This window comes from Allosphingosinicella sp., from assembly GCF_036402135.1.
Taxonomy (GTDB): Bacteria; Pseudomonadota; Alphaproteobacteria; order Sphingomonadales; family Sphingomonadaceae; genus Allosphingosinicella.
The window spans coordinates 1-40736 of sequence record NZ_DASWTN010000006.1; the positions used below are offsets into that span (position 1 = coordinate 1).

Below are 40736 nucleotides of genomic sequence, written 5' to 3' on the forward strand. Positions count from 1 at the left end.
CCACGCGTCCATCTATGACGGCTGCGCGCTCGGCAACGCCCAGATCGTCCGCTTTCGCCACAACAGTGTCGAAGACCTCGACAAGCGCCTAGGCCGCCTGCCGGCAGAAGGCGGCCGGCTCGTCGTGCTCGAAGGCGTCTATTCGATGCTCGGCGACATCGCGCCGCTGAAGGAAATGGTTCAGGTCGCGAAGAAGCACGGCGCGATGGTCGTGGTCGACGAGGCGCATGGCATGGGCTTCTTCGGGCAGAACGGCCGCGGCGTGTTCGAGGAAGCCGGCGTCGAAGCCGACGTGGATTTCGTCGTCGGCACCTTTTCGAAATCGGTCGGCACGGTTGGCGGCTTCGTCGTCTCCAACCATCCGAAGTTCGAAGTGCTGCGCCTCGTCTGCCGCCCCTATGTCTTTACCGCTTCCTTGCCACCCTCGGTGGTCGCGACCGCCGCGACCTCGATCCGGAAGCTGATGCATGCGGGCGAGAAGCGAGCCCACCTCTGGAAGAATTCACGCCGCCTCCATCAGGGGCTTCGCGACCTCGGCTTCAACATCGCCACCAAGGAAGCCGAGAGCGCGATCATAGCCGTGCTCCTGCCAGACCAGGAAACGACGGTCATGATGTGGCAGGCGCTGCTGGAACAGGGCGTCTATGTGAACATGGCCCGGCCGCCAGCCACGCCGGCCGGCATGTACCTCCTCCGCTGCTCGCTTTGCGCGGAGCATTCGGACGAGCAGGTGGATCAGATACTCGGCATGTTTGCAGCGGCGGGCCGCGCCGTTGGCTGCATAGCCTGAGGTAAAGCGCCTTTTAACCGTCACCCCATTGATCTAGGGTAAGCGCCTTATGGCGTATGAGGACATGGACGCCGCGCCCGAGGAAGGTTCGGGTGGCTGGCGGCGGGGATGGGCAAGCGCGGGCGCACTGATCGCCACCGTGCTGCTCGTCGCGCTGGTCGTCATGGTCACTCTGTCCAACCGGGCCCGGGATGATGCGGTCGCATGGGAGCGCCACACTTACGAAGTACTCTGGCTTACCCGCAATGTCGACGCGGCCATCTCCCGCTCGGAAGCCACTTTGGCCCGCTTCGTTCTCGACGAGAACGACCGCACCGGCATGGCCTATTACGACGAATGGCGGCGGGCGGGACGGCAAATCTCGCAGCTCTCCCGGATGGTCCGGCAGAATCCGGAGCAGCGCCGCCGGGTTGATGAGCTGCAGCAGCTTTATAATGCACGCGGGCAGGAATTCGCCGCCGCCGCCGCTGCGGCCGTGTCGCGTCAGCAAAGCGGCGGCGTTCCCTTCTTCTATCAGGCGGGACTTTCGGAGACCGGGCCGAAGCTTCGCGAGACGCTGGGTGCCATTGCCGACAGCGAACGGCAGCTCCTGCAGCGCCGCCGCGCCGAAACCCGCCTGTTCGACGAGCAGTCGGAGAAGCTGACCGAATATCTCGGCTGGGCAGCCGTGCTGATGGGTCTCGGTGCGATCCTGTTGGGACTGATGGCCTATAGTGCTCTCACCGATCGGCTGGTCGCCCGCCGAGAGGCCGATACCGAAGCTAACCGGGCCATGGCGCTCGAATATGCCGTACAGGAACGCACGCGCGAACTCCGCGAAGCGAACGAACGCCTTCGCGCCGAGGCGGCGGAGCGCGAGGCGGCCGAAGAAAGGCTCCGCCAGGTCCAGAAGATGGAAGCCGTCGGGCAACTTACCGGCGGTATCGCGCACGATTTCAACAATATGCTGGCCGTGGTCGTCGGCGGACTCGACCTTGCCAAGCGCAAGCTTCTCGGCGGCAGCAAGCAGGATGTGGAGACCCATCTCGAAAGCGCGATGGAAGGCGCATCCCGCGCCGCTGCGCTCACCCGCCGCCTGCTTGCTTTCTCCCGCTCCGATCCGCTCTCGCCTGAGGGTGTGGCACCGAGCGATCTCGTTCGCGGTATGCTGGACCTCGTCGACCGCACGATCGGCGAGCGGATCATCGTCCACACCCGCTTCCCCGGCGAGCCGTGGCACGTCTGGGCGGATCCGAACCAGCTTGAAAATGCGGTGCTGAACCTCGCCGTCAACGCACGCGACGCGATGGAGGGGCGTGGCGAACTCACCCTCGCCATCGACAATGTTTCCGTTGGTGAGAATGAGGTAGGGACGCTGCAGCCGGGCGAATATGTGCGCATCGGCGTCACCGACACCGGCTCCGGCATCGCGCCAGAGCATCTGGAGAAGGTGTTCGAGCCCTTCTTCACGACCAAGCCCGTGGGCAAGGGAACGGGTCTCGGCCTCAGCCAGATTTTCGGCTTCGCGCGCCAGTCGGGCGGCGACGTCACCATCGATTCCACCGTCGGCATCGGAACCACTGTGTCCATCTACCTGCCGCGCTCTATCCAGGCGGCGGAGCAGGCGGCCGAGCGGCAGGGCCGGCCGGCCGAGACGCAGCAGGTGGAAATGGCGCCTCCCGGGATGCACATCCTCCTCGTCGAGGACGACCCGCGCGTGTCGCGGTCGACGCAAAGCTCGCTCGAGGAGCTGGGTTACCGCGTCACCGCCTGTGAAGGCGGCCGCGAGGCGCTCGAACTGATGGAAGCGAGCCCGAACATCGAACTCGTCATCACCGACGTGATGATGCCGGAGATGACCGGGCCCGAGCTTGTCCGCGTCCTCGCCGAGCGTTACCCCCATGTCGGCGTGCTCTTCGTCACCGGCTATGCAGGCGAAGGCGAGGCCGCCGACCTCAGCGGCTACGACATGCTGAGAAAGCCCTTCACCGTGTCCGCCCTTGCCGAGGCGGTGTCGGCGGCAAGCGCGCGGCGCGCTAGCGTATCGCCCCACGCTTCAGCAAGCGCGGCAGCAGAGTGACCGCGCCGAGCAGCGGCCAGCGCCGCTGCCAAGGCGCAATCTTGATGTCTGTTCCCGCATGGCGATTTATCTTCCAGGCGAGGTAGTCGATTCCGCCCGCAAAGGTCGCGCTCGCCTTGGCGAGCCGCAGCACGCTCGCCCGCTTCCCGCGTTTGCGGAAACTTTCCCAGATCTGCCGCGCCGCAGTTGAGGAGAATGGTCGGATGCCCGGCAGGGCAGCTTCGGCAAATGCTTGGTAGCGCTGCGGATCGGCGTCCACGATGGACCCGGGCCGCTCCTTCCGCTCGGCGCGGAGTTCGCAATCGTAGGTGAGGGCAAAGCCCCTTCGCCAGATGGCGAGCGCGTCCGCTTCTTCGCCCTCGCGGAGCATCGGCAGCGTGAAAGCAAGCAGGGTCGGCGCTGCTAGCGCAATGCTTTCCACCGCTTGGCTCTTCGCTTCTTCGTCGGCCGACCATACCAATCTCGACGGCTGCGCGAAGCGAGCCCAGACCGACACGGTTTTCGCCCGCGCACTGCATTCGCGGCGAAAGTCGTCCTCGCTCAGCACCGCATATTTGCCGGCGAGCCCCTGATACTGGAGCGGGAAGACATTGGGCGGGATGAGCCGGTTTGCCGCCGCGAGCCACCTCTTGCCGTAAGCCGCGCGATAGTCGGAGACGATCAGGTAGAAATCAAGCATCTGCCCGTCGAGGTCGGAGGTGCGGAGGCAGGAGCCATAGAAGAGCACCGCGCGGGCGGCGGAGCCATATTGGGCAGCGATCGCAGCCGCCATCGCGCTCACGCGCAGATCGACCCGTAGCGACAGTTCCGCTTCGACGAGTGACTTAAGGTCGCTCACGCCGCCAGACGAAGGAAGGGGACGGGCGGCGTGGGTTTGAGCACGATCGGATGGCCGCGGCTCGCCTCGAACAACTCACCATCGAGGATGACATTGGAATGATCGCCCTCGATCCGGATCTCGTCGCCCCGCTCCAGATGCACGCCTTCAAGCCGGTGCCGCCCTAAACGGCCGCGAATGGCTTCGATGAGCGCGCGGACAAGCGTCAGCGTCTTCCGCTCTATGATCATCAGCTGAAGCGCGCCCTTGCTTGCGTCAGCTTTAGGGGAATGGCCGCCGAGCAGAAGCCGCTCGAGCGTCGTGACCATCAGCAGCGCGAACTGGCCCTGAAGCTGGCCGTGCTTTAGAACCGACACTTTGACGGGCGTCGGCTTGGGGGGAAACAGCCGGCCCTTCATGCCGAACATGATCGACAGCAGCGCCGCGATTACTGTCAACACATGGCTGAGACCGTTGGGAAGGCCCAGCGGATAAATTTTGTGGCGGCAGTAGAGCATCGTGTCGGCCAGCCCGGCGCCGCCCAGGAACATGCCCAGCACCTGCTTGCCCCCCGCGCTGCCGTCGCTGAGGGCGATCAACTCCCGCTGCACGATATGCGGGTGCATGTCGGACTTGGCGATCTCCAGCACGCGCTGCAGCGCTTCCATCGGATCGCCCTCTGCGCCCAGATCGAGCGCGATGAGGTTGGTCTTGCCGTTGGGGAGCACCGCGACCGGCGGCGGCTCCTTACCGAAATGGCCGCCGTGATAAAGCTCGGTGAGCGCCGCTTGGACGGTGCCGTCGCCGCCGTTGATGACCAGCACCTTCGGCTTCACCTTGGCGATAGTGGCTAGGGCGGTGCCGATCTGGTCGACATGCTCCACCTCATAGTGGAAAATATCTTTATGCGCGGCGCAAAAGCTCCTCACGCGCGGAAGCAGCGATCTGTTTCCGGTCGAACGCGGGTTGGAGAGGAGCGCGACGCGGGCCATTTATACAATCGGATCGATTGAAAGACCGCGCCGGTAGTTCAGCACGACGTCAATATTTTTGACGCCGTTGCCGACGGCGATCACCACCTGGCTGTGCTTCGGACGGAGCTTAGTGAGCGAAATGTCCGGATTGCGCGAAAATCCGCCTCCGTCATTCCACCCGGACTTTCCGTTCGCGTCAGCGTCATGCCGCACCGCGACAGCATAGTTACCGGGACGGGGCACGGCGATGCAGACCTGCATCGGGCCGGAACTGTCCACCGGAATATCGATGCGCCGAAGCTTCTTGCCCTTGGCAAGGAAATCGGCCGGATTGCTGCCGTAAAGCTGCACGCGAACCTTGCCCGCACGGTTCTTGAAACCCTTAACGTTGACGAGGATCGAGGGGCGGCCGGAGCGGCAGGCCGCCGCGTCTGGGCCAACTGCTTGCGCCGGAGCGGGCGCCGCCGTTATCGCGAGTGCGGCCACCGCGATGGAAGACAATAATTTGAACATGACCAGCCAGCTCCTGGGAACTATAGCCACGCCGGCACAAGGCATGGCCCGGTTGTAACAGCCCCCATGAAGTGCAAGATCGTGCACGGTTGCGGCCAAAATATGTTCAAGGGGCGTCGAAAGTTGAGCATCGCCACTCGTATCGACCGCTATTTGGCGAAGTTGATCTTCGTGCCGCTGATGACGACGTTGACGCTCGCGGCGATGCTGCTGCTGCTCGACAAGATGCTGCGCCTGTTCGACTTCGTGGTGACGGAGGGCGGACCCATCGGCGTGGTCTGGCAGATGCTGGCGAACCTCATTCCGGAATATCTGTCGCTCGGCATTCCAATCGGGCTTCTGCTCGGCATCCTACTTGCCTTCCGAAGGATTGCTTTGTCGTCGGAGCTGGACAGCCTCCGCGCCGTCGGCCTCAGCTACGGCCGACTGCTCCGCGTGCCTTACATGTACGCAATCGGGTTGGCGCTGGTGAACCTCGCCATCGTCGGCTTCGTTCAGCCTTACGCCCGTTACGCTTACGAGGGGCTTCGTTTCGAGCTTCGTTCAGGCGCCCTCGGCGCCTCCATCAAAGTCGGCGAGTTCAACAATCTGGGCAAAAGGATGACACTCCGTGTCGACCGCAGCGACGATGAGGGTCGGCACCTCCACGGCGTCTTCATTCGCGCCGAGAGCCGCGACGGCCGCACACTCGCCGCTACCGCCGATCTCGGCACCTTCCTCGCGACCGATGATCCGGACACCATCATCCTACGCCTCTCGAACGGCAGGCTGGTGCACACCGCGCCCAGCTACCGCGCCCCGCGAGTGCTTAGCTTTCAGAGCCACGACATTCCGATTGACCTTCCTACGATTGAAACCTTCCGCGGCCGCGGCGACGGCAATCAGGAGCTTACTATCCCGGAGCTGGTGCGGATCGGCAAATCGGACAATGCACCCGAGCGCCTCCGCGACGAGATCCGGAGCAACTTTCACTTCCGCATGGTGGAGGTGGTGATGATGCTGCTTTTGCCGCTACTGGCAGTCGCATTGGCGGTACCGCCGAAGCGCAGCACCTCCGGCCTCGGTATCTTCGTCGGCATCGTGATGATTGTCACCTATCACAAAATCAATCAATATGCCGAGCAGATGGGGGCGCAGGACCGCTTCGATCCGGTACTGGCGCTGTGGGTGCCCTTCGCCATCTTTGCCGCGATCATCCTTCGCATGTATTGGACGCTGGCGCACAAGCCGGGGGGGCAGCCGATCGGCGCGCTTGAGAGGGCGTTCGCCAAGGCGGGTAGCGCAGTCGGGCGTATCTTCCGCTTCGGGGGCAAGCGGCGCGCGGTGGCGGCCGAGTAATGAACCTGCACTTCTTCCCATCGAAGCGCATCGCCTTCTACATGGCGAAGACCTTCCTGCTGCGAAGCCTTGCCGTGCTCGCCGCGCTCGTCCTCATCCTGATGACGCTCGACCTGCTCGGAGAGAGCGGCAAGATACTTCGCCAGCCGGGGAATGGCGACGCGCAGCTCTGGCAATATGTGTCGCTCCGCATCCCGATGCTCATCGCCCGGTTTCTGCCCTTTTCGGTGCTGCTGGGCACGCTCATCACCTTGGCGACCCTCAACCAGAATAGTGAAATCGTCAGCATGAAGGCCGCGGGCATTTCCGCGCACCAGATCATCGCGCCTTTGATGCTGGCGAGCCTGTTCGTGGCGGCGGTCTCTTTCGCTTTCAACGAGCGGATCGTCACCCGCGCCGCAGCGACGCTCGCCGCCTGGGAGGCTGTCGAATATGGCCCGGTGCCGCCGAGCACCGGCGTCTCCTCGAATGTATGGGTGCGAACCGGCGACGATCTGATCCTTGCGCGGCAGGTCAGCGGCAAGCGCGAACAGACCTTGCTCCGCGGCCTCACCATCTATCATCGCGACGGTGGCATCCTCCATTCCGTCATTCGCGCCGAAAGCGCCAGACCGGACAATGGCGGCTGGCTGCTCCAGAATGCCGAACTATTCGACATCAATGGAACCGCCGTTCGCCGGTCTCAAACGATGCGCGTCCTGGAGGGCGTGCAGACCGATCAATTCACGCTGGCCCGGGTAGAGCCTGACGAGCAGGATTTCTGGACGCTCCGCGACTCCATTCGCGAGCTTAAGACCGCCGGCCGCCCTACCGGCGCCCTGGAAGCCGGATTGTGGCACAAGATTTCCGGACCACTGTCGGCGGTGCTGATGCCGCTTCTCGCCGCGGTCGCCGCGTTCGGCCTGGCCCGCTCCGGTCAACTCTTCGTCCGCGCGGTGATCGGCATGGGCCTCGGCTTCGCTTATTTTGTCGCTGACAATTTCGCGCTCGCAATGGGCAACTTCGGCGCCTATCCGCCGCTCCTTGCCGCTTGGGGCCCGTTCGCGCTCTTCCTCCTGATCGGCGAGACCGTCCTTATCCGGACCGAAGAGTAAATGGCCTCAGGGGGCGATGTCACCCGAAGCGAGGTCGCGAAAGGCGCCGGCCTCGCCGGGCTGGCCCGCCTCGGTGCCGTCATCGAAGCGCTGGCCCAGCCTCTCTTCACCTGGCTTTTCGGCCTCGCGACCTATGGCCTCTACGTCGTGCTTTGGGGGGTAGTAAGCTTCGTTTCCAATCTCTCGGACCTTGCCATGACGAGCGCGCTGCAGCGCGTCGTTCCGGCCGCCGAGCGGGAGGAACAGGCTCACGCGGCCGTGAAGCTTGCCTTGCTGGTCGCCGTGCTGCCGACCCTCCTCATTGCGGCCGCCGTAACTTGGCAGGCCGAAGCCATCGCAGGTCTTTTTTCTGCCGCGCCCGAGGACCGGCAAAGCCTGCCGCAGGCGATCCGCATCTTCATTTGGGCGCTGCCCCTTTGGACGTTCGTGGAAGTCGCCACGTCTGCCGCTCGCGCTCGCCGCGCGTTCGGGCCAGAAATCCGCCTCCGCATCTTCTGGGAGCAGATCGCGCGCATTCTCTTCTCGCTCCTCTTCTTCGCTTTCGGTGCCCGCACCCTCGGCCTGATGCTTGCTCATCTCTGCTCGCTCGGGCTTACAGCGTCGCTCTGCGTGCCGCTCCTCGCCCGCTATTTCGACCTGAAGCTGCTTCTCCGCGCGCCGATCTCGCGCGCGCTCGCCGCCAACCTGTTCCTCTCCGGTCTCGCCCTTTACCCCGCTTCGCTGGCACGCCGGCTCCTGATCGATGCGCCTCCGGTCGTGCTCAATCTCTTGCTGCCGGGCACGCGAGGCGCGGTCGCCGCCGGCCTGTTCGAGATCGCCCGCAAGATTTCGACGATACCGCTCATCGTCCGTCAGGCCTTTCAATATGTGATGGCCCCGCTCTCATCAGCCCAAGCGCGCAGCGACCGAGCGGCAATCGCGCCGCTCTACCGCTTCGCAAGCCGCGTCTCGACCGCGCTCGTTATTCCGCTGGCGGGCCTGCTGATCTTTGCCGGTGCGGACATATTGAGCGTCTACCGCCCCGAAGCCGCGGCGGCGCTGCCGCTGCTCGTCATCCTCGCCGCCGCCCGTGCCGGCGAAGCGGTGGTTGGCCCAGCCACGTCTATTGTCGAGATGACGGGGCACAGGGGCCTGCCACTCCTCAACAGCCTACTCGGCATTCTCCTCTGGGCGGCGCTCACCGCCTTGCTTGTTCCGAGCCTCGGCCCGCTCGGAATGGCGATATCGGTTGCCGCGGGCACCCTGCTCATCGCCGTTGCAGCGACGGTTGAGCTCGGGTTTTCCGACGGGCTCCTGCCCTTCGATCGCAAGCTCTTTGCCGCGCTGGGCATCGCCCTCGCCGGCGTAGCCATGATGTGGACGGCTCAGATCCTGATCGGCGGCCCGCCAAGGTTCATCGCCGTGCTCCTGCTCTGGGCGCTGACCAGTTGGGTGGCACTCCGCTTCGGCCTCACCCGAACCGACCGCGAAGCGCTTGGTGGCTTCGCGCGTAGCGTGCGACTGGTGCCGAAAAGTCACAGCCGATAAGCGCCCCGCCCGAAATCCGCCTTATTGCAAGTTCATGACGCGGACACATATTGGCGTCTAATGCGGGGGCATAAGCGTCGGCACGCAAGAATATCGAGGAAATTCAAGGTGAAGCTCGCACAATCGATGCGTCCGGGGTTCTGGAACCGTTCGCACCATCTAGACAAGATGACGCTGCGCGAACTGGTCGTGGCTTACTTCCAGTATCCGGCGATCATCGCCTATATCGCGCTTGCGCTCGCCGCGATCGCCGCTTTCGCCTGGCGTCCAGCGCCGCTCGCGCCGACCCTTGCCGCAGTCGTCGTCTCGGCGCTCGTTTATCCGCTCGTTTGGTATGTGCTTCACCGCTGGGTGCTGCACAGCCGCTGGATGTTCAAGATTGCGCCGCTCGCCTCCACCTGGAAGCGCATCCATTACGACCACCACCAGGATCCCAACCATCTCGAGGTGCTGTTCGGCGCTCTGCACACTACGCTGCCGACAATCGCGCTCGCGACGGCTCCGCTCGGCTATGCGATCGGCAGCTTCTGGGGCGCGGACGCCGCGTTCGGCGCCGCCTGCGTCGCCTTTGCGACGGGGCTCCTCACCACCTGCTTCTACGAATTCTGTCACTGCATCCAGCATCTCGCCTACAAGCCCAAGTCGAAGTGGCTGGCGGAAATGAAGAAGCGCCACATGGCCCATCATTTCCATGACGAGAACGGCAATTACGGAATCACGACCTTCCTCTGGGACAAGCTGTTCGGCACCTATTACGACCGCGCCGAACGCCCGGAAAAGAGCCCGACCGTCTTCAACCTCGGCTATACGCCGGAGGTGGCGAAGCGCTGGCCGAAGGTTGCCGAGCTCAGCGGCGGCGTCGCCACCGGCCATCCACGCAAGCGTGGCGAATAGGGCTTAGCCGCTGTAGAGTCGGACGAGCCGCCCCGGCGGCGCGCCCGCATAATAAGCGGCAAGGCAGGCGAGGTTGCGTGCGGAGCGCCGGAACCAGCCGTCTTTTTCCCATCGCTCGGCTGAAGTGACGGCGTCCGCCGCCAACAGACGCAGCCGCGCCTTGCCGATGCGGCGGACAAAGTCGACATCCTCCATCAGCTGCAAGGATGAATAGCCGTTAAGCGCATCGTACAGGCGGCGCGGGACCAGCAGTCCCTGGTCACCGTAGGGCAGGCCCAACAATCGCGTCCTAAGCGCCACGCCTCGCTCGATGAGCCGCGCCTGCCAGGCTGCGGAGGCAAGGTGGAAGCGGAAGCAGGCGGCCCTCTCAGGCTCCGCCTTCATATGCTGCTCCGCAGCCTTGCGCCAGCCGGGCGACAGACGCGTGTCAGCATGGAGGAAGAGCAGCCAGTCGCCCCCTGCCGCTTCGGCTCCGGCGATCAACTGGTGCCCGCGCCCGGTGGCGGCGCAGAGCAGTACTACCTCGCGGCGCGCGGCGACTTCGATCGTATAGTCGCTTGAGCCGCCGTCCACGACGACGATCTCGTCCGCCTCCCGCACCGCATCAAGGGTCGCGCCCAGATGGGCTTCGGCATTCAGCGTTGGGATGACGACCGAAAGCAATCAGCCGGAACAGCTTGCGCCGCCGAGCACGCAGAAGCGCGCGCAATGCGGGTGGTTGAGCATCACCTTGCCGCTGGCATCGCTGAGGCTTTGGCCAAGCGCGAATTGCGCATCGTAGGGGAGCAAAGTGCAGGCGACGACATGCGGCCGCTCCGCCCCCTTCGCCTTCACCACCATGCGGCTCGACGCGCACATCATGGCCGAGGGCGGCACGTCCAATATGCCCCAGCAGGCTTCGGTGATTTCCGGGACATCGGCTGCCGCGTCCATCTCAGGGAACAGTACCAGTCCGCCGTCGACGCTGACGCCAAGCTCGGCGAACAGGCGGTCATACCCGGCGCGTGCCTCGGCCGCGTCCTCACCGGCGAGGCTTCGCCCGGCAACGGCAAGGCGGAAGCCCTGCTCCGAGAGCCAGCGGAGGCCGTCGAGCGCCTTCTCCCACGTACCGGCGCCCCGCTCCGCCTCATGCACAGCCCTGGTGTGATGGTCGAGGCTGACGCGGAAGGTGATCCGCTCGCGCGGCAGCGCCTTCAACTGCGCCTCGAACCGGCGCATCGGCCGCATCGCATTGGTGAGCACCAGCACTTCAAAGCCGCGCCGCTGGGCTGACGCCAGCATCGGGATGATGTCCCGATTCATGAAAGGCTCACCGCCGGTGAAGCCGATCTCGCGCGTGCCAACCGCCTGGGCCTCATCGAGATAAGCCTCGACTTCCGCGAGCGTCAGATAGACGAGGGCGTCGTTGGTGGGGGAGCTTTCGATATAGCAGCTCTTGCAGGCGAGATTGCAGAGCGTGCCGGTGTTGATCCAGAGCGTTTCCAACCACTCAAGCGCGACATAGGCCCGCCGTTCGCCCTTCGCCGTCACCGCCGGATCGCGAAACTTGGCCGGATCGAGTGGGCGCGCCGCCGGGTCGAGGAAGGGCGACAGGTCGGTCTCGGGAGCGGTAGCTATCTCGTCTCTCCTCTCCTAAGCAGTAGATGGTAATCGGGCGGCGCAAAAGGGGCGGCAGGCATGAAGGGCGGACGGGCGGCACTCCTGATCCTGGTCCTTGCAGCGATCACCGCTTTCTTCCTCTTCGGTCTTGGGGACTACCTGACGCTCGAGGCGCTGAAGGCGCGGCAGGCCGATCTGGCGCGGCTGCTCGAAGAACGGCCGCTGCTGCTGATCGGCGGCTTCTTCCTCTTCTACGTCGCTGTGACAGCGCTCTCGCTGCCCGGCGCTGCGATCATGACCCTCGCGGCGGGTGCGATTTTCGGGCTGTTGCTCGGCACGATCATCGTCTCCTTCGCCTCCACCATCGGCGCGAGCCTTGCCTTTCTCACCTCCCGCTATCTGCTCCGCGATTGGGTGAAGGCCAAGTTCGGCCGGCGCGTGGAAGCGATCGATCGCGGCATCGCCAAGGATGGCGCCTTTTACCTCCTGACCCTGCGGCTGATCCCGGCCTTTCCCTTCTTCCTCATCAATTTGGCGATGGGGCTGACAGCGATGCGGCTGCTTACTTTCGCTCTCGTCAGCCAGATCGGAATGCTGCTGGGCACCATCGTCTTCGTGAATGCGGGGACGCAACTGGCGCGGATCGAGAGCACAGGTGACATCCTATCACCCGCTCTGATCGGTTCGTTCGTGCTGCTCGGCCTGTTCCCTCTGCTTGCCAAGTGGGTCATGAGTGGCGTGAGACGGCGACGGATCTACAAAGGCTTCAAACGGCCGAAGAAGTTTGACCGCAACCTGATCGTGATCGGCGCGGGCGCCGGAGGGCTAGTCACTGCGTACATCGCCGCGACGGTGCGGGCGAAGGTGACGCTCATCGAAGCCGGCAAGATGGGTGGCGACTGCCTCAACACGGGCTGCGTCCCGTCTAAGGCGCTGATCCGGAGCGCCCGCGCGGCGCATGACGTGAGGAAGGCTGCGGACTTCGGCATTCGAGCTGATCCACCTGTTGTGGATTTCCCGGCGATGATGGCCCGCATCCGTGAGGTGATCAGCACCATCGAGCCTGCCGATAGCGTAGAGCGCTATACCGGCCTCGGCGTCGACGTGCGGCTGGGTCACGCGAAGATCGTCGATCCTTGGACTGTGGAGACAGACGGGCGCGAGCGGCTGACCACCCGCTCGATCGTCATTGCCGCGGGTGCGGAGCCGTTCGTGCCCGTGATCCCGGGTCTGCGTGAGGCGGGCTATCTCACCAGCGACACGATGTGGGACGCGCTTTCCGGCCGCGATGCCTTGCCCCAGCGCGTCGTCATCATCGGCGGAGGCCCCATCGGCACGGAGATGGCGCAGGCCTTTGCGCGGCTCGGCAGCAAGGTCGTGCTGGTCGAGCAAGGCGCACGCATCCTGCCGCGAGAGGATGGCGAGGTTTCCGCCTTCGTCGCCGACACCCTGCGCGGCGAAGGCGTCGATATCCGCACGGGGCACGAGGCGCTTGGCTGCGAAGCAAAGGCGCTAATCGCACGCGGGCCGGAGGGCGAAGTAACGCTTCCCTTCGACGAGATCATCGTCGCCGTCGGCCGCAAGGCGCGGCTCACGGGCTATGGGCTGGAGGAGCTTGGCATCGAAACGGACAGTAACATCGTCACCAATGCCTATCTAGAAACCGTCTATCCCAACATCTTCGCCGCGGGCGACGTCACTGGCCCTTATCAATTCACCCACGCTGCCGCGCACCAGGCGTGGTTCGCAGCAGTGAACGCCCTGTTTGGCCAGTTCCGGAAGTTCCGTGCTGATTACTCAGTGCTGCCTTGGGTGACCTATACGGACCCGGAGGTGGCGCATGTCGGCCATAATGAATTGAGCGCCCGAGGAGCGGGCATCGCCTATGAGATCGTCCGCTATGAATTGGACCATCTCGATCGGGCCGTGACGGAAGGCGCGAACAGAGGCTTCGTAAAGCTGCTGGTGAAGCCGGGTTCGGACAAGATCCTCGGCGCGACCATCGTTGCCGCCAATGCGGGCGAGCTGATCGCCGAATATGTGCTGGCAATGAAGCACAATATCGGCCTCAACAAAGTGCTCGGCACCATCCACGCCTATCCGACCATGGCCGAAGCGAACAAATATGCGGCCGGCGAATGGAAGAAGGCGCACAAGCCGGAGCGGCTGCTCGCCTGGGTCGAACAATATCATCGCTGGCAGCGCGGCTGATGCAGACGCGGATCGTCATCTTCGCCAAAGCGCCGGTGCCGGGGCAGGTGAAGACACGGCTCATCCCCGCATTGGGAGAGGAAGGTGCGGCGAACCTGGCGCAGCGCATGTTGACGGACACCTATCGTGCGGCATCCTCGGTGCTGATCGCCGAGACAGAGATCTGCGCAACGCCCTCACCGGCCGCGCCTGAATGGAAAGGCAAGCTGCCGCCGCAGGCGAAGCGGCTCAGCGAGCAGGGCGACGGCGACCTCGGCGAAAGACTCGCCCGCGCGGCGGAGCGGGTGGTTTCGGACGACGAGCGCGTCGTTTTCATCGGCACCGACTGCCCTCAACTGGACGAGCGGCGCCTGAAGCAGGCCTGCTGGGAGCTGGAGACGCACGATGCGGTCATCCATCCGACCTTCGACGGCGGCTATGCTTTGCTCGGCCTCAACCGCTTCGATCCTTCGCTATTCAGCGGGATCGGCTGGAGCGGGCCGGACGTGGCGCGGGAGACGATCGGGCGCGTCCGGGCGCTCGGCTGGTCGCTGCATCTCGGCGCCACGCTCCGTGACATAGACGAGCCGGAGGACCTCGCCTTTTATGAGGCGCGGGGATAGGAGCGGCCGCGATGGACAGGCTCCCTCCCTATGGCGAACTGCTAGGGCTCAGCACCCGCCGCGGGGAGGATGGCGAGCTCCTCTGGGTGATGCCGTTCCGCGAGGAAGTGGTGGGGCGGCCCGGCTATCTGCACGGCGGCGCTATCGCCGGCCTGCTCGAATTCGCCGCGCTCGGTACGCTTTACGACGCGCTGGGGGACGAGGATGTGACGGTGAAGCCGATCAACGTCACCGTCGATTTCATGCGCGGCGGCGGCAAACATGAAACCTATGCCGCGGCGACCATCACCCGCCTCGGCAACCGCGTTGCGAACGTCGAGTCCCTCGCCTGGCAGCAGGACCGGGCAAAGCCGATCGCCACCGCCCACATGAACCTGATGCTGCGGCGGGAAAAAGCTGGCGAAGATTAGGTGTTAGCCGCCCGGCGGACGGGCGTTGCTGTCCCGCGCGCTGCCGCCGTGGCCGCCGCCCGCTTTCTTGTTGTCATCAGTGGATTTCGACCCGCGTCCGGTAAGGTTGTTGCCGCGCGTATCGTTGCCGCTGTCCCTGCGTGGACCGCTCATATCCGTCTCCTTTGCTGCGCCGCCAACGGCCCCGGCCGCCTCTCGTTTCAGCCGGCGCGGCTGGAACCGACGGACAGTGTCGGGCGTCGGCTTGGCGGAAGGAAATCAGCATGGACGACAAGAAGCCGATGCCGGGGCCGCATGCCGGCACCCACAGCGCCGATCAGGCCGGGTCACAGGGACAGGCGGGCGATCTGGCGCGCGACGATCCAGACGCGCGGGAGAAGTATAACGGCCGGGAGGGCGGCGGCGATTCTGCTGGCGGCGCCTATCCCAATCCACATACGGGCAAAAAGCCCGAAAAGGACGGCTTCATGGGCCACGGCGGCCAGACCGAAATGCCCTATCACGGCAAGGGTCAGCTCGGCGAAGACGTAATCGAGGGCAACGAGAATTCGCCTGCGACGAAGGACTAGTAGCCAAGCAGCCGCGCCAGCCGGTCGGCGTGGTAATTGGCGTCGCCGAACAGCTCGTTGAGCACGCGGTCGCGCTTCATGTAGAGACCGATATCGTACTCGTCGGTCATGCCGATGCCTCCATGCATCTGCACCCCTTCCTGCACCGCTAGCGTCGAGACGCGGCCCGCCTTCGCCTTCGCGACGGATACCATTGCCTCGGCCTCAGCACTGCCTTCGTCGAGCAATTGCTGCGCCTTCAAGGTCGCGGCGCGGGCAATCTCCAGCTCCGAATAAAGATGCGCGGCGCGGTGCTGCAGCACCTGGAATTCGCCGATCAGGCGGCCGAACTGCTTCCGCTGCTTGAGATAGTCGACCGTCATTCCCATCGCGCCCGATGCAACGCCGACCATTTCGGACGCTGCGCCTGCCCTACCCGCGCGTAGCACGCGGGAGAGCGCCTCCTCGCCTCCGATCAGCGCATCGGCATCGACCTCGACGCCGTTGAAGTCGAGCCGCGCACCAATGCTGCTGTCGGCGAGCCGCACACCCTCGACATCGAGACCCTGCGCCTCCTTCTCGACCAGGAATAGGCCGATCCCCTCGTCCGTCCGTGCGGCAACGACAAAAAAGTCAGCCGAGGCGCCCTGCACCACGAACTGCTTGCGGCCGGACAGGCGGAAGCCGTTGCCGGATCGCTCCGCCGTCATGGCAATGGCGTCCGGTCTGTGCTTCGGACCTTCGTCCACGGCGAGTGCCGCGACGGTGTCGCCGCTGAGGATGCCGGGGAGCCAGTGCTCACGCGCCGCAGTGCCTTGCAGCGCCTCAACCACGGCGACCGCAGTGACGAGGAAGGGCGACGGGGTAAGGTTGCGGCCGATCTCCTCCAGCACGATACCGGCCTCGACATGACCGAGGCCGAGGCCGCCATCCGCCTCGTCGATCAAGATGCCGGTAAAGCCCATCTCGCCAAACTGCTTCCACAAGGCGTGGCCGAACCCGTCCTTGCAGTTGCGGTCACGCCAGTGGCGGAGCTGTTTTGCGATCGCGCCTTCGCTCGCCATGAAATCGCGTGCAGTGTCCCGCAGCATCGCCTGATCTTCATTGAGGTAGAGCGGCATCAGGCCCCCGGAAGCTGAAGGATATGTTTGGCGACGATGCCGAGCTGGATTTCGGACGTGCCGCCCTCGATACTGTTCGCCTTGGTGCGGAGCCACTCGCGCGCAGCCTTGCCGCCTTTCGAGCGGTCACTTTCCCATTCGACCGCGTTGGAGCCGCCGGCGGCCATCACCAACTCGTGCCGGGCCTTGTTGAGCTCCGTGCCAGCATATTTCATCATCGACGGCTGCGCGGGATGTGCGTGCCCGGCTTTGAGCTCGTCCATGAAGCGCTCGCTCATCGCGCGGAACGCCATGGCATCGACATCGAAACGCGCCACGTCGGCGCGGAGGATTGGGTTCTCCGCCAGCCGCTCCCTCAGCGCCACGCCGAGGCTCTCGCCATTGCCGCCGAGGCCCATGCCGCTGATCATCTCGCGCTCGTGGCCGAGCAGATACTTTGCGACGTCCCAGCCCTTATTCACCTCGCCGACCACCTGGTCCTTCGGGACCTCCACGTCGTCGAAGAACGTCTCGCAGAAGGGCGAATAGCCGGAGATGAGCAGGATCGGCTTGGTCGACACGCCGGGGCTCGCCATGTCGAATAGCAAGAAGCTGATGCCCTTATGCTTGGGCGCTGAGAAATCAGTGCGGACGAGGCAGAAGATCCAGTCCGCCTTGTCGGCGTAAGAGGTCCACACCTTCTGCCCATTCACCAGCCAGTGATCGCCCTTATCCTCGCACTTGGTCTGGAGTGAGGCCAGATCCGAGCCGGCATTGGGTTCCGAATAACCCTGACACCAGCGAATCTCGCCGCGGGCAATCTCCGGCAGGAAGCGCTTCTTCTGCTCCTCTGTACCGTATTTGAGCAGCGCCGGCCCGAGCATTGAGATGCCAAAGCTCATCAGCGGATTGCGCGCCCCGATCGCCGCCATCTCCTGCTTCAAGACTTTCGTCTCGGGGGGCGACAGACCGCCGCCGCCATAATCCTTCGGCCAGTCGGGTACGGTCCAGCCGCGCTCCGCCATCACCTGCATCCAGCGTCTCTGCGCGTCGTTCTTGAAGACCGGATTGCGACCGCCCCAGCAGGCATCCTCCTCGCCCCGCATCGGCTCACGCATTTCCGGCGGGCAATTCGCCTCCAGCCAGGCGCGTGTCTCCTTCCGGAAGACGTCCAAATCGGTCATGCTCTTGTCTCCGAAGCGTCTGCGCTTTAGCGCGATGATAGGTTGACGGAAACGTAAAGCAAGCGAAGGGGCGGCGATGGATTTTACCCTTACGGAACGCGAGGCTTTCTACCGCGACCGCGTGTGCGCCTTTATAGAGACTCACGTCCGGCCGCGCAGACAGGATTATTACACACAGATCGCAGCGGGCGACCGCTGGCAGCCGATCGAGCTTATTGAGGAGCTGAAGCCAAAGGCGAAGGCGGCCGGGCTCTGGAACCTGTTCATGCCGCCCGCGCCCGCGCTGCCCCATGTCGACGACAGCTTCGAGTTCGAAGGGACGCAGCTCACCAATCTCGAATATGCGCTTTGTGCCGAGGAGATGGGGCGCATCCTCTGGTCGGCGGAAGTGTTCAACTGCTCCGCGCCCGACACCGGCAATATGGAAGTGCTGCAGCGCTACGGCACGCGCGAGCAGAAGGACGAATGGCTTCGGCCGCTGATGAACGGCGAGATACGCTCCGCCTTCTTGATGACGGAGCCGCAGGTCGCCTCCTCCGACGCTACCAATATCGAGACGGAGATCCGGCGCGAGGGCGACGAGTACGTCATTAACGGCCGCAAATGGTGGTCGTCGGGCGCAGGCGATCCGCGCTGCAAGGTCGCCATCGTTATGGGGAAGACCGACACCGGCGCCCAGAAGCACCGGCAGCAGTCGATGGTGCTGGTGCCGCTCGATGCGCCTGGCATCACCATCGAGCGCGCGCTGACCGTCTACGGCTATGACGATGCGCCGCATGGTCATATGGAAATCGAGCTGAAGGACGTGCGCCTCCCGGCCTCCAATATGCTGCTCGGCGAAGGGCGCGGGTTCGAGATTGCTCAAGGAAGGCTCGGGCCGGGGCGCATCCATCACTGCATGCGCACGATCGGCGCAGCGGAAGAGGCGCTGGCGGCGATGGTGAAGCGGCTTCAAACCCGCGTCGCCTTCGGCAAGAAGTTGATGGAGCATAGCATCTGGGAGCAGCGCGTGGCGAGGGCGCGGATCGACATCGAAATGTCGCGACTCCTCTGCCTGAAGGCCGCCGACATGATGGACAAGGCCGGCAACAAGGCCGCGCAGGCCGAGATCGCGATGATCAAGGTGGAGGCGCCGCGAATGGCGCTGCAGATCATCGACGATGCGGTACAGGCGCATGGCGGAGCGGGCGTCAGCCAGGATTTCGGCCTCGCCGCAAGCTGGGCTGGCATCCGCACGCTCCGCCTCGCCGATGGGCCGGACGAGGTGCACAACCGCGCCATTGCACGGCTGGAGTTCGCCAAGCATGCGCCGGCCATGGAGGGGAAATGAGCCTGTTCGATCTCAGCGGAAAAGTCGCGATCATTACCGGATCTTCTCGGGGCATCGGCCGCGCCGTTGCCGAAGCCATGGCCGACCAAGGCGCGAAGGTGGTGATCTCCAGCCGCAAGGCGGACGCCTGCGCGGAAGCGGCCGAGGGGATCAACGCGAAGCATGGCGCGGGCACCGCGATCGTCATTCCCGCAAACATCTCTTCCAAGGAGGCGCTGCAGAACCTCGTAGACGAGACGCGGGCGCAGCTTGGGAAGATCGACGTCCTCGTCTGCAACGCAGCGTCCAATCCTTATTATGGGCCGATGGCGGGGATCGCCGACGAGCAGTTCCGCAAGATCCTCGAAAACAACGTCATCGCCAATCACTGGCTGATCTCAATGGTCGCGCCGGAGATGGTGAAGCGGAAGGAAGGGTCGATCATCATCGTGAGCTCCATTGGCGGGCTCACCAGCTCGACGATGATCGGCGCCTACAACATCTCGAAGGCCGCCGACTTCCAGCTCGCCCGCAACCTCGCGGCCGAGTTCGGCCCCTCCGGCGTGCGCGTGAACTGCATCGCGCCCGGCCTCATTCGAACCGATTTCGCCCGCGCGCTCTGGGAAAACCCCGACACGCTGAAGGCGGTGACGCGCACCACGCCGATGCGCCGGATCGGCGAGCCGCATGAGATTGCCGGCGCCGCCGTCTATCTCGCCTCGCCCGCCTCCACCTTCATGACCGGCCAGGCGATGATCGTCGACGGCGGCTCGACCATCGGGGTCGGCCTGTGAGGCTGAAGGACAAGGTCGCCATCGTCACCGGCGCCGGCTCCGGCATCGGCCGCGCCACGGCCGAACTGTTCGCTGCGCACGGCGCAAAGGTGGTGGTCGCTGACCTCAAGGGTACGGAAGACACGACGGGTCTCCTGGGAGACAATGGCCTTGCGGTGACCGCCGACGCCGGCAGCGAAGAGGATGTGCGCAGGCTCGTGCAGACTGCGCAGGAGCAGTTCGGCGGTCTCGACATCGTCTTCGCCAATGCCGGCATCTCCGGCGGCCTTGCCTCCATCTTCGAGCAGAGCGCCGACGACTGGGCCGAGATATTGCGCGTGAACTTGATCGGGCCTGCGCTCGCCATCCAGCATGCCGCGCCGGTCCTCCGCGAGCGCGGCGGCGGATCGATCATTTGCACCGCGAGCGTTGCTGGGCTGCGGTCGGGTGCCGGAAGCGCAGCCTATTCCGCGTCGAAGGCGGGCGTCATCAGCCTCGTTAAGACGGCGGCGCAGCAGCTTTCCGGCTCCAACATTCGCGTCAACGCCATCTGCCCTGGCCTCATCGAAACCGGCATGACCGAATTCGTCTACGAACGCGCCCGCGCGAAGGGGCAGGAGGATCGGCTCGGCCACCTCAACCCCCTGAAGCGCGGCGGCGAGCCAATCGAGATCGCCAACGCTGCCTTGTTTCTCGCGTCCGAGGAATCCTCGTACGTTAACGGCCATGCCCTGGTCGTGGACGGCGGCCTTTCCTCCTCGCACCCCTTCAACCGCCAGGATTACGGCCGTACGGCCATTTGAACCGGAGACCAGAATGACCAGCCCGATTACCACCACCCGCCACGGCGACGTGCTGATCGTCACGTCCAACAATCCTCCCGTGAACGCGCTCGGTCATGCAGTGCGCGAAGGGCTGGTGAAAGCGATCGAGGAAGCGGACTCCGACGAGGCCGTGAAGGCGGTGGTGATACGCTGTGAAGGCCAGACATTCTTTGCCGGCGCGGACGTTTCCGAGTTCGGCACGCCCAAGGCGTTCGAGCCCCCAATGCTGCCGCAGGTGGTCGACCGGATCGAAGGCTGCACCAAGCCGGTGGTGGCGGCGATCCACGGCACGGCGCTCGGCGGCGGCCTTGAGGTCGCGCTTGCCTGCCACTTCCGTGTCGCGGTTCCGGATGCGAAGCTCGGCACGCCGGAAGTGAAGCTCGGCCTGCTCCCCGGCGCCGGCGGCACGCAGCGCCTGCCGCGGGTGGCGGGCGTGACGAAGGCGCTTGAGATGACTGCCGGCGGCAATCCGATCGGCGCGAAGGAGGCTTATGCGATCGGCCTCATCGACAAGCTGATCGAAGGCGACCTCGAGCAGCACGCGGTCGCCTATGCGCATGAAGTGAAGGATGTGCGGCCGATCCCCAAGACGAGCGAGAAGGACGACAAGCTCGCCGAGGCGCGGGCGAACCCCGACATCTTCGACGAATTCCGCAAGGCCAATGCCAGAAAGATGAAGGGCTTCGACGCGCCTGAAGCGAACATCCGGGCGGTGCAGATCGCGGTCGAAAAGCCCTATGCTGAAGGCGTCCAGGAAGAGCGCAGGCTGTTCATGGAGCTGATGAGTGGCACCCAGGCCCGGGCGCAGCAATATTTCTTCTTCGCCGAGCGCAAGGCATCAAAGATCGAGGGGTTGCCGGAAGGAACGCAGCCGCGCGACATCCGCCGCGTCGGCGTGATTGGCGCCGGCACGATGGGCGGCGGCATATCGATGAACTTCCTATCGGCCGGCATCCCCGTGACCATCGTCGAGATGACGCAGGACGCGCTCGACCGCGGCACGGGCATCATGCTCAAGAACTATCAGGCGACTGCCTCCAAGGGGAAGATGACCGCCGATCAGGTGGGCCAGGCCATGAGCCTCCTCAATCCCACGCTGGACTTCGACGCACTCGCCGAATGCGACCTCATCATCGAGGCGGTGTTCGAGAATATGGACGTGAAGAAGGAGGTGTTCGGACGCCTCGACAAGATCGCCAAGCAGGGCGCAATCCTCGCCTCCAACACCTCCTATCTCAACATTGACGAGATCGCCGCCTCGACGTCGCGGCCGCAGGATGTGCTCGGCCTCCATTTCTTCTCGCCGGCCAACATCATGAAGCTGCTCGAAGTCGTGCGCGGCGCGAAGACTGCCCCCGACGTGCTCGTCACCGCCATGCAGCTTGCCAAGAAGATCCGGAAGGTCGCCGTCGTGGCCGGCGTCTGCTACGGCTTCATCGGCAACCGCATGCTGATCCCGCGCCAGACGCAGGCGATGCAGCTGCTGCTGGAAGGCGCGACGCCGGAACAGGTGGACCGCGTCCATGTCGAATTCGGCATGCCCATGGGTCCGTTCCAAATGGCCGATCTCGCCGGTGTCGACATCGGCTGGCACCGCGACTCCAGCCGCATTGAAAATATCCGCGACAAGCTCTGCGCGATGGAGCGCTGGGGACAGAAGAAGGGCGCCGGCTTCTACGACTATGACGAGAAGCGCCGCCCCTCACCTTCGCCAGCCGTTGCCGATGTGATCGAGGAGTTCCGCGCAAAAGCCGACGTTGAGAAGCGCGACATCTCCGATCAGGAGATCATCGAGCGCACGCTCTACACGATGGTGAACGAAGGCGCGAAGATCCTCGAAGAGGGGATGGCGCAGCGCGCATCCGACATCGATGTGGTCTGGGTCTACGGTTATGGCTGGCCCGTTTATCGCGGCGGGCCGATGTTCTGGGCGGACACGGAGGGCCTGCCGAAGATCGTAGAGGGTCTGAAGCGCCAGCAGGAGCGGCTTGGCGCCGAGTTTAGCCTGTCGAATCTATTGGTGAGCAAGGCCGAAGCGGGCGAGAAACTCGCCCGCTAAGCGCCGAGAGTTGATCAGGGGCTAGCCGGCTCGTCGTCGTCGCCGCCCTTGATGACGGAATAAAGCAGGGCACCGACGACCGCGCCGAGTCCAAAGACTATGGCAACGCCCATGAAGCCGGAATCCATGATCTCGGATTCGGCTTCCGTGGAGGCGGAAGCGCGCGCAATCGAAAGGCTGCTTGCTGCGGACATGGCAGGTGCCGGAGCCAGCATCAGCGCGGAAGCGGCCAGAGCGGCAGAAAGGGACTTGATACGCATTGATTTCGACCTCAAACAGTGAGGGCTCCGTCTCTGGCGGGCGCAGTGTTCAAGGTCAAGCCGCGGTCATTGTCGCGGCTGAACTTCCGCGGGCCGCTGTGTGTTTGCAGCATCGGATGAACCAGCAACTTAGCCTCCTCGAAGACGAGCGTGGGCCGGAGGGTCTCGGCTATACGGCGGAATTGATTTCCGTGGAGGAGGAGCGCCAACTCGCGGACCGCTTCGCCTCGCTGCCCTTCAAGGCGTTCGAGTTTCAGAGCTTTACCGGCAACAGGCGCACTGTCTCTTTCGGCTGGCACTATGCGTTCGACGGCAGCGGCCTCCACGAAGCCGAGCCGATCCCCGATTTCCTGCTGGACGTGCGTGCCAAGGCGGCGGCGTTCGCCGGCCTCGATGCCGAGGCGCTCGTCCATGCGCTCCTCATCGAATATGCGCCGGGTGCCGGCATCGGCTGGCACCGCGACCGGCCCGTGTTCGGCGAGGTGGTCGGCATCTCCCTCCTCGCCCCGGCGCGTCTCCGCTTCCGCCGGAAGCAGGGCGACAAATGGGAGAGGCTTGCCGTTATGGCGGAGCCGCGCTCAGCCTACCATCTGACCGGCGCCGCCCGCAGCGAGTGGGAGCATAGCATCGCGCCGATGGAGGCGCTGCGCTATTCCATTACCTTCCGCACCCTCCGCTAGGCCGTTGCGCCCGCTTAACGAATTGGCGATAGTGCGAGGGCATGTAAGGCGGGAGAGGGGGCCGAGTCATGTTCAATAAGCCCAGGAAAGAGGCGCCCGCGGCGCCCGTAAAGGCTGCCAGGCGCGGCGGCAGCTTCTCCGTCATCGGCGCGGATGTTGTCATCAAAGGCGATCTCGTCACCGCCGAAAACCTGCAGGTGAACGGCCGCATCGAAGGCGACATTCAGTGCGGCGTGCTCCACCAGGGCGGCAGCGGCACCATTGTCGGCAATATCGTCGCCGAGGAAGCACGCCTTGCCGGCCTAGTCGACGGCACGGTCAGCGCCGGTCTCCTGATCCTCGAGCCGAGTGCCCGCGTGACCGGCGACGTCTCCTACGAGACGCTCAGTATAGAAAGCGGCGCCCGCGTGGAGGGCCGCTTCGCCCATCGCGATGCAGTCATGTCCGCAACCAGGGCAGGTCCCCGCGCCCAGGCATCGCACCTGGCAGAACTCTTCCCACCTGAAGAAACCGCCGAAGCGGCGGAATAGGCTTAGAAGCCAATCTCCCGGCGTAGAGGGTATAAAGCGGGCCGATAGCCGCGGCCTACTTTCACATACTCGCCCCCACGCAACCGAACCGCCACAAGGCCGCTTCGGGCATGTTCAAAGCCGGCGATCGCGCAGCGGGCGACGATGGCGGAGCGGTGGACGCGTATGTAGCCGTGGCTCGCGAGGAAGCTTTCGGCTTCGGCCATTGTGGCCCGCACCAGACGCGGCCGGCCGGCATGGATGGCTTCGACATAATTGCCGGCCGCGCGGCAAAGGTCCGCGCCAAGCAGCAACTCGAAGCGCGGATCTGCAAAATTCGGCGGCATATCGGTCGGCACCCGCCGCTGCAGCAGGCCGAGCGCGAGAATGGCGCCTCCGATTGGCAACTCCGCCCTTACCCTCTGGAAAAGATCGACGCCCGCGCTGGCCGACTCTGCTGGAAAGGCCAGCGCATCGAGCATGGCGGCAACAAACGCCGCCGTAAGGACGGTCGCGGCCGCAGCCGCAATACGATGCGCCCGGTTCTCCTCAGCAGCCTGACGTTGAAGCGCCAGCCAACAAAGCGTCCAGGGGGGAAGAGTCACGGCCAGCCATATTGCCGCCACGTCGAGATCCACGCCTTGGCGAAGCGCCTGGTAGAGAAGACAGTCGACCAAGCCCAACGCCGCAAGACACGCAATGGCGGCCGCGGCGATGAGCGGCCTAGGGTTCCTCAGCTGCTGCTCGATCTGATCCAGCGTCATGCCGCAATTCTATTTACGCGAGGCGGCATGGGCAACTCGGAGCCGGTCGTCAGGCGTGCAGGGCGCGTCTTTCGAGCGCGACCGCGGCCTCGTCGACGAGCTGGCGGATGATCTCGGCGGTGGGCTGCTCTTCCTTCACCATGCCGACCGATTGGCCAGCCATGACGGAGCCGCTTTCCACGTCGCCGTCGATCACCGCCCGGCGAAGTGCGCCGGCCCAATAATGTTCGATCTGAAGCTGGGCTTCGGCCATCTCGACTTTGCCCTCGTCGAGAAGCTTGGCGACCTCGATCTGCTTGGCTGAGAAATTCTCCATCTCCCGGTTCTTGAGGGCGCGGACGGGGATGACCGGCAGGCGCGGGTCGATCTGAACGCTGGGAATCGCATCGCGGGCCGAGGCGCGGATGAAGGCCTTCTTGAAATTGGGATGGGCAATGCATTCGTTTGCGCAGACGAAGCGGGTGCCGAGCTGAACGCCTGCAGCGCCCATTTCGAGGTAACCGGCGATGAGGCCGCCACGGCCGATGCCGCCGGCGACGAAGACGGGGAGGTCCGCCGCCACTTCCGGCAATATCTCCTGCGCCAGCACCGAGGTGGAAACGGGGCCGATATGGCCGCCCGCTTCCATGCCCTCGATCACCAGCGCGTCGACGCCTGAACGGATCAACTTCTTCGCGAGCGCAAGCGCGGGGGCGAAGCAGATGAGCTTTGCGCCGGTGCCCTTGATCCGCTCCAGCGCGCCCGGCGGCGGCAGTCCGCCGGCCAGCACGATGTGGCTGACGCCGTGGCGGCCGCAGACGTCGATCAGCTCGGACAGCTGCGGGTGCATGGTTATGAGGTTGACGCCGAACGGCCGCTCTGTCCGCTTCTTCGTCTCCGCGATTTCGGTGTCGAGCAGGTCAGGCGTCATCGCGCCGCAGGCGATCACGCCGAAGCCGCCGGCGTTGGAGATTGCGGAGACGAGGTTCCGCTCCGAAATCCAGCTCATTGCGCCGCCCATAATGGCGACTTCGCAGCCGAGGAAGTCTGTGCCGCGCTTCATCAGCCGGCGGAGGCGATCGTGGCCGACGCTTTCTTCAGATGCCGTGACGGCGGCTGCGACATTCACTTCACTGGTCATTCGGCATCCTCCGCATCGAGCCCGTAGGTGGTATGCAGCACCCGGACCGCGAGTTCCGTATATTCCTCAGGGATCAGGACTGAGACCTTGATCTCGGAGGTGGTGATGGCGAGGATGTTGATGTTCCTGTCGGCAAGCGCCTGAAACATCTGCGCGGCGATGCCGGCGTTGGAGCGCATGCCGACTCCGACCGCGCTCACCTTCACGACATTGGTGTCGGTCAGGATCTCCTCGAACCCGGCCTCCGCCCGCACCTTTTCCAGCGTATCGACGCTGTGCGCGAGCGAAGCCGTGGGGACGGTGAAGGTAAGGTCGCTCTTCTCGCCCGCCCGCGGCACCGACTGGACGATCATGTCGACGTTGATATTGGCCTCGGCGAGCGGCGCAAAGATGGCGGCGACTGCGCCCGGCTTGTCCGGCAGGCCGGTCAGAGTCACCCGCGCCTCGTTCTTGTCATAGGCGATGCCCGTGATGACGTTCCGTTCCATGTCCTTGTCCTCGATTACATCGTCGCCGACGATCAGGGTGCCCGGCCGATCCTCGAACGAGGAGAGCACCTGGAGCGGCATATTGTAGCGCATGGCGAGCCCTACCGAGCGGGTCTGGAGCACCTTTGCGCCGACGCTTGCGAGCTCCAGCATCTCTTCGTACGTGACCTGCTCGAGCTTCCGCGCCCGCGGCACGATGCGGGGGTCCGTAGTGTAGACGCCGTCCACGTCCGTGTAGATGTCGCAGCGGTCCGCCTTCATCGCCGCAGCAAGAGCGACGGCGGACGTATCGGAGCCGCCGCGCCCAAGCGTCGCCACATCCCCCTCGTCGGTGACGCCCTGGAAGCCTGGAATGACGGCAATACCGCCTTCGTTGAAAACCCGCTCCAGCACGGCGGCGTCAATGCCCTCAATCAGAGCCGCGGCATGGCCGCTGGTGCGGATAGGAAGCTGCCAGCCCATATAGGATTTGGCGTTGAGGCCCATGCCTTGAAGCGTGATGGCGAGGAGCCCGCTGGTCACCTGTTCACCGGATGCCACTACCACGTCATATTCGCGCGGGTCATAAAGCGAGGCGGCTTCGCGGCAGAGATGGATGAGGCGGTCGGTTTCGCCGGCCATTGCGGAAACGACGACCGCGACCTGATTGCCGCGCTCCGCCTCCCGCTTCACAAGCGCCGCGACATGGCGGATGCGCTCGATCCCCGCCATCGAAGTGCCGCCGAATTTCATTACGATGCGGGCCATGGAACTCGCTTATGGCATGAGGCGCTTGGGAATTAAGGCGCGGTCCTGATAGGGAGGCGGCATGATCAACGCAAGCGAGCCACTATCGACCATCGACCCCAAAGAGGCCGAGCATTTCGGGCGGATGGCGGCGGACTGGTGGGACCCGAAAGGCTCGTCCGCGATGCTTCACCGGCTCAATCCGGTGCGACTTTCCTACATCCGCGATCGGATCGACCAGCATTGGAGCTTCGACGAGACCAGCCGCACGCCGCTGACAGGTAAGCGCGCGGCTGACGTGGGCTGCGGCGCCGGCCTGCTTGCCGAGCCGTTGGCAAGGCTGGGCGCCGACGTGACCGGCATCGACGCGGCGCCGGAGAATATCGCCGCGGCGCGTCTCCACGCGGAGAGGCAGGGCCTGGCGATCGATTACCGGGTCGGCAGCGTCGACGTGCTGACTGCCCCCTACGACCTCATCACCTCGCTGGAGGTGGTTGAGCATGTCACCGACCCTCGCGCCTTTATCGGCGGGCTGGCGGATGCGCTGGCGCCCGACGGGCTCCTTGTCCTGTCGACGCCAAACCGCACCTCCATGTCGCGGCTGATGATGATCACGCTCGGCGAGGGTACCGGCCGCATCCCCAAGGGCACACACGATTGGGAGAAGTTCCTGACGCCGGAAGAGCTTCTCGCATTGCTCCGTGATGCGGGGCTAGAGGTGGTCGATTGCAGCGGCCTCGCCTTTACTCTTACCGGCGGCTTCAGCCTCTCCGACAATAAGTCGCTCGATTATTTCGTCACTGCGAGAAGGGCCGCTTAGAAGTCTACCTTATCGTAGTGCGTAGGCGGCGAGATCACCTCCATCCGCTCGGTTAGCAGCGGGCGGAAACTCGGCCTAGACTTCATCACCGCATACCAGTCGGCGGTCTGCTTGTGCCCCCGCCAATCGATGCCGCCGAGATAGTCGGCGACGGAGAGATGCGCAGCGGCGGTCAGGTCGGCAAGGCTGAGCGCCGGTCCGGCCAGCCAGCGCCGATGATCGAGCAGATAATCGATATAATCGAGATGGGCGTTGGCGGCGGTCATCGCCTCCCGCAACGCCTTGGTGTCCGGCGCGTCGCGGGTGACGAGGCGCTTCCGCATCCGCTCGTCCATCAGCGGCTTCACGACTTCGCGGTAGAGCCCTTCGTCGAACCAAGCCGTGAGGCGGCGTACCTCGGCACGGTTGGCGGCCGTGCCTGGGATCATCGGCGCCTTTTCCACTGTCTCTTCGAAATATTCGCAGATGGCGCCGCTATCGATCAGGACGATGCCCTTCGATTCCTCGACCAGCACCGGTGTCTGCCCGGCCGGATTGAGGTCCATGAACTCATCGCGGTTCGCCCAGGGCGATTCCCGCACCAGTTCGTGCGCGACGCCCTTCTCGCCAAGCGTCAGACGGACCTTACGCGAAAAGGGACAAAGCGGGAATTGATAGAGCTGCCACATAGGTGGGCAGCATTAGCGTGCAGGCGCGCCCCGTCCACCGGCGGAGCGGCGCTTATCCACGAATTTCTCGAATTTCAGCTTAGCGGCGGTCGTAGTCGCGGGATGGAACGCCGCGCACGGCATCTTCCATGCGCCGCTCGACGTCTTCCAGCGTCCGCTGAAGCACCGGCGCCATCACCGCCATCTGCTCCGTAAGAGCACCCAGCGCAACGGTGGCGGTCCGCATCTGATCCTGCATACGCTCGCGAATATAGGGATCGTCCTTGGCGGCACGGTCGCCGAGCGTTTCCTCGCGCTCGCGGCGGCTCAGCTTCCGGCCTTCGATCGCCTCGCGGAGCGGTCCCACCGGCACGTCGAGAATGGCGTCGGCCGCGCGTGCGGCGACTTCGCCCATCTGCTCGATCTCACGAGCATCTGGGACGTCGCGGGCGATCTCTTGATCGCGCGGGTTCGCTGGCACGACCGCTTCCGGCACGCGGTTCGCGTCCGCACTCTCGGGGATCTGCTGCTGGGCAGCGGCAGGCGCGGCAAGGGCTGCAAGCCCAGCGGCGGCCAAAATTAAGTGACGCATTACTCGCCTCCTCAACAAACTCGGGCAGCAGGAAAGAACGCGCCCGGAGCGACTCAGTTGCGGCACGACTGCGCCGCCGAGCCTGAGTCCTCGCTGAATATTAACAGCTTAGCGCAGGAACAGCCAGACGAGCGCCACCATGCCCGCGACGATCCGGTACCAAGCGAAAGGCGCGAAGCCGTAGCGGGTGACGATGCCGACAAACGCCTTCACCACCACGAGCGCGACGATGAAGGACACGAAGGCACCGAGCGCGATATTGCCGACAAGGTCGGAATTGATCTGATCGCCATGCTTGGCCAGCTGAAGGACGGTGGCGCCGGTCAGCGTGGGAACCGCGAGGAAGAAGCTGAATTCGGCGGCCGTCTTGCGGTCGACGCCGAGGCTCATCGCCCCCAATATGGTCGCGCCGGAGCGGCTGACGCCCGGGATCATTGCCAGGCACTGGACGAGGCCGACGCCGACCGACTGGCGGAAACTCACGCCCGCCACGCCGCCCGCTTCCTTCGGCTTAGCGTAGCGTTCGACGATAAGGATCGCGATGCCGCCGATGATGAGCGCCCAGGCGACCACGATCGCGTTTTCAAGCAAAGTTTCGATCGGATCGTTGAAGATGAGGCCGATTACCGCCGCCGGAAGAAAGGCGACGATGAGGTTGCGGGTAAACGCGATCGACGCCGTCTCACGCCGCCCGAGGCCGACTAGCACGTCCCTAAACGTGCGCCAGTAAAGGACGAGGATGGCGAGGATGGCGCCCGGCTGGATCGCGATGTTGAACAAGGCCCATTGCTCCGCCTTGAAGCCAAGCAGCTCGGTTGCGAGGATGAGGTGCCCGGTCGAGGATACGGGCAGATATTCGGTCAGCCCTTCGACGATGCCGAGCAGGATGACGAGAAGGGTTGTGCTCATTGACTAAGGGCTACTCGCGAGGAGAGGGTTCAGTAAGGCGATTTGGCGGCGAAGCGGCCGCCGCGGCGGTAGCTGGTGAGCCAGCCTTCGGAGACCGCTTTCAAGGGCGTCGGCGCAATGCCGAAGTCCCGTAAGCCACGCGCCTTGTCGGACACCACATTATCCTTCTGCAGCATCAGCCACTGGTCCCATGTGATCGGCGCGCCGGGCAGCCAGCCGGTGAAGCGGGCGAGCGGGCCGGCGGCCCTATCCGGAATGTCGATGAGCTGCCGATTATGTCCGGTCGTGCTGCAGATGAACGCGTTGAGCTCGCGCATCGTCATCACTTCCGGCCCGCCAAGCTCGTAAGTCTTGCCGCCATGGGTCTCCGGATCGAGTGCTGCGGCGGCGATGGCGCGGCCGGCGTCCACTGCATAGACGGGCTGAAACTTCGCGGCGCCGCGAATGACCGGCAGCGCAGGCAGGAGCCGGGTGAGGCCCGCGAAGCGGTTCACGAAATTGTCCTCTCGCCCGAAGACGACGGAGGGGCGCATGATGGTCGCGTTCGGGAAGGCGGCGCGAACCGCCTCCTCGCCTTCGCCCTTGCTGCGTCCATAGGCGCTGGGGCTCTCCGGGTCGGCGCCGATCGCCGAAACATGAACGAGCGAGGACGCGCCGGCCGCGGCCGCCGCGCGGGCGATCGTCTCGGCGCCGTCGACATGGACCTGCCAGAAATTGCCTTTCAGGATGCCCACAAGGTTCACGACGGCGAAGCTGCCCTTCACCGCATGGGCGACTTCCTCCTCATTCCGGATATCGACGCCGACGAACTGGGTCTGGCCGAGTGCACCCAGCGGCTTCAGGAAAAAGGCCTTGCGAGGATCGCGCTGCGCGATCCGGACGCGCGCGCCCGTCTTGTAAAGCGCCTGCGCAACATAGCGGCCAAGAAAGCCGCCGCCGCCGAACAAGGTGACCACTCGGTCCATTCGAAGTCCCTTGGGAAGTGGTGGGAAAGTCGCGCCCCCATTGCCCGCTCGCATCCGCGTTGACAAGCGATTGCGCTCACCCTAACTCGCGCGGCCTACCTTAAGTATCTGTGCCCAGATGGCGGAATTGGTAGACGCACCAGCTTCAGGTGCTGGCGCTCGCAAGGGCGTGGAGGTTCGAGTCCTCTTCTGGGCACCATTCCATCAGTCTGAGATCCTGCCCTTTGCCGTGCTAGATGGGCTAGGTACTTGGCTGAATGTCGCTGCTAGAAGCGTTCGATAATCGGCGGTTCTCCGTCGGAGACGAACGAGGCGCTGAACGCGCCATTGTTGGTCGAAGCCGAGCAATTAATCCGGCTGGGGCCGGCATATGGATTTGTGTACGTGCAGGTACCGCTCGCCGGCACGACATTTGGCTTGGTCCCGGCTCCATTCAACGTGAAGATCACGCGATCCAGTCGCACGGTCGCATGATTTCCCTTAGCCGGTGTGTCGGCACCGCTGAACGTCACCACGGCGACATCACCTGCCAAAAACGTAAAGCCAGTCCGACCGCCTTTGTACATGCTGTTGGTGACCCTGCTCTCGCAGCCGCTGCTAACGTCCCTGCCGCCCAAGATCAGACGTCCGCAGGTGCCGTTCATGACAGCCAGTCCGTCCAGCGCTTCCAGATTGGGGATCGGCCGCTGCATAGCCGCACCCGCATTCGGGGTGAGCGCTATTGCGCCCAGAATTCCCGCCCAGAACGGCGTCCGCTTGTCCGACATACTTCCTCCTCGTCGCGCTTGGGCGGGTCGAACTTACTGAGTGGCGTCTTCGCCCTCTTCCGCTGTGTCTTGGAAATAGGGCTCGACGTCCCCCGACAGCTTGATCGTCATCGGCTGGCCGAAGCGGTCGAGGCTCTTGCCGGCGGCGACGCGGATCCAGCCTTCGCTGACGCAATATTCCTCGACGTTCGTCTTTTCCTGTCCCTTGAAACGAATGCCGACGCCGCGGCGGAGCAGATCCGCGTCGAAATGGGGACTGCGGGGATTGAGCGAGAGGCGGTCGGGCGGCGTATCGGCCATTACTTCATCTTCCATTCTTCTGCGTTCGAGCGCGCTCCTTTAGCGCAGCTTCGCGATCTTGATACCGTCGATCTTCGCCCGATCCTGCACTGATTCCTCGCTGCGGGTCAGAGCCTTGGCGATGGCTTTGAGGCCCATGCCCTTGCCTGCAAGCGTCTTGAGCTTGGCGACCTCCTCGCTCTTCCAGGGCTGGCGGTGCCGGACGAAATGCTCCGCCATCAATCCTTCGCCACCGTGCCCTTGGTGGAGGGCTTGGCCGCAATGGTCTTCTTCACTTCCTTCTTCGGCTTCCGCGCTTCCTTGTTGCTGCGCACCTGTCCCTTGGCCATGCCGTCTCTCCTCTAGCCTTTCTTCGAAGCGATATAGGCGTCGACCTGCTGCTCCAGCACGTCGAGCGGCAAGGCGCCGTTGCCGAGCACCACTTCGTGAAAGTCACGAATGTCGAAGCGGGAGCCGAGTTCCTTCTGCGCGCGGCCCCTCAGTTCGAAAAGCTTCAACTGGCCGATCTTGTAGCTGGTCGCCTGACCGGGATTGGTGATGTAGCGCTCGACTTCCTTAACGATGTCGCGCTCGCTGAGGAGCGAGTTGTTGCGGAAGTAGTCGATTGCCTGTTCTCGGCTCCAGCGCTTGGCGTGAAGCCCGGTGTCGGTGACGAGCCGAACCGCCCGCCAGAGTTCCAGGGAAAGGTGGCCGAACTCCGAATAGGGATCCTGGTAGAAGCCCATTTCCCGTCCGAGCCGCTCGGCATAGAGCCCCCAGCCTTCGATATAGGCGCCGTAGAAGCCGAAGCGGCGGAACTTCGGCATCCCTTCCAGCTCCTGCTGGCGGGCGATCTGGAAATGGTGGCCGGGCGCACCTTCATGATAGGCGATGCCCTCGGCCTGAGGCTTCAGCACCTGGTTCATATCGGCGAGGTTGACGTAGTAGATGCCGGGCCGCGATCCGTCCGGCGTCGGCTGGTTGTAGAAGGCGACCGACGCGGTGTTCTCGCGCCACTTCTCGACCGCCCGCACCTCCAGCGGCGCTTTCGGCAGGCGGTGGAAATATTCCGGCGCCTTGGCCATCGCCTGCACTATGAAGGCTTCGGAATCCTTCAGATATTGCTGCCGTCCCGCTTCGGTGTTCGGATATTTGAACTGGGCGCCGTTCTTGATGTGGGCGAAGAATTGCTGGAGCGTGCCCTTGAAGCCGACCCGCTCCTTGATCTTCTCCATCTCGCCTTGGATGCGCGCGACTTCCTCGAGACCCAATTGGTGGATGCGGTCGGCGCTGAGGTCCGTCGTGGTAAAGAAGCGGAGCTGGTTGGCATAATATTCGCCGCCCTGCGGGAGCCGCCAGACGCCGTCATTACCGGTCGCCTTAGGTTCAAGCTGGTTCAGTGTGGCAATGAACGTGTCGTAGCCGCGCCGAAACGAGCGCGACAGCGCGGTCGATGCGTCGGCAACCAGCTTCGCCTTCACGTCGGCAGGCGCATCGAGCGCCGCCACCTTCTTCTTGATGTCCGCGAGAAGCGTGCTGTCGGGGCCGGTATCGAAGGGGGCGCCGGTGATCACCTTCCGCGCATCATCCCGCACGGGTCCGAAGACGAACTTCGGCGGCACGATGCCCTTTTCCGCCTGGTCGCGCAGGCCTTCGGAGATTTCCCCCATCACCCGTTCGACCTCGACGAGGCGGGCTATATAGGCTTCGGCATCGGCGACGCTGTCGACGCGGTGCTGGTTGATGAGGAAGACCGGAAGCTGGCCCGCCGGGCTGCCGTTCGCGGCGATCGGATAATTGTGGAAGCGCCAGGCGAATTGGCGCCGGCCGGTTTCGACATTGTTCTCGAACAGGCGATAGCTGAGCCGGCCCGCCGGGCTCAACCTCTCATAGTCGAACTCAGCCTTCAGCCGCGCAAGCTGTGCCTCCGACAGTGCCCGCTGCCGCTGCGCCTGCGCATCGGTATAGTCGTTGAGCTTGTCGTAATCGGTCTTGATGCCAAGCTGTGTCAGCCCTTGCGGGTTTTGCGCGAGCGCCTCGTCGAAAGCAGCATCCAGGAACGCCAGCAGTCGCCGATCCTCGTCCTCCGGCGTCAACGGCGGCGCGGTCGGAGGCGTAGCGGCGGCCGGACCGGGTGGCGCCACCTCCGCGGGAACGGTCGTGCAGGCGGTGGCGGCGAGGAGAAGCAGGGCAAGCGAACGCTTCACGGGCGGTCCTTCGGGTTGAGGGCTTATCAGCCCTGTTTAGCGGCTCCTTCCTCGGCGTCCACTGCCCGCGCCTTCTCGGCCATCCAGCATGGGTCCCAGCTCGGCTCCGGGCCGAAGCGGGCGACGAGGAAATCGACCAGCGCCCGCACCCGGGCGGTGGTCGCGCGGCCCGGCGGCATCACGGCGTGAAGGGCGATGCCGTCGTGGAGCGGATAGTCGCGGAGGATGACCTCGAGCTCGCCAGATTCAATGGCGGGGGCAACGATGAAGCTTGGCGCGACCAGGATGCCGAGGCCGGCCACCGCGGCGGCGCGGAGCATTTCGCCGCTGTCAGCGCGAAGGCGGATCTGTCCGCGCGCTGTTTCCCATCCCCGCGGCGTGCGGAATTTCAGCTGCTCGGCCATCGAGACGTTGGCGTAGACGAGATAATCGTGATCCTTGAGGTCGCGGGGATGCTGCGGCCGCCCGCGCTCCTCGATATAAGCCGGGCTTGCCACCGCCACAGCGCGGATGGGCGCGATCTTCCGCGCGACGAGCGACGAGTCCTGAAGCTGGCCGATGCGGACCGCGATGTCGAAACCGCCGCCGACCAGGTCGACCGTTTTGTCGTCGAAGGAAATGTCGAGCTCGACCTTCGGATGAAGCTTGGCGAAGTCGGCGAGCGCCGGCGCCAGATGCTGGATGCCGAGCGAGATGGGCGCGGTGATGCGGATCGGTCCCGCGACCTGAGTCACCGCTTCAGCGACTACCTCCTGCGCCGCCTCCAGTTCGGCGAGCACGTTTGAGGCGCGGGCGAAATAAGCGCGGCCCACCTCGGTCGGCTGGGCGCCCTGGGCGGTGCGGGTGAGGAGGCGCGCGCCTAATTGCTCCTCCAGCCGGGCGACGCGGCGGCTGACGATCGATTTGGAAATACCCATCCGCTCGCCGGCCCGCGCGAAGGCGCCGGTTTCCACCACCCGCACGAAGGCGAGCACGTCCATCAAGTCTACCGAAGAGCGTTCCATAATCTGCAACACCGAAATGCTTTAGTGATGTCTACACGCAACACGGACGAAGGTCCACATGGCTTCCAACAGTTACGCCAGTGGAGGAAAGTCATGGCCAATGTGCTCGTCATCAACAGCAGCCTGTCCGGCGCGCAGTCCGTTTCGAACAAGCTCACCCGCCAATTCGCCGATCAGCTGAAGGTGTCGGTGCCTTCCATCGAGGTGAAGGTCCGGGACATCGGATCGAACCCCATTCCGCACCTCGTGCCGGAAACGGTAGCGGGCATCCGCGCCGAAGCCATAACCGAGGCCGAGAAGGAGGCGCGGGCGCTTTCCGACAAACTTATCGCCGAACTGAAAGAGGCCGACCTCATCGTCATCGGCGCGCCAATGTACAATTTCGGCATCCCGTCGACGCTGAAGACTTGGTTCGACCATGTGCTCCGCGCCCGCGTCACTTTCCGCTACACGGAAGAGGGACCTGAGGGGCTGCTCGGTGACAAGAGGGCGGTCGTGATCGAAAGCCGCGCCGGCGTGTACAGCGAAGGCGCGGCCACGGCCATGGACAGCCAGGAGCCGCATCTTCGTACCCTGCTCGGCTTCATGGGGATCACCGATGTCAGCTTCATCCGCGTCGAGGGTCTGGCCTTCGGTCCGGAAGCGGCGGCCGCCGCCGTCGAGGGCGCGGCCCGGCAGCTTCGCGGCATCGCCGGGCACGAGCTCGCGCTCGCTGCCTGAAAGCCCCGAGCTTTCGCAATCGCCGGCCGCTCCTAAATAGGGGCGGCCGCTCAACAGGAGGAACAATCATGAAGCTCTATTTCACCCCCGGCGCCTGCTCGCAGGCCCCGCACATCGTCCTTCGCGAGGCGGGCCTCGCCTTCGAGCCGGTGATGGTGGACCTGAAGGCCAAGCGCACTGCGTCTGGCGATGATTATCGCGCGATCAATGCGAAGGGCGGCGTGCCGGCACTCGGCCTCGACACGGGCGAAGTGCTTACCGAAAATGCCGCCATCCTCCAGTATCTGGCGGATCAGGCCGGCGGAGACCTGGCGCTGCCCGAGAAGGGCATCGAACGCTACCGGCTGCTCGAATGGCTGAACTATCTGGCGACGGAAGTGCACAAGGGTTTCGGCCCGTTTTGGAACCCCGCGACGCCGGACAGCTACAAGGAAGCGACGCGCGCGCAATTGGCGGGCAAGTTCGATTATCTCGAACGCGCGATCGGCGACGGTCCGTATCTGCTGGGCGACCGCTTCTCGGTGCTCGACGCTTATGCCTTCACCCTTCTGAACTGGACCCGGATCCACGACATCGACATCGGCCGCTGGCCCGGCCTTGTCGCCTATCTGGAAAGGGTCGGCGCCCGGCCGGCGGTGCAGGAGACGCTCCGGGCCGAAGGCCTCATCTAGGAGACATTGAGATGATCGACATTCGACCTTTCAACACGCTCGGCCATGCCGATCACGGCTGGCTGAATGCACGTCATCATTTTTCCTTCGCCAATTACTACGATCCGGCCCGGATGGGCTGGGGTGCGATCCGCGTCTGGAACGACGACGAGATCGCCGCCCGGTCCGGCTTCCCGCCGCACCCGCACAGCGACATGGAGATCATCACCTATGTCCGCACCGGCGCGATCACCCATCAGGATTCGATGGGCAATCAAGGCCGCACCGGCGCGGGCGACGTGCAGGTGATGTCCGCCGGCACCGGCGTCCGTCATGCGGAATACAATCTTGAGGACGAGCAGACGACGCTCTTCCAGATCTGGGTCTTGACCGACAAGCCGGGCGCACAGCCAAGCTGGGGCGCGAAGCAGTTCCCGAAGGGTAACCGTGCCGGAAGCTTCGTCACCCTGGCGAGCGGGTTCGATCAGGATGCGGATGCGCTCAGGATCAACGCCGCGGCACGTGTGATGGGCGCCACTCTGGGCGCAGGCGAAACGGCCGAGCTTCAGCTGGATCCGTCACGCCACGTCTATCTCGTGCCGGTGAACGGCGCGGTCGAGGTGAACGGCGTCCGCGCCGAACCCCGCGACGGCGTCGCCATCACCGGCGAGGAGAAGGTGACGATCAAGGCCTTCGAGGAAACCGAGATTGTCCTCGTCGACGCGAAGTAGGGAAGGGCAGGCTGAAAGGCCTGCCCTTCTTTTTCACTGCCGCTGGATCGAGCCGCCGCCTTGGACCGTCTGCGTCACCGACGGATTGCCCCAGTAGCGGATGAGGCCGCCGCCGCGCACGGCAGCGGCGAGCGAACTCGCCGGCCGGACCATGAGACTGCCGCCGCCATTGACCGCTGCAGCTACGCTGGACGCCGGAAGCGCGCGGGCGTCGATCTGGCCGCCGCCATGGATCGCCGCCGCAAGCGCGCTTTGCCGCGGGAAGCCTTCCACCACATCGATGGAGCCGCCGCCCTTGATGGCGAGCCCGTCCACGTCCGGCGTCACGACCTCGATCTCAAGGTCGTAGCGCTGCGGGCACTGCTCGTTGCAGGCGCGGATCACGAGCTGGTCGGCGCCGCCATTTCCACCGCTCCTGACCACATCGAAGCTGGTATATTGCGTGCTGCCCTTGATCAGCGTCACCCGCTGCTGCGCGCCATGACGAACGCGCACCGTGCCGCCGCCGCGAAGCTCGATCTTCTCGAACTGCGGCACTGCCACATTCGTCTGGGCATTCAGCGGCAACGGCGCCGCAGTTATCGCGACGGCCGCAAGCAAGATCCTAGCCTCCATTGCACTCTCCTCTTGTTCCCTGCTACAAATGTAGCATCTTCATGAGGAAGAGCGCAAGTCGCTTCAAGCCCGTGGCGGCACGATCGTGTCGTTGCGGGGCGTAACCACCGTCTCAGCGCGGTCGACATAGACGATGCGCTCGCGCCGACCGACGAGGCCGAGCAGACCCAACAGGCCGAGCAGCCCGAGCAGGCCCCAATCATCGAAGCCTTCGTCCCGCTCCTCTTCGAGCGGCAGGAACTCGTTATAGCTGTTGGCATAGGGGTTCTCGACCGGCGGCGGCAGCACGTCGGTCGTGACCGCCGGCGGAACGGTGACCGGGGGAACCGTGACGGGTTCTGTGGTGGTCGTCGTCGTCGGAGGTTCGGGCGCGGGTGCGGGGTCAGTGTCCGGTTCCGGCGCCGGCGTTGTCACGGTCACATTAGCCGTCGTCTCGTTCTGCGCGAACGAAGCGGTCGGCAGGGTCGCGGCCAAAGCCGTCGCGGCAAACATGAATGCGGTGCGTTTCATCTGTCTCTCCCTCATCTGAAGCGGTGTCCGCCGCCCGTAGATTTCGCCTCTCTAACGGACGAGAAGGTCCGAAGGCAGCGTCGGCTCGGACAGGATGCGCTCCATAGCCTCCCAGCGCGCTTCCTCCGACGGTCCCTGCGCCTCGATATAATTGCGAACGGCGTCCTTCCCGAGCCCATAATTGATCACGTAGCTGCGATATTCTTCGGTGAACTTGATGAGCTGTTCGGCGCGGGCCTGGGAGACGAGCTGATATTTGCGGGTGAGCGCCACCGCCTGATCGCGGCTGATGCGACCTTCGAGGAGATCGCGGGCAATGGTAAAGCGCGCGCCCTGAAGCTCGCTGATCGCTTTGTCCAGCTCCAGGAACTTGGCCGCATCGGCGGTCGGAAGCCCCGCCAGCGGATAAAGTGCAGCCGCTTCGTAACGGAGCCGCTCCTCGCCCGGAAAAGCTAGGTCGATGCCGTAATTGGCCGAGCCTTCGGCGATGAAGCTCTGCGGCGAGTAAAGCGGATAGACACTGTACTCGACCCAGCCCCGTTCCTTCACCAGCCGTTGCTCCAGCAGCAGGTTGAAGACGTGGTGGCCAGGATAACCCTCATGGCAGCCGAGATCGACCGCGCGGCTGATCCGGATCGGAAGATCGGTGTTGATCTGGATGAGGCTGGTGAGATTGCCCTTGTACCAATTGTAGCCGGACCAACTCTTGCCGGTGACGAACTCCATCGTGAAATTCTCTTCCGGCGGGAGCGTAATGTGGCGGAGCGTACGGCGCTTGCACTCGCCGATCGCGGCGTCAAAGACCGGCTGCAGCCGCTCCTTCGGGATGGTGAAGCGGTTCTGGAAGGCATCGACCCGGTCCGCCAGCGCGCCGCTACCCGGCACCAGCCGCTCGATGCGGGCAAGCAAAGGATCGTAGGTGCTGAGCTCCTTCAGCTCCGGGCGATAGGCGAATAGGCCCTCCGCCTCGTCCACAAAGCTCAATTTCTCGCCGCGCCGCATTCGGAGCCGCGTCTCTGCGGCCTTCAGCTGCGCGAGCAGGAAGGCCCGGCGGCGCTGCTCCAGCGGCGAAAGCCCCTCGTTCGCCGCAGTGGTGCGCGCGCTGAGATTTGCGACCTCGGCTGTTAGCTCCTCGAGCGAACGCCGGTTAGCCTTGGCCGCTTCCTGCCATTCTGCCGGACCATAATAAGCATCGATATAGCCCGCCTCATGCTCGCCGATCTCCAGCTGCATGCGAACATAATCGCCGGCGATGCGGTCGAGGCTGTCGCGCGGCGGCGCGGCAACGCAGCCCATGAGAAGAGCAGAACCCAAGAGAGCCGCAAGCCACCTGATCATCGAACCTCCATCCTTTCCACGTCGCCGTCTGCGTCGATCTCGCCGTCCTGCTCCACCTGCTCGCGCTCGAACGTCTCACAGGGCTTGGCGAAGCGCAGGATCGTGTAGCCCACAAGTGCCGACGCAAGCGACCCCAGCAGAATGCCGAGCTTCGCCTCCTCGACGAGGAGCGGATCGCCGGGAAAGGCGAGCGCACCGATGAACAGGCTCATCGTGAAGCCGATGCCGCAGAGCATCGACACCGCGTAGATCTGCACCCAGCTCGCCCCGCGAAGCTTGGCGGCAATACCGAAGCGCACCGAAAGCCAGACCGCTCCAAAGATGCCCAGCTGCTTGCCGATGAAAAGGCCGGCCGCAATGCCTAGCGGGAGCGGCGCAAGGACCTGATCGGCGCCGATTTCCTGAAGCGGCACGCCAGCATTGGCGAGACCGAACAGCGGCACGATCAGGAAGGCAACCCATGGTGCAAGCAGATGCTCCAGCCGGTGGAGCGGCGACTCCTCGGCATCAGGCGCGCCTGGCGTTCTGACGATGGGGATGGTCGCAGCGGTGAGCACGCCGGCAATCGTTGCATGAACGCCGGAGAGAAGCACCGCATACCAGAGGCCGAGGCCCAGCAGCAGGAACAGGGTCAAGCTGCGGACGCCGCTCTTTCCCAATATGTACATAAGCGTGAAAAGGCCCGCCGCGATGCCGAGCGCGAGCGTGTTGATGGAGGCCGTGTAGGCGACCGCAATGATTGCGACCGCACCCATATCATCGACGATGGCGACTGTGGTGAGGAAGAGCTTCAGCGATGTCGGCGCACGT

At 64.5% G+C, this 40736-nt stretch carries 45 protein-coding genes and 1 tRNA gene; 21 read left to right on the forward strand and 25 right to left on the reverse strand.

The features are described from left to right. The coding region (locus VGD10_RS01650) for an aminotransferase class I/II-fold pyridoxal phosphate-dependent enzyme (protein WP_331039052.1) at positions 1-790 on the forward strand (790 nt) is incomplete at its 5' end. A 64-nt stretch (positions 791-854) separates the two neighbouring features. Then, positions 855-2849, forward strand: a complete 1995-nt coding sequence (locus VGD10_RS01655) for a hybrid sensor histidine kinase/response regulator (protein ID WP_331039053.1) — start codon at positions 855-857, stop codon at positions 2847-2849. Here the strand turns inward: VGD10_RS01655 and VGD10_RS01660 are convergent. From VGD10_RS01660 to VGD10_RS01670, 3 genes are read right to left on the reverse strand one after another with little or no spacing between them, the layout of a single operon-like run. Further along, positions 2806-3687 (reverse strand): hypothetical protein, encoded by an 882-nt coding sequence (locus VGD10_RS01660; RefSeq protein ID WP_331039054.1) that lies wholly within the window; start codon positions 3685-3687, stop codon positions 2806-2808. The two genes, VGD10_RS01655 and VGD10_RS01660, sit on opposite strands and share 44 nt — an antisense overlap. Continuing rightward, positions 3684-4658 (reverse strand): diacylglycerol/lipid kinase family protein, encoded by a 975-nt coding sequence (locus VGD10_RS01665; protein WP_331039055.1) that lies wholly within the window; start codon positions 4656-4658, stop codon positions 3684-3686. The genes VGD10_RS01660 and VGD10_RS01665 overlap by 4 nt, the downstream gene beginning before the upstream one ends. Then, entirely contained in the window at positions 4659-5153 is a 495-nt protein-coding gene (locus tag VGD10_RS01670) for a DUF2141 domain-containing protein (protein ID WP_331039056.1), read from the reverse strand. A 129-nt stretch (positions 5154-5282) separates the two neighbouring features. Between VGD10_RS01670 and lptF the strand changes: the two genes are divergently transcribed. The 4 genes from lptF (at position 5283) to VGD10_RS01690 (ending at position 10006) form a co-directional block, all read left to right on the forward strand. Next, the gene (gene lptF / locus VGD10_RS01675; RefSeq protein ID WP_331039094.1) at positions 5283-6491 is read left to right on the forward strand and encodes an LPS export ABC transporter permease LptF; all 1209 of its coding nucleotides are present in this window, start codon (positions 5283-5285) and stop codon (positions 6489-6491) included. Next, on the forward strand, positions 6491-7585 hold the full coding sequence (gene lptG, locus VGD10_RS01680; RefSeq protein ID WP_331039057.1) for an LPS export ABC transporter permease LptG: 1095 nt from the start codon (positions 6491-6493) through the stop codon (positions 7583-7585). Before lptF ends, lptG begins: the two co-directional genes overlap by 1 nt. Then, complete coding sequence (locus VGD10_RS01685; RefSeq protein WP_331039058.1) at positions 7586-9112, forward strand: lipopolysaccharide biosynthesis protein; 1527 nt, start codon at positions 7586-7588, stop codon at positions 9110-9112. 126 nt (positions 9113-9238) lie between these two features. Beyond that, positions 9239-10006 carry a sterol desaturase family protein gene (locus tag VGD10_RS01690; protein WP_331039095.1) on the forward strand — a complete coding sequence of 256 codons (768 nt, stop codon included), beginning with the start codon at positions 9239-9241 and terminating at the stop codon, positions 10004-10006. Positions 10007-10009: 3 nt separating this feature from the next. On the opposite strand, the gene VGD10_RS01695 is transcribed toward VGD10_RS01690, so the two are convergent. Then, positions 10010-10669 carry a TIGR04283 family arsenosugar biosynthesis glycosyltransferase gene (locus VGD10_RS01695; RefSeq protein ID WP_331039059.1) on the reverse strand — a complete coding sequence of 220 codons (660 nt, stop codon included), beginning with the start codon at positions 10667-10669 and terminating at the stop codon, positions 10010-10012. Then, positions 10670-11536, reverse strand: a complete 867-nt coding sequence (locus tag VGD10_RS01700) for a radical SAM protein (protein ID WP_331039060.1) — start codon at positions 11534-11536, stop codon at positions 10670-10672. A gap of 147 nt (positions 11537-11683) precedes the next feature. On the opposite strand from VGD10_RS01700, the gene VGD10_RS01705 reads away from it, so the two are divergent. The 3 genes from VGD10_RS01705 to VGD10_RS01715 are packed head-to-tail and all read left to right on the forward strand — an operon-like array spanning position 11684 to position 14828. Beyond that, positions 11684-13816, forward strand: coding sequence for an FAD-dependent oxidoreductase (locus tag VGD10_RS01705; RefSeq protein ID WP_331039061.1), 2133 nt, complete (start codon positions 11684-11686; stop codon positions 13814-13816). Further along, complete coding sequence (locus VGD10_RS01710; protein WP_331039062.1) at positions 13816-14418, forward strand: TIGR04282 family arsenosugar biosynthesis glycosyltransferase; 603 nt, start codon at positions 13816-13818, stop codon at positions 14416-14418. Before VGD10_RS01705 ends, VGD10_RS01710 begins: the two co-directional genes overlap by 1 nt. A gap of 11 nt (positions 14419-14429) precedes the next feature. Next, entirely contained in the window at positions 14430-14828 is a 399-nt protein-coding gene (locus VGD10_RS01715) for a PaaI family thioesterase (protein WP_331039063.1), read from the forward strand. A gap of 3 nt (positions 14829-14831) precedes the next feature. Here the strand turns inward: VGD10_RS01715 and VGD10_RS01720 are convergent, their stop codons facing one another. Then, complete coding sequence (locus VGD10_RS01720) at positions 14832-14981, reverse strand: hypothetical protein (RefSeq protein WP_331039064.1); 150 nt, start codon at positions 14979-14981, stop codon at positions 14832-14834. A 110-nt stretch (positions 14982-15091) separates the two neighbouring features. Here VGD10_RS01720 and VGD10_RS01725 point away from each other — a divergent pair, with 110 nt between their 5' ends. Further along, the gene (locus VGD10_RS01725) at positions 15092-15397 is read left to right on the forward strand and encodes a hypothetical protein (RefSeq protein WP_331039065.1); all 306 of its coding nucleotides are present in this window, start codon (positions 15092-15094) and stop codon (positions 15395-15397) included. Here VGD10_RS01725 and VGD10_RS01730 read toward each other — a convergent pair. Together VGD10_RS01730 and VGD10_RS01735 are read right to left on the reverse strand one after the other, a co-directional pair. Then, the gene (locus VGD10_RS01730) at positions 15394-16497 is read right to left on the reverse strand and encodes an acyl-CoA dehydrogenase (RefSeq protein ID WP_331039066.1); all 1104 of its coding nucleotides are present in this window, start codon (positions 16495-16497) and stop codon (positions 15394-15396) included. The genes VGD10_RS01725 and VGD10_RS01730 overlap by 4 nt on opposite strands. Beyond that, positions 16497-17660 carry an acyl-CoA dehydrogenase family protein gene (locus VGD10_RS01735; RefSeq protein ID WP_331039067.1) on the reverse strand — a complete coding sequence of 388 codons (1164 nt, stop codon included), beginning with the start codon at positions 17658-17660 and terminating at the stop codon, positions 16497-16499. Before VGD10_RS01735 ends, VGD10_RS01730 begins: the two co-directional genes overlap by 1 nt. A gap of 76 nt (positions 17661-17736) precedes the next feature. On the opposite strand from VGD10_RS01735, the gene VGD10_RS01740 reads away from it, so the two are divergent. The 4 genes from VGD10_RS01740 to VGD10_RS01755 are packed head-to-tail and all read left to right on the forward strand — an operon-like array spanning position 17737 to position 22625. Continuing rightward, positions 17737-18990, forward strand: coding sequence for an acyl-CoA dehydrogenase family protein (locus tag VGD10_RS01740; protein WP_331039068.1), 1254 nt, complete (start codon positions 17737-17739; stop codon positions 18988-18990). Further along, positions 18987-19763: an SDR family oxidoreductase gene (locus tag VGD10_RS01745; RefSeq protein ID WP_331039069.1), complete on the forward strand. Its 777-nt coding sequence runs from the start codon at positions 18987-18989 to the stop codon at positions 19761-19763. The genes VGD10_RS01740 and VGD10_RS01745 overlap by 4 nt, the downstream gene beginning before the upstream one ends. Next, positions 19760-20545 (forward strand): SDR family oxidoreductase, encoded by a 786-nt coding sequence (locus tag VGD10_RS01750; RefSeq protein WP_331039070.1) that lies wholly within the window; start codon positions 19760-19762, stop codon positions 20543-20545. The genes VGD10_RS01745 and VGD10_RS01750 overlap by 4 nt, the downstream gene beginning before the upstream one ends. Positions 20546-20558: 13 nt before the next feature. Next, a complete protein-coding gene (locus tag VGD10_RS01755; protein ID WP_331039071.1) occupies positions 20559-22625 on the forward strand; it encodes a 3-hydroxyacyl-CoA dehydrogenase NAD-binding domain-containing protein in 2067 nt (688 codons plus the stop codon). Positions 22626-22639: 14 nt separating this feature from the next. On the opposite strand, the gene VGD10_RS01760 is transcribed toward VGD10_RS01755, so the two are convergent. Then, positions 22640-22885, reverse strand: coding sequence for a hypothetical protein (locus VGD10_RS01760; protein ID WP_331039072.1), 246 nt, complete (start codon positions 22883-22885; stop codon positions 22640-22642). Positions 22886-23001: 116 nt separating this feature from the next. On the opposite strand from VGD10_RS01760, the gene VGD10_RS01765 reads away from it, so the two are divergent. Then, on the forward strand, positions 23002-23565 hold the full coding sequence (locus VGD10_RS01765; RefSeq protein WP_331039073.1) for an alpha-ketoglutarate-dependent dioxygenase AlkB: 564 nt from the start codon (positions 23002-23004) through the stop codon (positions 23563-23565). A gap of 68 nt (positions 23566-23633) precedes the next feature. Next, entirely contained in the window at positions 23634-24095 is a 462-nt protein-coding gene (locus tag VGD10_RS01770; protein ID WP_331039074.1) for a polymer-forming cytoskeletal protein, read from the forward strand. Between the two features lie 2 nt (positions 24096-24097). Here VGD10_RS01770 and VGD10_RS01775 read toward each other — a convergent pair whose 3' ends face one another. The 3 genes from VGD10_RS01775 to VGD10_RS01785 all read right to left on the reverse strand — a co-directional run bounded on the left by VGD10_RS01775 (position 24098) and on the right by VGD10_RS01785 (position 27193). Then, positions 24098-24838, reverse strand: a complete 741-nt coding sequence (locus VGD10_RS01775; protein WP_331039075.1) for a LytTR family DNA-binding domain-containing protein — start codon at positions 24836-24838, stop codon at positions 24098-24100. A gap of 49 nt (positions 24839-24887) precedes the next feature. Next, a complete protein-coding gene (locus VGD10_RS01780; protein WP_331039096.1) occupies positions 24888-25880 on the reverse strand; it encodes an NAD(P)H-dependent flavin oxidoreductase in 993 nt (330 codons plus the stop codon). Between the two features lie 74 nt (positions 25881-25954). After that, positions 25955-27193: an aspartate kinase gene (locus VGD10_RS01785; RefSeq protein ID WP_331039076.1), complete on the reverse strand. Its 1239-nt coding sequence runs from the start codon at positions 27191-27193 to the stop codon at positions 25955-25957. A 61-nt stretch (positions 27194-27254) separates the two neighbouring features. Here VGD10_RS01785 and ubiG point away from each other — a divergent pair, with 61 nt between their 5' ends. Further along, entirely contained in the window at positions 27255-27992 is a 738-nt protein-coding gene (gene ubiG, locus VGD10_RS01790; protein ID WP_331039077.1) for a bifunctional 2-polyprenyl-6-hydroxyphenol methylase/3-demethylubiquinol 3-O-methyltransferase UbiG, read from the forward strand. Here ubiG and VGD10_RS01795 read toward each other — a convergent pair. The 4 genes from VGD10_RS01795 to VGD10_RS01810 all read right to left on the reverse strand — a co-directional run bounded on the left by VGD10_RS01795 (position 27989) and on the right by VGD10_RS01810 (position 31105). After that, positions 27989-28660, reverse strand: coding sequence for a glutathione S-transferase family protein (locus VGD10_RS01795; RefSeq protein ID WP_331039078.1), 672 nt, complete (start codon positions 28658-28660; stop codon positions 27989-27991). The two genes, ubiG and VGD10_RS01795, sit on opposite strands and share 4 nt — an antisense overlap. Positions 28661-28739: 79 nt before the next feature. Next, the gene (locus VGD10_RS01800; RefSeq protein ID WP_331039079.1) at positions 28740-29231 is read right to left on the reverse strand and encodes a hypothetical protein; all 492 of its coding nucleotides are present in this window, start codon (positions 29229-29231) and stop codon (positions 28740-28742) included. A 108-nt stretch (positions 29232-29339) separates the two neighbouring features. Then, positions 29340-30140: an undecaprenyl-diphosphate phosphatase gene (locus tag VGD10_RS01805; protein ID WP_331039080.1), complete on the reverse strand. Its 801-nt coding sequence runs from the start codon at positions 30138-30140 to the stop codon at positions 29340-29342. Between the two features lie 29 nt (positions 30141-30169). Continuing rightward, entirely contained in the window at positions 30170-31105 is a 936-nt protein-coding gene (locus VGD10_RS01810) for a complex I NDUFA9 subunit family protein (protein WP_331039081.1), read from the reverse strand. Between the two features lie 112 nt (positions 31106-31217). Here VGD10_RS01810 and VGD10_RS01815 point away from each other — a divergent pair. Then, positions 31218-31304 (forward strand) — tRNA-Leu (locus VGD10_RS01815). 67 nt (positions 31305-31371) lie between these two features. On the opposite strand, the gene VGD10_RS01820 is transcribed toward VGD10_RS01815, so the two are convergent. The 5 genes from VGD10_RS01820 to VGD10_RS01840 all read right to left on the reverse strand — a co-directional run bounded on the left by VGD10_RS01820 (position 31372) and on the right by VGD10_RS01840 (position 35374). Then, the gene (locus tag VGD10_RS01820) at positions 31372-31872 is read right to left on the reverse strand and encodes a hypothetical protein (RefSeq protein WP_331039082.1); all 501 of its coding nucleotides are present in this window, start codon (positions 31870-31872) and stop codon (positions 31372-31374) included. A 33-nt stretch (positions 31873-31905) separates the two neighbouring features. Further along, positions 31906-32172: a DUF3297 family protein gene (locus tag VGD10_RS01825; protein WP_331039083.1), complete on the reverse strand. Its 267-nt coding sequence runs from the start codon at positions 32170-32172 to the stop codon at positions 31906-31908. A gap of 39 nt (positions 32173-32211) precedes the next feature. Continuing rightward, positions 32212-32391, reverse strand: a complete 180-nt coding sequence (locus tag VGD10_RS01830; protein ID WP_331039084.1) for a hypothetical protein — start codon at positions 32389-32391, stop codon at positions 32212-32214. Positions 32392-32513: 122 nt separating this feature from the next. Next, positions 32514-34358: a DUF885 domain-containing protein gene (locus VGD10_RS01835; RefSeq protein WP_331039085.1), complete on the reverse strand. Its 1845-nt coding sequence runs from the start codon at positions 34356-34358 to the stop codon at positions 32514-32516. 26 nt (positions 34359-34384) lie between these two features. Next, positions 34385-35374, reverse strand: coding sequence for a LysR family transcriptional regulator (locus VGD10_RS01840; protein WP_331039086.1), 990 nt, complete (start codon positions 35372-35374; stop codon positions 34385-34387). An 81-nt stretch (positions 35375-35455) separates the two neighbouring features. Between VGD10_RS01840 and VGD10_RS01845 the strand changes: the two genes are divergently transcribed. The 3 genes from VGD10_RS01845 to VGD10_RS01855 all read left to right on the forward strand — a co-directional run bounded on the left by VGD10_RS01845 (position 35456) and on the right by VGD10_RS01855 (position 37463). Further along, complete coding sequence (locus tag VGD10_RS01845; protein WP_331039087.1) at positions 35456-36082, forward strand: FMN-dependent NADH-azoreductase; 627 nt, start codon at positions 35456-35458, stop codon at positions 36080-36082. Between the two features lie 68 nt (positions 36083-36150). After that, a complete protein-coding gene (gstA, locus tag VGD10_RS01850; protein WP_331039088.1) occupies positions 36151-36753 on the forward strand; it encodes a glutathione transferase GstA in 603 nt (200 codons plus the stop codon). An 11-nt stretch (positions 36754-36764) separates the two neighbouring features. Next, entirely contained in the window at positions 36765-37463 is a 699-nt protein-coding gene (locus VGD10_RS01855; RefSeq protein ID WP_331039089.1) for a pirin family protein, read from the forward strand. A 33-nt stretch (positions 37464-37496) separates the two neighbouring features. Here the strand turns inward: VGD10_RS01855 and VGD10_RS01860 are convergent, their stop codons facing one another. From VGD10_RS01860 to VGD10_RS01875, 4 genes are all read right to left on the reverse strand, one after another. Next, positions 37497-38078, reverse strand: a complete 582-nt coding sequence (locus VGD10_RS01860; RefSeq protein WP_331039090.1) for a GIN domain-containing protein — start codon at positions 38076-38078, stop codon at positions 37497-37499. A gap of 63 nt (positions 38079-38141) precedes the next feature. After that, complete coding sequence (locus VGD10_RS01865) at positions 38142-38588, reverse strand: hypothetical protein (protein WP_331039091.1); 447 nt, start codon at positions 38586-38588, stop codon at positions 38142-38144. Between the two features lie 51 nt (positions 38589-38639). Beyond that, entirely contained in the window at positions 38640-39926 is a 1287-nt protein-coding gene (locus tag VGD10_RS01870) for a hypothetical protein (protein ID WP_331039092.1), read from the reverse strand. After that, positions 39923-40736 (reverse strand): Na+/H+ antiporter NhaA (locus tag VGD10_RS01875; RefSeq protein WP_331039093.1); only part of this gene is annotated, 814 nt, incomplete at its 5' end. The genes VGD10_RS01870 and VGD10_RS01875, both read right to left, overlap by 4 nt.

What these genes read in the sequence shown, in the direction of transcription:
- VGD10_RS01720 (WP_331039064.1), bottom strand. Translation starts at nt 14,981, where the DNA reads ATGAGCGGTCCACGCAGGGACAGCGGCAACGATACGCGCGGCAACAAC.
- VGD10_RS01770 (WP_331039074.1), top strand. Translation starts at nt 23,634, where the DNA reads ATGTTCAATAAGCCCAGGAAAGAGGCGCCCGCGGCGCCCGTAAAGGCT.
- VGD10_RS01670 (WP_331039056.1), bottom strand. Translation starts at nt 5,153, where the DNA reads ATGTTCAAATTATTGTCTTCCATCGCGGTGGCCGCACTCGCGATAACG.
- VGD10_RS01765 (WP_331039073.1), top strand. Translation starts at nt 23,002, where the DNA reads ATGAACCAGCAACTTAGCCTCCTCGAAGACGAGCGTGGGCCGGAGGGT.
- VGD10_RS01855 (WP_331039089.1), top strand. Translation starts at nt 36,765, where the DNA reads ATGATCGACATTCGACCTTTCAACACGCTCGGCCATGCCGATCACGGC.
- VGD10_RS01705 (WP_331039061.1), top strand. Translation starts at nt 11,684, where the DNA reads ATGAAGGGCGGACGGGCGGCACTCCTGATCCTGGTCCTTGCAGCGATC.
- VGD10_RS01745 (WP_331039069.1), top strand. Translation starts at nt 18,987, where the DNA reads ATGAGCCTGTTCGATCTCAGCGGAAAAGTCGCGATCATTACCGGATCT.
- VGD10_RS01755 (WP_331039071.1), top strand. Translation starts at nt 20,559, where the DNA reads ATGACCAGCCCGATTACCACCACCCGCCACGGCGACGTGCTGATCGTC.
- VGD10_RS01715 (WP_331039063.1), top strand. Translation starts at nt 14,430, where the DNA reads ATGGACAGGCTCCCTCCCTATGGCGAACTGCTAGGGCTCAGCACCCGC.
- VGD10_RS01685 (WP_331039058.1), top strand. Translation starts at nt 7,586, where the DNA reads ATGGCCTCAGGGGGCGATGTCACCCGAAGCGAGGTCGCGAAAGGCGCC.
- VGD10_RS01725 (WP_331039065.1), top strand. Translation starts at nt 15,092, where the DNA reads ATGGACGACAAGAAGCCGATGCCGGGGCCGCATGCCGGCACCCACAGC.
- VGD10_RS01825 (WP_331039083.1), bottom strand. Translation starts at nt 32,172, where the DNA reads ATGGCCGATACGCCGCCCGACCGCCTCTCGCTCAATCCCCGCAGTCCC.
- VGD10_RS01800 (WP_331039079.1), bottom strand. Translation starts at nt 29,231, where the DNA reads ATGCGTCACTTAATTTTGGCCGCCGCTGGGCTTGCAGCCCTTGCCGCG.
- VGD10_RS01730 (WP_331039066.1), bottom strand. Translation starts at nt 16,497, where the DNA reads ATGCCGCTCTACCTCAATGAAGATCAGGCGATGCTGCGGGACACTGCA.
- VGD10_RS01760 (WP_331039072.1), bottom strand. Translation starts at nt 22,885, where the DNA reads ATGCGTATCAAGTCCCTTTCTGCCGCTCTGGCCGCTTCCGCGCTGATG.
- VGD10_RS01865 (WP_331039091.1), bottom strand. Translation starts at nt 38,588, where the DNA reads ATGAAACGCACCGCATTCATGTTTGCCGCGACGGCTTTGGCCGCGACC.
- VGD10_RS01870 (WP_331039092.1), bottom strand. Translation starts at nt 39,926, where the DNA reads ATGATCAGGTGGCTTGCGGCTCTCTTGGGTTCTGCTCTTCTCATGGGC.
- VGD10_RS01795 (WP_331039078.1), bottom strand. Translation starts at nt 28,660, where the DNA reads ATGTGGCAGCTCTATCAATTCCCGCTTTGTCCCTTTTCGCGTAAGGTC.
- VGD10_RS01690 (WP_331039095.1), top strand. Translation starts at nt 9,239, where the DNA reads ATGCGTCCGGGGTTCTGGAACCGTTCGCACCATCTAGACAAGATGACG.
- lptG (WP_331039057.1), top strand. Translation starts at nt 6,491, where the DNA reads ATGAACCTGCACTTCTTCCCATCGAAGCGCATCGCCTTCTACATGGCG.
- VGD10_RS01775 (WP_331039075.1), bottom strand. Translation starts at nt 24,838, where the DNA reads ATGACGCTGGATCAGATCGAGCAGCAGCTGAGGAACCCTAGGCCGCTC.
- VGD10_RS01735 (WP_331039067.1), bottom strand. Translation starts at nt 17,660, where the DNA reads ATGACCGATTTGGACGTCTTCCGGAAGGAGACACGCGCCTGGCTGGAG.
- VGD10_RS01665 (WP_331039055.1), bottom strand. Translation starts at nt 4,658, where the DNA reads ATGGCCCGCGTCGCGCTCCTCTCCAACCCGCGTTCGACCGGAAACAGA.
- VGD10_RS01820 (WP_331039082.1), bottom strand. Translation starts at nt 31,872, where the DNA reads ATGTCGGACAAGCGGACGCCGTTCTGGGCGGGAATTCTGGGCGCAATA.
- VGD10_RS01780 (WP_331039096.1), bottom strand. Translation starts at nt 25,880, where the DNA reads ATGAAGCGCGGCACAGACTTCCTCGGCTGCGAAGTCGCCATTATGGGC.
- VGD10_RS01845 (WP_331039087.1), top strand. Translation starts at nt 35,456, where the DNA reads ATGGCCAATGTGCTCGTCATCAACAGCAGCCTGTCCGGCGCGCAGTCC.
- ubiG (WP_331039077.1), top strand. Translation starts at nt 27,255, where the DNA reads ATGATCAACGCAAGCGAGCCACTATCGACCATCGACCCCAAAGAGGCC.
- VGD10_RS01740 (WP_331039068.1), top strand. Translation starts at nt 17,737, where the DNA reads ATGGATTTTACCCTTACGGAACGCGAGGCTTTCTACCGCGACCGCGTG.
- VGD10_RS01655 (WP_331039053.1), top strand. Translation starts at nt 855, where the DNA reads ATGGACGCCGCGCCCGAGGAAGGTTCGGGTGGCTGGCGGCGGGGATGG.
- VGD10_RS01785 (WP_331039076.1), bottom strand. Translation starts at nt 27,193, where the DNA reads ATGGCCCGCATCGTAATGAAATTCGGCGGCACTTCGATGGCGGGGATC.
- VGD10_RS01860 (WP_331039090.1), bottom strand. Translation starts at nt 38,078, where the DNA reads ATGGAGGCTAGGATCTTGCTTGCGGCCGTCGCGATAACTGCGGCGCCG.
- gstA (WP_331039088.1), top strand. Translation starts at nt 36,151, where the DNA reads ATGAAGCTCTATTTCACCCCCGGCGCCTGCTCGCAGGCCCCGCACATC.
- VGD10_RS01710 (WP_331039062.1), top strand. Translation starts at nt 13,816, where the DNA reads ATGCAGACGCGGATCGTCATCTTCGCCAAAGCGCCGGTGCCGGGGCAG.
- VGD10_RS01810 (WP_331039081.1), bottom strand. Translation starts at nt 31,105, where the DNA reads ATGGACCGAGTGGTCACCTTGTTCGGCGGCGGCGGCTTTCTTGGCCGC.
- VGD10_RS01830 (WP_331039084.1), bottom strand. Translation starts at nt 32,391, where the DNA reads ATGGCGGAGCATTTCGTCCGGCACCGCCAGCCCTGGAAGAGCGAGGAG.
- VGD10_RS01805 (WP_331039080.1), bottom strand. Translation starts at nt 30,140, where the DNA reads ATGAGCACAACCCTTCTCGTCATCCTGCTCGGCATCGTCGAAGGGCTG.